The following is a 55,957-nucleotide window of genomic DNA, read 5'->3' as shown; positions in this document are numbered from 1 at the left end:
CCCGGTGGCGTCATCGTACTGGACGGCCGTGGTGTGGTGCGTGAAGCCAACCCGGTGGCCCGCGACTTGCTCGGCGAGCCCCTCGAAGGTCAGCTCTGGCGCGAACTGATCCGCGACCGCTTTGCCCCCCGTGATGATGACTACCATGAAGTATCTCTGCGTAGCGGTCGTCGCGTGTCACTGGCAACGCGCTCCCTGCACGGTGAGCCGGGGCAGATTATCCTGCTGACCGATCTCACCGAAACCCGTCGTCTGCAATCCCAACTGGCGCGCAACGAGCGGCTGTCCGCTTTGGGGCGGATGGTCGCCTCGCTGGCGCATCAGATCCGCACACCCCTGTCCACCGCGCTGCTATATGCCAGCCATCTGCACCAGCCGGAGCTCTCGGTCACGCACCGCCAACGCTTCAGCCAGCGGCTCAAAGATCGCCTGCAAACCATCGAGCAGCAAGTGCGGGATATGCTGTTGTTTGCCAAGGGTGATCTGCCGCTGACCGATCTGGTGAGCGCGAACGACCTCTTTGCCAGCCTGCAGCAACAGGCCGAGACGCTGATCGAGGAATCCGCAGCGAATTGCCGCTGGGAGGACCATTGCCCGGCGGGCGTGCAGCTGCAATGTAACCGGGAAACCTTGATCGGTGCGGCGCTCAATCTGATTGACAACGCCATACAGGCCGGCGCACCTGCCGCGCGGCTGAAGGTCTGCCAACGCCTGCAGGAAGGGCGGTTGAGTCTGAGTGTAGTGGACGCCGGGCGTGGGATGACGGCGGCGGAACTGGCGAAAATCGGTGAGCCTTTCTATACCACGCGGTCCCAGGGCACCGGGTTGGGAGTATCGGTGGTGAAATCAGTAGCCCACGCCCATGGCGGGGCTTTCCTGCTGCGGAGTCGAGCCGGCCAGGGCACCTGGGCGGAGCTGGTCGTGCCGGTGCAATCATTCGGAGGCCAGCCAGCATGACCGGACCACGCATTCTGTTGGTGGAAGATGACCGGGCACTGCGCGAAGCACTTGCCGATACCCTGCTCTTGGGCGGTTACGATTATCTGGAGGCTGCCGATGGCGAGCAGGCGCTGGCATTGCTACAGCGGCACACGGTGGCGATGGTCATCAGCGATGTGAACATGCCGGGCATGGACGGCCACGCTCTACTGCAGGTATTGCGCGAGCGGCATCCGCAATTGCCGGTGCTGCTGATGACCGCCTATGGCACGGTGCAGAATGCAGTGGAAGCCATGCGCATGGGTGCGGTGGATTACCTGGTCAAACCCTTCGAGCCCTCGGCGCTCCTGGGCTTGATAGCGCAGCATGCCCAGGGGCGGCTGCAAGTTGGCGCGGATGATGGACCCGTGGCGGCCGATCCGGCCAGCCAGCAATTGCTGCAGCTGGCACAGCGGGTAGCTGCCAGTGACTCAACGGTGTTGATTTCCGGCGAGTCGGGGACCGGCAAAGAGGTGTTGGCGCGCTATATTCACCAGCAGTCGCCCCGTGCCAGTCAGCCGTATATCGCCATCAACTGCGCGGCGATTCCGGAGAACATGCTTGAAGCAACGCTGTTCGGTCATGAGAAGGGTGCCTTTACCGGCGCCGTGGCGGCAGCGCCGGGCAAGTTCGAGCAGGCCAATGGCGGCACCCTGTTGCTGGACGAGATTTCCGAGATGCCGTTGGCATTGCAGGCCAAGCTGTTGCGTGTGCTGCAGGAACGGGAGGTCGAGCGGGTTGGTGGACGCAAGCTGATCCAGCTGGATATCCGCATTATTGCCACCACCAACCGCGACATGCCGGCTGAGGTGGCTGCCGGGCGGTTCCGTGAGGATCTGTACTACCGGCTCGGCGTCTTCCCGTTGCAGTGGCAACCATTGCGTGGCCGGCCAGCGGATATTCTGCCGATCGCCGAGCGTTTGCTGGCCAAGCATATCGGCAAAATGAATCAGAGCCCGGTCCGCTTTGCGCCGGATGCTTGTCAGGCACTGCAACAGCATGCCTGGCCGGGGAATGTGCGGGAGCTGGATAATGCCGTGCAACGCGCGCTGATCTTGCAGCAGGGTGGAATGATTCGGGCGCAGGACCTGTGTCTGGCCACTGCGCCCGGTAGCGCGATCATGCCAGCCGATATGGCAATGCCTCTGGTTGCGCCGCTGCCGGCGCCCAGTCAGCTGTACGCCGTGCCGACCAGCCCGGTAGCCGGTGCCGGGTTGGGACATGACGTGAAGCAGCGCGAGTTTCAGCTGATCATCGACACTCTGCGCGCAGAACGCGGTCGGCGTAAAGAGACGGCGGAGCGGCTGGGTATCAGCCCACGGACGCTGCGATATAAGTTGGCGCAAATGCGGGATGCGGGGCTGGATGTGGAAGGGAAGGTGTTTGTCGGATAGCGGCTTGTCGCGGCAGGTTTAATTTGGCACCAATCTTGCTCTATAACTTCCAAAGCTGATTTTGCCGTCAAAATATCCACGGCCTGGAGGAATCATGACGCAGGGTGTCGAATTCAATCGTCTGATGTTGCAGATGCGTTCCATGCAGATGGAGGCGATGAGCCGTCCGCAGCCGGCGGTGGCACCGGTGGCGCAGGATGTGAACGCGCCGGCGTTCGATGATCTGTTGCAGCAGGCAGTCAACCGCGTCAATGAATTGCAGAAGACCACCAGCGAGTTGCAGACCGGGTACGAGCGTGGGGTGCCGGGGATCGATCTGGCGGAAGTGATGGTGGCCTCGCAGAAGTCCAGCGTTGCTTTCCAGGCCATGACCCAGGTGCGCAACAAGCTGATTACCGCGTATGAAGACATCATGAAGATGCCTATCTGATTCAGCCCGCTGTTTCGTTATCGAGGATTTGATTGATGGATGCTGCGAGCACTCCGAACACCCCCGCTACCCGACCTGACCCGGCCGCTGCCAGCTCGCGCAAGCCGTTCATGGGGCTGAGCTTTCTGGATAACCTGGCGCAGTTGCCAATGCTGCGCCAGTTCGGCTTGCTGGTGGGGCTGGCGGCCAGTGTTGCCATCGGTTTCGCCGTTGTGCTCTGGTCGCAGCAACCGGAGTACCGTCCGCTGTACAGCAGCATGGACAATCTTGATGCCACCCAGGTGATCGAGGTGTTGCAGCAGAGCCGGATTCGCTACAAGGTCGAGCCCAGCAGCGGTGCGCTGTTGGTGCGGGCTGAAGACCTGGCCGACGCGCGGCTGCGGCTGGCCAGCGCCGGGGTCAATCAGGGCGATGGCAATCTGGGCTTCGAGATTCTCGACCGCGAGAAGGGGCTGGGCACCAGCCAGTTCATGGAAGCGACCCAGTACCGTCGCGGCCTGGAAGGTGAAATGGCGCGGACTATTTCCAGCCTGTACAACGTCAAGGCGGCGCGGGTGCATATCGCCATGCCGCGTTCCACGGTATTTGTGCGTGATGATCGCAAGCCGAGCGCCTCGGTGCTGCTGGAGATGTATGCTGGTCGCAAGCTGGAGCCGGCACAGGTGATGGCCATCGTCAATCTGGTGGCGACCAGCGTGCCCGAACTGAGCAAGGATCAGGTTACGGTAGTCGACCAGCAGGGCAATCTGTTGTCGGACCAGAACGAGTTGAACGAACTGACCATTGCCGGCCGCCAGTTCGACCATACCCGTCGCCTTGAGGAAACCTTCACCCGACGGGTGCACAATATCCTGCAGCCGGTGCTGGGCACCGGCAACTATAAAGCCGAGGTCTCCGCCGATGTGGACTTCAGCACCATGGAATCCACCTCCGAAAATTTCAATCCCGAGTCCTCGCTGCGCAGTGAGCAGGTCGTCAACGAGCAGCGCGCTGCCGGACAATCGCCGCAGGGTATCCCGGGCGCCTTGAGCAACCAGCCCCCCGGTACCACCCAGGTACCGGAGCAGGTGATCGATCCGGAAACCGGCGAGCCGGTGGTACTGGCCCCACCGCGCGACTCCCGCGAGCAGGCCACCCGTAATTACGAGCTGGACCGGCAGATCAGCTATACCCGCCAGCAACAGGGCCGGTTGAATCGCCTATCCGTCGCGGTGGTGGTGGACAACCGTCAGCAGGTCAACGCCGAGACCGGCGAGGTAACCAGCGTGCCGCTGAGCGAAGCCGAACTGACCAGCCTGACGCAACTGGTGCGCGACGCCGTGGGGTATGATCAGGCCCGTGGCGATAGTGTCAGTGTGATCAACAGCGCTTTCGTCCCCGCTGGCGACGTGAGCGAGCTTCCGGAAGTGCCGTTCTGGACCCAGCCCTGGTTCTGGAATATCGCCAAGCAGGCACTGGGTATTCTGTTCGTGCTGGTGTTGGTATTCGGCGTGCTGCGCCCGGTGCTGAAGAGTCTCAGTGGCGGCAATCGTGACGCGGTCGGTGAAAGCGGTGGCTATCCAGCCTTGAATGATGACGGATTGTTGGCAGACGACCTGCGCGACGATACCGTCAGCCTTTCCGCGCCGGCCAGCGGGCCGGTGCTGCTGCCGCCGCCGGGCGCCGGCTACGAGCAGCAACTCAACGCCATCAAGGGCCTGCTGGCGGAAGACCCGGGACGGGTAGCACAGGTCGTGAAAGAGTGGATCAATGCAGATGAGTGAAGAAGCCAAACGCACGCAAAAACTCAGCAAGCTCGACAAGGCAGCAATCTTCCTGCTGAGCCTGGGCGAGTCTGACGCCGCCGCCGTGTTGCGCCACATGGGCCCCAAGGAAGTACAGCGGGTCGGCAGCGCCATGGCGTCGCTGCGCACCGTGCAGCGCGATCATGTGCAGCAGGTGATGGCCGACTTCATTGAGGTGGCTGGCGATCAGACCGGGCTCGGTGTTGGCGCGGATGGCTACATCCGTACCATGCTTACCCAGGCCCTGGGCGAGGACAAGGCCAACAGCCTGGTCGATCGTATTCTCATGGGCGGCAGCACCTCCGGCCTGGATAGTCTCAAGTGGATGGAGCCGCGTGCGGTAGCGGATGTCATCCGCTACGAGCACCCGCAGATCCAGGCGATTGTGGTGGCTTACCTGGACCCGGACATGGCGGCTGAGGTGATCGGCTATTTTGACCACAAGGTGCGGCTGGATGTATTGCTGCGCGTGGCTGCCTTGAACACCGTGCAGCCCTCCGCGCTCAAGGAACTCAACGAAATTCTCGAAAGGCAGTTCGCTGGCAACTCCAACACCACCCGCGCCAATATGGGTGGGGTCAAGCGCACCGCAGATATCATGAACTATCTTGAAAGCGGCACCGAAGCGCAGCTGATAGAATCCATCCGGCAGATGGACGAGGACCTGTCGAACAAGATCGAGGATCTGATGTTCGTGTTCGACAACCTGGCCGATGTGGATGATCGGGGTATCCAGACGCTGCTGCGCGAGGTGTCCACCGATGTGTTGGTCATCGCGCTCAAAGGCGCGGATGAGGCCATCAAGGACAAGATCTTCCGTAATATGTCCAAGCGCGCCTCGGAGCTGTTGCAGGATGACCTCGAAGCCAAGGGGCCGGTGCGCATCAGCGAAGTGGAAGCGGCGCAGAAGGAAATTCTCGCCATTGCGCGGCGCATGGCCGATGCCGGCGAAATCGTGCTCGGCGGCAAGGGCTCCGAGGAAATGATCTGACGAGGTCCTGTACTGCGGTGCAGAGGTGAATGAATGACCGAGAAAAAGGATAGCGAGCTGATCCGCGCGGATCAGCTGCAGGATTTCAATCTCTGGGACATGCCCAGCTTCGATGAGGCGCCGCATCATGTCCCGCGGGAAACCGCCGCGCCGGATGTACCGCCAGCAGCCGAGTCGGACTCCCTGGTGGAAGATGAGTTTGAGGCGGAGCCCGAGGTCAAACCCTTCACGGTCGAGGAGTTGGAGCAAATCCGCACCGAGGCGTACAACGAAGGTTTTGCCACGGGCGAGCGCGATGGCTTTCATTCCGGCCAACTCAAGGCCCAGCAGGAGGCGAAAACCCGGCTGGAGGCGCGGCTCGGCGAGCTGGAAGGGCTCATGGCTCAACTGCTGGAACCCATGCAGCAGCAGGACGACCAGATCGAGGACATGCTGCTCGAGCTGGTGGAAGGAATGGTGCGCCAGGTGCTCCAACGCGAACTGCAGACCGATTCCAGCCAGATTGCCCAGGTGCTGCGCGGCGCGCTCAAGGCCTTGCCGATGGGCGCTGACAATATCCGCATCTATCTCAACCCTGCCGATTTCGAGGCAGTCAAACACATCCGTGAGCGCCATGAGGAAAGCTGGCGCTTGCTGGAAGATGATCAACTGTGGCCCGGCGGCTGCCGGGTCGAAACCGAGCACAGCCAGGTGGACGCGACCCGTGAAACCCGCCTGCAGCAGATCATCGAGCAACTCTACGAGCAACAACGCGAGCAACGCGCCCATCCACCGGAGCCCGACCTGATGATCTCCGCGGTGAGTGCGGAGGCTGATGATGACCAGCCCTGAGCGCATCAGCTTCGCCCGTCGCCTGTCGCGCTATGCTGCGGCGACTGAGCTGCCTGTGGCGCCGATAGTCGAGGGCCGGTTGATTCGCATGGTCGGCCTGACGCTGGAAGCCGAAGGGTTGCAAGCGCCGGTTGGCAGTCGCTGCGTCGTCATCAGCGACAGTCCGCAAGGTGAAACCCGGGTCGAGGCCGAGGTCATGGGCTTTGCCGGCAGCAAGATTTATCTGATGCCGGTGGATCGCATGCAGGGGCTGCAGCCCGGAGCACGGGTAGTACCCGCAGCCGGTGGCGGCAAGCTGCCGATGGGCAACGAAATGCTGGGCCGGGTACTCGACGGCATCGGCCGACCACTGGATGGCAAGGGCCCCTTCAAATGCGAAGACTGGGTCGACCTGGCGGGCCCGGTGATCAACCCACTCAAGCGCCATCCCATCGAGGCGCCGCTGGATGTGGGCATTCGGGCGATCAACAGCGTGCTCACCGTAGGCCGCGGCCAGCGTCTGGGCCTGTTTGCCGGCAGCGGCGTGGGCAAGAGCATGCTGCTGGGCATGATGACCCGCTTTACCGAGGCGGATATCACCATCGTCGGCCTGGTTGGCGAGCGGGGCCGGGAGGTGAAGGAGTTCATCGAACAGATTCTCGGCGAAGAGGGCATGGCCCGCTCGGTAGTGGTCGCCTCTCCAGCGGATGATGCACCCCTGATGCGCCTGCGGGCAGCCATGTATTGCACGCGGGTGGCGGAGTACTTCCGTGACAAGGGCAAGAATGTGCTGCTGCTGATGGACTCCTTGACCCGCTTTGCCCAGGCCCAGCGCGAAATCGCCCTGGCCATCGGCGAGCCGCCGGCAACCAAGGGATATCCACCATCGGTGTTCGCCAAATTGCCGGCGCTGGTCGAGCGGGCGGGCAACGCGGAGGAGGGTGGCGGCTCGATTACTGCTTTTTATACGGTACTGTCCGAGGGCGATGATCAGCAGGATCCGATCGCCGACGCCTCCCGAGCCATTCTGGATGGTCATGTGGTGCTGTCGCGGCGGCTGGCCGAAGAGGGCCATTATCCGGCAATCGATATCGAGGCCTCGATCAGCCGGGCCATGCCGCAGATCGTACCGCCGGAACATCTGCAACAGGCGCAACTGCTCAAGCAGCTGTACGCACGCTATCAACAGAATCGCGACCTGATCAGCGTCGGCGCCTATGCTGCCGGTTCCGATCCGATGACCGACAAGGCCATCGCCAAGATTCCCGGAATCCAGGGGTTCCTTCGCCAGGGGCTGCGCGAAAGCTTCGATCTGGCCGCCAGCCGTGCGGCCATGGAGCAATTGATCAATGAGTGACAGCCGCGTACGGCGCATGACGCCGGTACTGGATCTGGCACTGGATGAGGAGAAGAAGGCCGCCGGCATGCTCGGCGAATGCCGGAAGCAACTTGATGAGGCCACGGCCCGACTGCGTGATCTGGAGCACTACAGTGGCGAATACGCCAAGGGCTGGGCGCAGCGCGGCGGGGAAGGGGTCGGCCGGGAGTGGCTGCTCAATTATCAGCGCTTCATGGCGCAGATGCAGACCGCCATCGAACAGCAGCGCCAGACCCTGGGCTGGCATCAGCAGAGCCTGGAGCGCGCCCGCGCCACCTGGCAGGAGCGTTATCAGCGGGTCGAAGCCCTGCGCAAATTGATTGAAAAATACCGCGATGAAGCCCGCGCCCGGGCCGACAAGCAGGAACAGAAGCTGCTGGATGAACTGACCCAGCGTGCCTTTGTTTACAGGCAGTTCGATTAAGTTCCGAGAAAAACTGTGATCTGGTTCGCAATTACATAAAAGGGTAATTTTCCCTGGGTAGTCTTTGTCTGGTTGCTTGGGCATACTCCTGCCCGCAGTGCGTTGCGCACTGACCGCTTGATCAGTTTTATCTTCTTGACCGGACATAATCATGCCTGAACGCCTTTCCGATCTCGATCCGGATGTGCAGACCATGCTCCGTGACCTGATGCAGGATGACTACGGGCCGCTGTTGCGGACCTTCCTGCAGGACACCGACCGGCGCCTGTGCCAGCTGCACGATAGTCTCGCTCGCAAGAATTGGGAGGCCTTTCGCCAGGCAGCTCACAGTTTCAAGGGTAGTTGCGGCAATATGGGCGCCTTGGCGCTGAGCAAGGCCTGCCAGCAGGCTGAAGAAGCCGCGCACAATGCCGACGCCGCTGCCGCCGCCTATATCTGCGATCTTATTGATCACCTCTGTCTGCGCATCCGTCCCCAACTGACCCGCCATAGCTGAGCGCGGCAGGTTGTGGCCCGGAACTTGCTCTATCCCTGTATTGAATCTGTCTTTGCGATTGCATGGAGAAAGCCTGATGTCCGCCAGCCTACCCCTGATGGCCCTGTTGAATGCCGATGCGCGGCCGAGCGTCCGGAACGACAGCGCCCATGCTGCGCCATCTGCGGAGGATGCCGAGGCATTTGCTGGCCTGCTCGCTGAACATTTACCGGCTGAGCTGCAGGCGGCAATCAAGCAGATGAGCCCCGAGCAACTGGCGACGCTGGAGCAGGCCGCGCTTGCCGCTGACGGCAAGAGTTTGCCGTTGCAGGTCCAGAATTGGCTGGAGCAGTTGCCGCTGGATGGTGATGTTGCAGAACAGGCCGGTGACGATGCGCTGACGGTGATTGGCCAGTGGATGCAATGGCTGCAGGAAACAACCCGACCCGGTGCCGGCCCCGTTCCGGCAGGTTCCATAAGTAGTGCCTCGGGGGCATTGCCGTCCTCGTCGGGGCAACCGATGGGCGCACAACCGGCAATGTTGACCGATGGCGATGACGCGGCACGGCTGACTACCGAAGGTGGGCAGGCTGATCGTGAACTATTGTCTCGAGAGGGGGCAGACAAGCAACTGCTCAATGGCGAACTGAATCGGCCGTCGCGACAGGTAGCCCAGGCGCAGAATGCTCAACCGGATTTCCCCGCAGCGCTGCAGCGCGCTGCTGCTACGCAAAACGATAGTCAGCCATTGTCTGCCGCCATGCTCGGCAAGCTCGCTGAGCAACTGGAGCGCGGCAGCCCCGGCCGCAGCGGTGGCGAAACCGACGCGATTGATGGCTTGGCGCGACCGGGCACCTACGGCACGAACGCTGCCGCTCTGACCGCACGACCGGTAGTGGCGACCACCCAGAGCATGGGCGTACCCTTCGGTCAGCCGAGCTGGGGCGAGGCGATGGTTGAAAAGGTGATGTGGATGTCCAGCCAGAACCTGCGCAGCGTCGAAATCCAACTGGACCCGGCTGAACTCGGCCCGCTGGAGATCCATATCCAGCACCGCGGCCAGGAACTGCAGGTGCAGTTCGTCAGCCAGAACCCCAGCGTGCGCGAAGCGTTGGAAGCTCAGATGCACCGGCTCCGTGACATGTTCGGCCAGCAGGGGCTGGACCAGGCTGAGGTCACCGTGGCCGATCGCTCGGCAGGTGAGCAGCCAGGGCAGCGTGATGGGCAGCCGGCGGAGCGTACGGGCGGTCGCGGGCCAGGCGATGAGACGCTGCTGGCCGGTAATAACAACGACACCAGTGAACAGCCCGAATTGCGTACCCAATGGACGCCGACGCAGCGGCTGGTCGACTATTACGCCTGATACTCCGTCGCTTGACCGGAGCTATTCTTTCCCGAGACGCCTTGCTTCCCCCGGGAGCGTGGAGCACCAGCTCGATGAGCGCAGCCAGCCGGAAACATCGGTCGTGCCGGCTGGCTTTGGTACGAGCTGGTGCTCGAACCTCCCAGGCGTTTTGCACTATGGGGGCGATTGGATTCCATCGGCCAATGGTGTATCAGGCACATCTGCTGGTCGACTTCCATCTCGACACAAAACAGGACGGGGACTTCGTAGGCCCCAGCGAAGGTCGATTTTTCCCTTAGGCGCGCCACGCTGGCACCGACGAGCCCCATCTGCCGTGCTGAACATGAGACATTTCCCGCCCATGCCTTTATCCTAAGCGGGCATTACGGCCCGCGCGCCGCCATCACGCCATTTTTGGCATGAACAATGCACAACTTCAGATAATGCGGGCATTTGCCCTATCAGGCGACGGAATTTTGGCATGGCGAAGAATCAGGCAGCAGCGGCAGAAACAGCTCCTCCTTCCAACAAGAGCAAGCAATTGATCTTGATCTGTATCGGTCTGGTGGCGCTATTGTTGTCCGCGGGTGGGTTGGCCTATGCGTTGCTGGCCAACAAGAGCGACTCGGCTGCTGCGGTGAGTCAGGAGCCCGTCAAGCTGCCGGCGTTGTACCAGCCGCTGGAGCCAGCCTTTACCGTCAATTATGCCCACGGCGGCCGGCAGCGTTACATGCAGGCCAGTGTCGTATTGATGGGACGTGATCCGGAGGCGATGGCAGCGTTGGCTGAACATCTGCCGCTGATCCGTAACCGGCTGGTCATGCTGTTCAGCAGTGCGGAGTTCGAAACCCTGATGACAGCAGAAGGCAAGGAGGCGCTGCGTGAAAAAGCGACCCTCGCAGTGCAGGACCTGATGGAACAGGAGCTCGGTAAGCCGGTCATAGAGTCGGTACTGTTCACCAATCTGGTTCTGCAATAGGGATAATAATATGGCGGTCCAAGACCTGCTTTCACAAGACGAAATCGATGCGCTGCTGCACGGGGTGGATGAAGGTGTCATCGACAACGATCAGAGCAACGAGCCGGGCGGCATCAAGAGCTATGACCTGACCAGCCAGGATCGTATCGTGCGTGGGCGCATGCCGACGCTGGAAATGATCAACGAACGCTTTGCCCGCTACACCCGCATCAGCATGTTCAATTTACTGCGCCGCTCGGCCGATGTGTCCGTGGGCGGGGTGCAGGTGATGAAGTTCGGCGAGTACGTGCACACCCTGTACGTGCCCACCAGTCTCAATCTGGTGAAGATGAAGCCGCTGCGCGGCACCGCGCTGTTCATCCTGGATGCGCGGCTGGTATTCAAGCTGGTCGACAATTTCTTTGGTGGCGATGGCCGTCACGCCAAGATCGAGGGCCGTGAGTTCACACCGACCGAGCTGCGGGTGGTACGCATGGTGCTGGAGCAGTCCTTCGTCGATCTGCGCGAAGCCTGGCAGGCAGTCAAGGACGTGCAGTTCGAGTACGTCAACTCCGAGGTCAACCCGGCGCTGGCCAATATTGTCAGCCCGAGCGAAGTGGTGGTGGTGTCTACCTTCCACATCGAGCTCGATGGCGGTGGTGGCGAAATGCATGTAACCATGCCCTATTCGATGATCGAGCCACTGCGCGAGGTACTGGACTCGGGCGTGCAATCGGATGTGGATGAGCACGACGAGCGCTGGGAGCGCGCGCTGCGTGAGGAAATCACCGCCGCCAAGGTGCCTTTGAGTGCCACCGTGGTGCGCCGCGAACTGAAACTGCGGGACCTGCTGAGCATGCAGGCCGGCGATGTGATTCCGGTGGAAATGCCCGAACATATGGTGATGTGCGCCAACGGCGTGCCGACCTTCAAGGCACGGCTCGGCTCGGTAAATGGCAATCTGGCATTGCAGATTCTGGGGCCGGTCACGCGTCCGCGTTGATCGACTCGCAAACGCAGTACTCTGTACAGAGATAAATGAGGATCAGGCAAGATGGCTGAGGACAAACAGGATGACATCAGTCCGGAGGAGCAGGCTCTGGCTGATGAGTGGGCTGCCGCGCTGGATGAAGCCGGTAACGCCAGTCAGGACGACATTGACTCGATGCTGGCGGGCAACGACCTTTCCAGGGCGATGCCCATGGAGGAGTTTTCCGCACCCGAGCGTCAGCCCAGCGGCGACCTGTTCGGTGGCACCGAGGGACCCAATCTGGACGTGATCCTGGATATTCCGGTGACCATTTCGATGGAAGTGGGCAATACCGATATCACCATCCGTAATCTGCTGCAGCTCAACCAGGGCTCGGTGGTGGAGCTTGACCGCCTGGCCGGCGAGCCGCTGGACGTCAAGGTCAACGGAACCCTGATTGCCCATGGCGAGGTGGTGGTGGTCAACGAGAAATTCGGCATCCGCCTGACCGACGTCATCAGCCAGTCCGAACGCATCAAGAAGCTCAGCTGACATGCGGTGGTCGCATGTACTGCTGCCAGCCTTGCTGGCAGGATTGTCTACGTCGCTGGCGGCAGCCCCGGCGGGCGGTAATGGTGAAGCCACGAGCGGGCTCGCCAGTCAGCTGACGCAGCTGGGGCTGGGACTGATTGTCGTGGTCGGGCTGATCTTTCTGCTGGGCTATCTGATGCGCCGGGTAGGACCGATGGCGCCCCAGGGCGGCCAGCACATCCGTGTGATCAGCAGTTACCCCCTGGGGCCGCGCGACCGGTTGGCACTGGTTGAGGTGGGGGGCCAGCAGATGCTGCTGGGTATTTCACCGGGGCGCATCAATACTCTGCATGTCTTTCCCGAGCCGGTAGTCGACACTGATGAGGCTGCGACCAGCGGCGACTTTGCCCGCAAGCTGCAGGCGATCCTCAAGCGGGAGCAGAAACCATGATGCGCTGGTGCCTGTTGCTGCTGACATTGCTGACCCCGACGGTATTCGCCCAATCGGCGGGCGACCCGCTGAGTCTGCCGGCGATCACCCTGACCACGGACGCCGAAGGCGAGCAGACCTATTCGGTGAGTCTGCAGATCCTGCTGTTGATGAGCGCACTGACGTTCATCCCGGCCTTTGTCATGATGATGACCAGCTTCACCCGCATCATCATCGTGTTCGCCATCCTGCGCCAGGCGCTGGGTTTGCAGTCCACGCCATCGAGCCAGATTCTCATCGGCCTCGCATTGTTTCTGACGCTGTTTATCATGGCGCCGGTGTTCGAGCGCATCAATGAGAGCGCGTTACAGCCTTACCTGAATGAGCAGTTGGCGCCGCAGCAGGCGTTGGAGCAGGCCAGCGTGCCGCTGCGTGAATTCATGCTGGCACAGACCCGCGAGACGGATCTGGAACTGTTCGTGCGGCTGGCCAAGCGCACCGACCTGACCGGCCCGGATGACGTGCCGTTTCACATTCTGGTACCGGCGTTCGTTACCTCCGAACTGAAGACGGCGTTCCAGATCGGCTTCATGATCTTCATTCCGTTTCTGGTCATCGACCTGGTGGTTGCCAGCGTGCTGATGGCCATGGGTATGATGATGCTGTCGCCGCTGATCATCTCCCTGCCGTTCAAGATCATGCTGTTCGTGCTGGTGGATGGCTGGGCGCTGATCATCGGTACCCTGGCTGCCAGTTTTGCCGTGACCTAGGAGAGAGGCGATGACACCTGAAATCGCTGTTGATCTGTTCCGGCAGGCGGTCTGGCTGACCACCGTGATGGTGGCAGTAATTGTGCTGCCGAGCCTGGTGGTTGGTCTGATCGTTGCGGTGTTCCAGGCGGCGACGCAGATCAACGAGCAGACCCTGAGCTTCCTGCCGCGTCTGCTGTTTACCTTCTTCACGTTGATCGTGCTTGGCCCCTGGCTGGTAAGCCAACTGATCGAGTTCACCGACCAGCTGTACCGTAACATCCCCGGATTGATTGGCTGATGATCGAACTGGCCGGCAGCGATATCGGCCGCTGGGTGGCCGGCTATCTGTGGGTGCTGTTTCGTATCGGCGCGGTGCTGATGACCATGCCGGTGATCGGCACCGCGCTGGTGCCGATGCGCATTCGTTTATATCTGGCGCTGGCGCTGACCTTTCTGGTGGCCCCGCAGATCACTGATGTCCCGCAGCTGGATGCGCTGGCGCTGAGTACCTGGGTGGTGATCGCCGAGCAGATCCTGATCGGCGCGGCGATGGGCTTTCTGCTGCAGTTGCTGTTCCAGATCCATGTGGTGGCGGGGCAGATCGTCGCCATGCAGATGGGACTGGGTTTCGCTTCGATGAACGACCCGGCCATGGGTATCTCCGTGGCGGTGGTCGCCCAGGTATTCACCATGCTGGTGACGTTGCTGTTCCTGGCGATGAACGGCCATCTGGTGGTCATCGAAGTACTGGTCGAAAGCTTCACCACCTTACCCATCGGCGAGACCCTGCAGGCCGGGGATTTTTATACTCTGGTGCTGCGGTTCTCCTGGGTAATGGCGGCAGCGGTGCTGATCGGTCTGCCGGCGATTACCGCGCTGCTGATCGTCAACCTTTCTTTTGGGGTGATGATGCGCGCGGCGCCGCAGCTGAATATCTTCTCCATCGGCTTCCCCCTGACTCTGGTATTTGGGTTGTTCATCCTCTGGGTATTGCTCAGTGGCACCGCAGAGCAGTATCACCTGTTCGCCTCTGATGCGCTGATCTGGATGCGCGAAATGGTGGGGGCGCGCTGATGGCGGAAGATAGCGGTCAGGAACGCACAGAAGACCCCACGGCGAAACGCCAGAAAGAATCCCGCGAGAAAGGGCAGGTAGCGCGCTCGCGCGAGCTGAATACGCTGGCGGTGGTGATGGTGGCTGCGCTCGGCTTGCTGCTGCTCGGGCCGGGCATGGCCAGCAAGCTGATGGATCTGATGATCTACAACTTCTCCCTGGAGCGGGAGGTGCTGTACAGCACCGACACCATGGGGCTGCACCTGCTGGCGTCCATTCGCCAGGGTCTGAGTGTTATTGGCCCGCTGTTTCTGATGCTGCTGGTCGCTGCGCTGGTCGGTCCGGTGCTATTGGGTGGCTGGCTGTTCAGCGCCAAGTTGCTGGCGCCCAAGGGTGAGCGGCTCAATCCGCTGGCGGGGCTCAAGCGCATGTTCTCGATCAAGGCGCTGGTCGAACTGCTCAAGGCGATCGCCAAGTTCCTGGTGGTGCTGGCCATGGCGCTGCTGGTGCTGCACATGCGTACCGATGATCTCATGGCGCTGAGTAACGAGGCGTTGCCGGGGGCGATCTTTCACAGCGGCTGGGTGCTGGGCACCTCGCTGTTGCTGCTGGCCTGCTCGCTGATCGTGATCGCTGCCGTGGATGTGCCCTTCCAGATATGGGACAACAAGCAGAAGACGCGCATGACCAAGCAGGAGGTGCGCGACGAATACAAGGATTCCGAGGGCAAGCCCGAGGTCAAATCCCGCGTCCGCCAGCTACAGCGGGAAATGGCCGAGCGGCGGATGATGGGCGAAGTGCCCAAGGCCGACGTGGTAATCACCAACCCGACCCATTACGCGGTGGCGCTGAAATACGACCCGGTGCACAGCGGCGCGCCCGTGGTACTGGCCAAGGGCGCGGATTTCCTCGCGCAGAAGATCCGCGAAGTGGCCACCGAGCATGATGTGATCGTGCTGGAATCACCCCCACTGGCGCGGGCGGTGTTTTACAGCACCGAGCTGGACCAGCCGATTCCCGCTGGGTTGTATCTGGCCGTTGCGCAGGTGCTGGCCTATGTTTATCAGGTCCGCCAGTTCCAGGAAGGCAAGGGCAAACGCCCCGGCCCGATGCCTGAGCCGCCGATACCGAATGATCTGCGCAGGGATGAGTAACTGCTGCCCATGGTCTGTCGGATTGTCGAACCCCGTTCGCGCTTGGGCGCGAGGACAGGGGTTTGAGGGTTGTGTACGCACACCGGGGGCAGGTATAAGCATAGAGCGGGTACGCAAACGACAGGAGCGGGTTGATGACTGACAGTTCACGGGTTTCATTCTTTGCGGTAGTGGCGGCGGCCTTGTTGGCGCTGGCGTTGGCCTTTATGGCGGTGAGCATCAAGACCGGTCTGCTGCAGTTTCGCGATGCCGACCGGGTAGTCAGCGTCAAGGGGCTGGCCGAGCGTACCGTGGAGGCGGATCTGGCCCTGTGGCCGATCAACTTCACCGTGATGGGCGACAGCCTGGATGTGCTGCAGGGCGATATCGAAACCCAGCAGGACCTGATCCGCTCCTTCCTGCTGCTCAAGGGCTTCGCCGAAGACGATCTGCAACTGTCGATGCCCAAGATCACCGACCAGCACGCCAACCTCTACGGCTCGAACATGCCGCCTCAGCGCTATCGGGCGGAAGTGACCGTGCTGGTGCGTACCGCGGATATCGACCGGGTCAAAAGCGGCATGCAGAGCGTCGGTGATCTGGTCAAGTCCGGCGTGGCACTGACCCAGAGCTACGAGCACCAGCCGCAGTTCATCTTCACCCAGCTCAACTCCATCAAGCCGGACATGATTGCGCTGGCTACCCAGGAAGCGCGGGCCGCGGCGGATCAGTTCGCCCGGGATGCCGGCGCCGAGGTGGGCAGTATCCGCCGCGCCTCCCAGGGCTATTTCTCGATCGAGGATGTCGACCCCTACACCCCCGAAACCAAGAAGGTCCGCGTGGTGACCAGCGTGGACTATATCCTGCGCTGAATTTGCCACGTGATCCATGGCATCAATAAGCGCAGCGGGAGCCTGACAGACGGGCGCCTGCGTAATAGACTGGCCTGTCCTGTTTCCAGTAAGTGGTCTGTCGATGACGTTGTTGCCCTGGTCCCATTCCTGTTCCGCCGGTTTCACTCTGCGAGGCTGGCATAGCCCACCCAGCGGCAAGCCGCTGCTGCACTTCATCCATGGCAACGGGTTCTGTTGCCGCACCTACGAGCCGATGCTGGCGCTGTTGGCCGAACATTTCGACCTGTGGCTGTGCGATATGCAGGGCCATGGCGACAGCGACCATGGTGGCGCTTTTGTCGGTTGGAATCGCAATGCCGAACTGGCGGTGGAAGCCTTCGTCGCTGGCAAGCCGGTTTTCGGCGACGTGCCGCGCTTTGCGCTGGGGCACAGTTTTGGCGGAGTGCTGACCAGCCTGATCCTGGCGGCGCACCCGCAGCTGTTTCAGCGAGCGGTACTGCTGGACCCGGTGCTGTTTCCCGAGCAGGAAATGTTCAAGCGTCGGCTGTTGGCGCGATTCGTGCGTAATCCGCTGGTTGAGGCAACCCGCAAGCGCCGCAGCCAATGGCCGGATCGGCAGACAGCATTCGACAAGTTGCAGGGGCGGGGTATTTTCCATGGTTGGGAAGATGCCGCGTTGCGTGCCCATGTCGAGCATGCGTTGCGCGATGAGCCGGGGCAGGGCGTGATGCTCAAATGTGCGCCTACCCGGGAGGCCGAGATATTCGAGACTGCACCCAGCGGATTGTGGCGTTCCCTGGGCAAGATCCAGACTCCGATGCGCCTGATCCACGGTGACCAGACCTATCCCTTCGTGCAGCAGTCAGCCGCACGTCTGTCCGCCTCGAACCCGCACGTGACGGTCGAGCAACTGCCCGGTGGGCATTGTTTCATGCAGGAGAATGGCGAGCTGACGGCGCAGCGGGTGTTGGCGTTCTTGTTGTGAGGGGGCGGTAGGCTCAGGTACGAGCTGGTGCTCGAACCTCCCAGGGAGGGCAACTGCCCAGCACCGTCGGCACCGAGCGTGCCTCGGAAAACACCGCAGTTACCCGGACATGCCAGCGGCGTCGCCACCGCTGGGCACGGTGTCAGGCTGCGACTATCACATCCCCGTGGTTCTCCGGTTCGATCAGCGCCTGGTGCAGGGCGACGACGGCGGCGTCGTAATCTTCCTCATTGATGATGCACTGCATCTCCACCTGGCGGATCGACTGGTGGATGGCCTGGATGCTGATGTCGGCCTTAGCCAGCGCCGCCACGGTCTTGGCCAGGATGCCCTTGACCTTGAGGTCGGAACCGATGGCCGAGACGATGGCGATATTGTGCAGATGCACTTCGGCCATCGGATAGCGTTCCTTGATCAGGCGAATGGCGCGGGTCAGCGCCTTGCGTGAGCCGGAAGTGTAGTAAGTGATGCTGTTGGCATCGGAGTCCTTGTTCACCACATACAGCTTCAGCTGCTTGAGCAGGCGGGTGATCTCGATGTCATAACCGACATCGCCGAGCATTTCCTGATCGAAGACTTCCAGCCCGAACACATCCTTGCGCCCGGCGATGATCTCCACGCAGGGCTTCTCGCTGCAGTAATTCTGGCTGATGGTGGTGCCGCCATGATCCGGCTCGAAGGCATTCTTGATGCGCAGCTGAATGCCGGCCCGGCGCAGGGTGCGTGCCGCCTTGGGATGGATCGCCTCCATGCCCAGGTTGGACAGCTGGTCGGCGACGTCATAGTTGGTGCGGCCGATGGTGACCACCTTGTCGACGCCCACCTGGTTCGGGTCGGCGCTGGACAGGTGATATTCCTTGTGGATGATGGCCTCGCCGGCGCCAGTGCTGGCGGCGATCTGAGCGAAGGTGATTTCGCTGTAACCACGGTCGAAGGTGCTCATCAGCCCTTCGCTGCAATGTGCGTAACCAGTGGCGACCACCAGCTCGCGGCTGAAGTCGATGCCGGCGAAGCTGTCGGCGATCATGTCCTGGAACGCCTTGGGTTCGCTCTGGTTCCAGCCGGTCAGGTCGACCAGACGGGCATTGACGCCGTTCTTCTTCAGTGCCAGCACGGTATTGAAAGCGCTGTGGGCTTCGCCAAGAGAGGCGAGCATTTCGCGCACCTTCATCAGTTGCCCGTCGAGCTGAAAATGCCCGTAGGAGCACAGCTGTTGCAGGTTCAACATGCAATCACGGGCGTCGTTGATGCGACCAGTGATGAAACGGTCGGCCGCCTGACGCTCATAATCACTGGTGAACAGCTCGGCGTTCTTCGCCAGCATGCTGGTGCGTACCTGCTCCAGGGTTTCCAGCCAGGCGTCTTCGCTGTGGGCATCGGCGAAACGTTCATATACGCCGGGCTCACCGCTTTTCTTGTGCTCGAGCAGCAGGTTGGTCATGCCGCCATAGGCGGAGACCACGAAGATGCGGTTGTACAAGGCACTGTTGCGACGTTGACCAATGAAAAGGGTGTTCAGTACTTCATCAAAGCGGCTCATTGATGTGCCGCCGATTTTCTCTACTGTATGCATAATCCCGGGTTCTTTTATTGAGTGAATGTCGTCCCTGCTTACGAATACTGCTGCGGACCTATGGCCAGCGGCTCGACCGGACCGCGCTCGGCGACGAAGTCGGGCCGTGGCGGCATGCCGTCAAACGGCGAAACCGGCCGGTTGCCCACATGGTTGTAGACAAAGAACAGATTGCTGCGAGGGCTGGGAGCGATGTTGCTGTTGGACCCGTGCAGGGTGTTGCAGTCGAACAACACGACGCTGCCAGCTCTGCCGGTGGCTTGGGCTATGCCGCCCTGATCGACCAGCTTGCTGAGGCTGCCATCATCCGGAATACCGAATTCCTGCCGGCGCAGGGACTTTTCGTAATGATTTTCCGGGGTCTGGCCGACGCAACCGATATAGTGTTTGTGCGAGCCGGGGATCAGCATCAGCGGGCCGTTCCACGGATGGTTGTCGGTCAGTAGCACCGAGCAGCTGATGGTGCGCATGCGCGGCAGGCCATCCTCGGTGTGCCAGGTCTCGAAGTCGGAGTGCCAGTAGAACTCCTTGCCCTTGAAACCCGGCTTGAAGTTGAGTCTGGACTGGTGCACATAAATATCACCATCCAGCAGAAAGCGAGCCAATCCGGCGGTGCGCTCGTCCTGGGCGACCCGGGCGAACAGCGGATTGCTGCGGTGAATGGCGAATACCGAGCGCAATGCGCCGCTGTCGGGTTCGCGAATGGCTGCAGGTGATTCCAGCACCTCTGGAGCGTGGCTCATGCGTTCAAGCTCCTGCTTGAATACCGCCACCTCCGCTGCAGAGAAGACTTCCGGCAGGACCAGGAAACCGTCGCGCTCGAAGCGCGACAGTTGCTCTGTGGTCAGCGGGGCATTGTGCGGATCTTCCCGGTAGAGCACCGGGTCGATTCGGGGTTGCCAGCTGGGTGCGTTGTGCTGGCGTGACGGGTAAAGGTCAGCTTGCACGGTAGACATTTTTTCTCCTGATGTTGCGGCCTCTCAGGGACTAAGATCAGCGGGATAGACGCCGTTCTCGTCGTGTACTTCCCGGCCGGTCAGAGGCGGGTTGAACACGCAGGCCATTTTCATATCTTCGGTGCCGCCGCGCAGCATGTGCTCATCGTGCTGATCGAGCAGATACAGGGTGCCTGGTTCGATCTTGTAGACCTTGCCATCGGAGAGCGTTTCGATCTCGCCATTACCGCTCATGCAGTACACCGACTCTAGATGGTTCTGATACCAGATATGTGTTTCGGTTCCGGCGTAAATGGTGGTGATGTTGAAGGAAAAGCCCATCTTGTCTTCCTTCAGGATCATCCGGGTGCTGTCCCAGGTTTCGGTAACGACTTTGCGTTCGGATGCTTCACAGTCTTTCAGGTTGCGTACGATCATGTATTTCGAATTCCTCAGGATGCTTGGTTCTTGACGTCGGCAGTCATCACGGCGGCGAAAGCCTGCTCGAGGATGTCCATGGCCTGGGTGATCTGCTGTTCGCTGATGATCAGCGGGCAGAGACATTTGACTACCTGGCTGTGGTTGCCGCTGGTCTCGATGATCAGACCACGGTCAAAGGCTTCGCGGCAGATGGCTGCGGCGGTGTCGCCATCCGGGCAGCTGATGCCGATCATCATGCCGCGCCCCTTGACGAACAGGGAATCGGGGCCGTGACGGCGGACGATCTTCTGCATGCGCTCGCGGATCAGGTTGCCCTTGGCCTTGACGCTGGTGGCGAACTCTTCGCTGGTCCAGAAGTGCTCCAGCGCGGCGGCGGCGGTGACGAAGGCGTGGTTGTTACCACGGAAGGTACCGTTGTGCTCGCCCGGCTCCCACTGGTCCAGCTCGCGGCGCATGACCACCACAGCGAATGGCAGGCCGAAGCCGCTCAGGGACTTGGACAGGGTGATGATGTCCGGCTTGATGCCCATTTCCTCGAAGCTGAAGAAGGTGCCGGTACGGCCGCAACCGGCCTGGATGTCATCGACGATCAGCAGCATGTCATGCTTGCGGCAGAGCTTTTCCAGTTTGCGCATCCAGTCGGCGGATGCGGCGTTCAGGCCGCCTTCGCCCTGGACCACTTCGACGATTACGGCGGCGGGCTTGTCCACACCGCTGCTGGGGTCGCTGAGCAGTTTGTCCATCATCGAGATGGTGTTGACCTTGTCACCGAAGTAGTTGGCATAGGGCATGCGGCTGACGTCGGTCAGCGGCACGCCGGCGGCGCCACGGTGATGCTGATTGCCGGTGGCCGCCAGGGCGCCCACGGTGCAGCCATGGAAGCCATTGGTAAAGCTGATGACATTACTGCGACCGGTGACTTTGCGCGCCAGTTTCAGCGCCGCTTCCACCGAGTTGGAGCCGGTTGGGCCGCTGAATTGCACTACATAGTCGCCCAGCTTACGCGGCTCGAGAATGACGCGGTGGAAGGTTTCGAGAAAACGCTCCTTGGCCGCCGAGTACATATCCAGGCCGTGGGTCAGGCCGTCATGTTCAAGGTATTCGATCAGCGCCTTCTTCAGTACCGGGTGGTTGTGCCCGTAGTTCAGGGTGCCGGCGCCCGCCAGGAAGTCGATATAGGATTTTCCTTCGCGGGTGATCAGCTCGGCACCACGGGCCTGGTCGAAAATGACCGGAAAGGAACGGCAGTAGCTGCGAATACCGGATTCGTGTTGTTCGAACTGTTGGAAAGTGTTCATGCAGTCTCCTGGGTATCAAGTTTGACTGGTAAGGCAAAGGGACCGGCGCGATACAGCACTTCGTCATCATGCTGGCCGTTGAAATGGTTTTCCCGGCTGAACAGCACCTCGGTGCTGGCGGTTACGTCCAACTGGCGGAAGGCTTTGGCGAACAGCGCTTCGGAGGCGCCGTTACCGGGGGAAATAGTGGTTTCCAGCCAGCGAACACCTTCGGCGGCAGTGCGCTCGAGCAAGCCCATCAGCATGGCGATGCCCAGACCCTGGCCGCGCATGCTGCTATCCACTGCGACCTGCCAGACGAACAGCGTGTCGGGGCGCTCGGGAGGTCGGTAGCCGGAGATAAAGCCGACCAGTTCGCCCTGAAGGTTGTCAGCAGCGATAGAGGTGGCGGAAAAGTGAGAGCACTGCAGGAGGTTGCAATAGACCGAATTGGTATCCAGTGGCGGGCAGCGCTCGATCAACTGGTTGAGTGCGTGGCCGTCGGTGGCAACCGGACGGCGCAGCGAGAATGTGGTGGAAGACATCGTTTCCTGATATTTACTTGTAAATTCATTTTTATAATAAACACATCCAAAAAAAGATCACAACCGGCCATTCCTGTGGCTTGCGTGCCATTTGGTATGCCGTGGCAATATTTACAGGTGTTATATATTTGTCACAAATGACGCCCTGGCCCCGATGCTGCAAGCGTTACGGCGGGTTGCCGCTGCGCGACTCCAAGGCGTCCTGATGGATGCTTTTTTCAATTGGATTTTTTCTGCAATAAAGAGTGAATCCGGGGCCGGAACGGGTTCGTTTTACGACTCGCGGGGAGAAACTGGTTTATTCTGGGGTCCATTGCACAGTTCCCAAGGAGTCTTTCATGGTGTCATCGCGGCGTTCGCGTAAAGAGGATGCTTCCGCCTGGACGGTCGCAGACAGTCGAAGTGTCTATGGCATCCGCCATTGGGGCGCGGGTTATTTCAATGCCAGTGAGCAGGGCAATGTCGAAGTGCGGCCCCGGCCCGGGATTGAGCAACCGATTGACCTGCATGAACTGGTGGCCCAGCTGCGTGACAGCGGCTTGGATCTGCCGTTGCTGGTGCGCTTTCCAGACATTCTGCAGGACCGCGTGCGGCAGCTGACCGGTGCTTTCGAGCAGAACATCGCCGAGTTGGATTACGCGAACGGCTACACGGCGCTGTTCCCGATCAAGGTCAATCAACAGGAGGCGGTGGTAAAGAACATCATCGCCACTGAGCATGTTCCCATTGGCCTGGAGGCCGGCTCCAAGCCGGAACTGATGGCGGTCCTGGCGATGGCGCCCAAGGGCGGCACCATCGTCTGTAATGGCTATAAGGATCGGGAATTCATCCGCTTGGCGCTGCTGGGGCAGAAGCTCGGGCATAACGTCTTCATCGTTATCGAGAAGGAATCCGAAGTCGCCCTGGTGATTGAGGAGGCAGCGCGGCTGGGGCTGACGCCGCAGGTCGGCCTGCGTGTGCGGTTGTCCTCGCTGACGTCCAGCAAATGGGCCGATACCGGCGGCGAGAAGTCCAAGTTCGGTTTGTCGGCGGCGCAATTGCTGCGGGTCATCGAGCAGTTCCGCGGGGCGGGGCTTGAGGCCGGGGTACGGCTGCTGCATTTCCATATGGGCTCGCAGATCGCCAACCTGGCTGACTATCAACACGGATTTCGCGAGGCGATTCGCTACTTCGGTGAACTGCGGGCGTTGGGTTTGCCGGTTGACCATATCGATGTCGGCGGCGGATTGGGGGTGGACTACGACGGTACCCACTCACGCAACGCCAGTTCGATCAATTACGACGTGTCCGAATATGCCCGCACGGTAGTATCAATGCTGCGCGAATTCTGTGATGAGCAGGGCCTGCCGCACCCGCATATCTTTTCCGAAAGCGGACGGGCGATGACCGCCCATCACGCGGTGCTGGTAGTGCAGGTGACTGATGTCGAGCGGCACAACGATACGGTACCGCCAATCGACGATTTGGATGAGCTGCCGCAGGTGGTACGTGATCTGGTCGGATTGTTGGGGCAGACCGATATCGAGATGGTCACCGAAACCTACTGGCGGGCGACCCACTACATGAGTGATGTAGCTGGTCAGTATGCCGAGGGCAAGGTCTCGCTATCGCAGAAGGCGCTGGCCGAGCAATGTTACTTCGCGCTGTGCAACCGCCTGCACGCATTGCTCAAGGCGCGTCAGCGATCGCACCGCCAGGTGCTGGATGAGCTGAACGACAAGATGGCGGACAAGTACATCTGCAACTTCTCGGTATTCCAGAGCCTGCCGGATACCTGGGCCATCGATCAGGTACTTCCGATCGTGCCGATCAACCGTCTGGATGAGGAGCCCCTGCGCCGCGCGGTGCTGCAGGACCTGACCTGTGACTCCGACGGCAAGATCCGCCATTACGTGGACGAGCAGAGCATCGAGAGCAGCCTGCCGGTGCATGAGCTGCGCGAGGGCGAGGATTATCTGCTGGGCATCTTCATGGTGGGTGCCTACCAGGAGATTCTCGGTGACATGCACAACCTATTCGGTGATACCGATTCGGTGAATGTCTACCAACTGGCTGACGGTCGGGTGGTACACGGTGGGGTCGAGACCCATGACACCATCGAAGACATGCTGCGCTATGTGCATTTCGAACCGGAAGAACTCATGGCCCGCTACCGCGACAAGGTTGCCAGCGCGCGGCTGAGCGCGGCAGAGCGGGCGCACTATCTGGATATCCTGCGGTTGGGGCTGACGCGGTCGTCTTATCTGGGAGGCAGTTGAGATCAGCCGCTCACCGCGAAGCCATGAACTCCCGCTGCGGCTAATCTAGCCCGCAGCGACTCTACCTGTGGATGATTGAAAAAGGCCACCAGCTGCCGCGCGCGATGCGGCCCGATGCCGGGTTGGGTTTCCCAATCCTGCTGCGTGCGAGCCGCCAGAACTGTCCATTGCTCAGGCAATACCGCATCGCCGCTGGGCGGCATGCTCAACGCTCGCAACCACTGGAGAAAGCCGCGTTCGGTGGCCGGTTGCAACAGCCCGGCCAATTGATTCCCACAGGTTGGTGGCAGCGCCCGGGTATCAAGCCAATCCAGCATGCCAGTCAGCGCCCCGGTATTGAGCAGGCATTGCCAGGTGCCAGGCCCGACGCCCCTCAGATCCAGCCCGTTGGCGCTGCTCAGCCACTCCAGCCGGGCCAGGAACTGGTCGCGGCAGCCATCCTCCGATGTCCAGCAACTCAGCGGGTGATAACGCGTCGGGTCCGGCACGTTCACTGTCGTGCGGTCGGTCGTGCGGATGATTACTTCTTCCAGCTGCGGAATGGTCTGGCCAGACAAGCGGATCGATATCCGATCTCCGGGCAATACATCCAACGCTCGCCAACGTTGCAGCGAGCCGGCGCTGACACGGCGGATACGGCGGTCATCCAGTTCCACCGGGTCCAGTTGCAGCACGGGGGTGATGCGGCCGCTGCGACCGATACCGAACTCGATATCTCGCACCCGGGCCAGCGCCCGCTGCGGCGGGTGTTTCCAGGCAACGGCCCAATAAGGTGTCTCGGCCTGCCAGTCGGAGGCGGATGGGCGCTGACTCTGACGCAGCACCACGCCATCGGTGGCGAAGGGCAGGGGAGTGCTGAACCAGTGTTGGCGCTGAGTCTGGGCGCTGCGCAGATCCGTGATCGGCAGGGTATAGCGGGCGGTATCCAGCCCGGCTCTGGTCATCTGGGCAAGGCGTTCGGTCATCTGTGCCGGGCCGTCGGGCCAGTCCCAGACGAACAGGCCGATGTCCGCCAGCTCATCATCGGCCAGCTGTTGGCGATTCATCAAACCAGCGATACGGCTACGGGCGCCGGCGCCGCCATCGCGGGATTGGACGTGGTTGGATAATCGCCAGTACAGCTCGCCCTGCAATACCAGATCGATAGATTGCGGCCATCGCTGCAGGACGGCGGGCAGGCGTTGCACGGTCGTGGTCCAGTCTTCACCCTGCCAGCCATCACCGCGGCTGGTGGCGCGCACCAGGCGCCCTTGGTGATACTCCAGGGTGACGGCTACGCCGTCGACCTTGGGTTGTATCCAGAGGTCAGTGCGGGGTTTTATCCAGTCGGCGGTCTCGGCCTGGGTATGGACCTTGGCCAGGCCGGTCTGCGGTACTGCATGGCCCTGCTTGCCGGCCCGCGGCCGATACGCTGGCGACGGGGCCGGTGAGCAGGACTGCCAACGTCGCAGTTGCAACAGCGCCTGGTCGTAGATGTCATCCGGCACCTGCGAGTGGCCCTGTTCGTGGTAGGCCTGATCCCAATGCTGGACCTGCTCGGCAAGCGCTGTAATGTCAGCTTTGGCCGGTAGGTCGGCGCAATCTGCATTGGCCAGGCGGGTAGCCAGGTAGAGGCCGATGGTTATCCATATGCGCAACATGACTGCATCCCTGCTGATTGATCAGTGCGCAATGTGACGGGCAAGGTTGGGGCAGGCAAGTTACCCATGCCGAAAGTGTGGAGGAGGTGGCATTTCCGGTGTCATCGGGCCCGCAAGGTACGAGCTGGTGCTCGAACCTCCCAGGAAAACGAACCTCGGCCAGCGGTGAGCTGAGCTCGTCAGACGGTCGCGGTCTGCCGCCCGGCCAGCAGCCGCAGGATGGCATTCAGCAGCAGACCATACAGCGGGACGAACAGCATGATGCTGATGACGACTTTGGTGGCGTAGTCGACTGCTGCGATCTCCACCCAGTTGGCGGCCATGAATTCGTTGGTGCTGCGCCAGAAGGCTACCGAGAAGAACACAAAAGTATCGATCAGGTTGCCGACGATCATCGCTGCGCTGGGTGCGACCCACCACTGCGGGAGCTTGCGCAGACGGTCGAACACTTGAATATCCAGCAGTTGGCCCACCACATAGGCAAGGAAGCTCGCCACCGAGATGCGCAGGACAAATGAGTTGAGCTGGGCCAGCGCATCGAGCCCGCGGAACGCACCTTCCTGAAACAGCACCGAGAACACATAGGAGACCACCAATGCCGGCAGCATGACCCGGGCGATCACCCGGCGCGCAGCCGCTTTGCCGAGCAGGCGTACGGTCAGGTCGGTCGCCAGGAAGATGAACGGAAAGCTGAAGGCGCCCCAGGTGGTATGCAGGCCGAACAGGGAGATCGGCAACTGAACCAGATAGTTGCTGGCGATGATGATCAGAATATGGAAGGCGATCAGGCAGGACAGAGCCATGCGCAGCCGCGAAAGGGATGCCGGAATCATATGTCACCTTTTTGAATGATGGGGTTAGGGAACCCATGCCGCCGGAATGACGACGGCGCGCACTATACCGGATTGAAGGCGGGAAGAGCCAGCCTGCTGGTCGGTTGGTGGCTATATATCTCCTGGGAGCATCGATCGCGATCGACACTCCAAGAGTCACATATATCAGGGCGCTTCGTGATACTCCCGTTGCAGAAACGCCAGCAGCAGCGGGTTCACTTCTTCCGGCTTCTGGCTTTGTACCCAGTGGCCGCAGCGCTCGATTACATGCTGCTCGACCCTGGGCACGACCTGGGGCATGCGTTCGATGGTGATGGTTTCCAGTTTGGCGACCGGGTCGCGGTCGCCGATGATGAACAGGGCCGGTTGCTGCACTTGCTTGCCGGCCAGCTCGGCGGTGCGCTCCCAGTTGCGCTCGTAGTTGCGATACCAGTTCAGCGGACCATGGAAACCATTGTCGATATAGGTTTCCACATAGACATCGAAGGCCTCTGGCGGACACCAGGTCGGCGGTACTTCTGGGTCGGTGTAATCATCCAGCCAGCGCGAATCGGCCGGTTTGTCCGAGATCAAGCCGTTGCCGGCGGCGGGACGACCATGCATCAGGGTGCGCAGGGTGCGGGGAATATCGGCTTCCAGTTCGGCCTCGGCCGGGCCGGGCTCCTGAAAGTAGAGAATATAGAGAAACTTGTCCTTGAAGCGCTCGCGCATCCGCTCGATAGCTGGGCGTTTCGGTCTGCCACCGAAGGGCACCGACATGCCACACACCACCTTGACCCGTTCCGGTTCGTACAACGCCAGATACCAGGCGATATTGGCGCCCCAGTCGTGGCCGACCATGGCGATCTGTTGATGGCCGAAGTGGTCCATCGCCGCCTGGATGTCGCCGCACAGAGTGGGAATGTCATAGGCCTCAATGGCGGCCGGTGCACTGCTGCGACCGTAGCCGCGCATCTCGGGGGCGAAAGCCCGGTAACCGGCATCGGCCAGGGCCTGCATCTGATGGCGCCAGGAATACCAGCATTCGGGAAAACCATGCAGCAGCCAGACGGGTTGTCCATGCTCCGGCCCAGCGACATGCACGCTGAGCTGGATATCATTGACGTCCAGAATATGTTGTTCGGTTTGCAGCATGGGGTACGCTCTCCGTTTCTGTTTTACCCCACTATGGCAAATTCACCGGGCGCTGGCTGCTGTATTGGCAGGAGAAATAATGTACGGATGGCTCAGCTTATTGTGGCAGCGGGAAAAGCAGAGCGGATTCAGTACCCTGCGGCCAGATGAAATTGTGCGCCTTCGGCTTCCATCGGCCGCAAGCAGCTTTCGCAGAACGTCAGGGCTTCGAGCAACTGCCGCTGATTGGCGCCGGATACCTCCCGCGGCCGGTTGCGCTGCAGGTGGCCGCTGAGCGCTTCGAGGGTGGTCATGCCGGTACTGATGGGATACCACGCCATGTCCTCGATGCTCCAGGGCAGGCCGGTTTCCGGGTCCTGCTGTGGCGGTGTGGTGTCCTTGAGCAGCTGGGCCGCCTCCTGAAACTCCAGCGCAGTAAGGTCGACGAACTGGCTCAGCGGGGTAACGCCGAGCGTTCGGCACAGCGCATCCAGCCCCTGCAGATGCTCCGCCAGTTGCGGCAGAACGGTACTGTGAAGCTGGAAGTGACGCTGGTCCAGAGTGGCGAGACGCAGGACGGCTGACAAGGAACTCTCCCGATGATGATCCAGGAGGGCTAGCTTACCGGGACATCCTGCCAGCCGCCACCCAATGCCCGGTACAGATCCACTGTCGCCAGCAGCCAGGCGGCGCGTTGCTGGACCAGGCTGTCCTGACTCTGGAAATAGGAGCGCTGGGTGTCGAGCAGGTTCTGCAGGTCGATGGCACCGGCCTTGTAGCGGGCCTGGGCCAATTCAAAGGCCAGTTCTGATTCGGCGGTAGCTGCCTGCTGCAGCTGATACTGCCGGCGCGCCTGCTGCAACGCACCAAGGGCAGTATCGGCATCGATCAACGCATCGAGAATTGCCCGTTGATAGCCGATCAGCGACTCCTGTTGGCTGGCTTCGCTGATCTCGACCTGGGCACGCAGGCGGCCGCCATCGAAGATGGGCTGGGTCAGCCCGGCGGCCAGGCTCCAAGGGTTCAACGGATTGCTGACCAGGTCGGACAGCGCCGAGCTCTGGGCGCCGTAGCTGCCGGTGAGCTGGATACTCGGATAAAGCGCGGCCCGGGCTGCGGTCAGGTTGGCGTTGGCGGCCAGCAGTCGTTGTTCGCTGGCGCGGATGTCCGGGCGGCGATTGAGCAGCTCGGATGGCAGGCCGGCGCCGGGCTCGGGTACGGCGATGTCGTCCATGGTGGGCAGCGCACCGAGCGTAAAGTCCGGCCCTTGGCCCAGCAACAGCGCCAGGCTGTTGCGCAACTGCAAGGTCTGCTGTTCCAGCGCGGGCAGGTTGGCACGCAGCTGGGCGACCAGGGCGCGCTGTTGGCTGACCGCCAGGCTGTCATCGGCGCCGTAGCGGTAGCGCGCTTCGACGATATTCAATACTTGCTCGGCCGCGGCCAGGTTGTCTCGTGCCAACTGCAGGCGCGCCTGGTTCTCCACCAGTTGGAACCAACTGCTGGCCACGCTGGCATCGGTAGTGATGGCCAGCGCCTCCAGATCGTAGCGACTGGCGTTGAGGTTGGCAGCGGCGGCTTCAACGGCGGCGCGGTTGCGGCCCCAGAAGTCGATTTCGTAGCTGGCGTTCAGGCTGGCATTGAAACCGCTGCTCACATCTCCATCACCACTGTTGCCGCCACGGCGGCCACTGGCACTGCCGTCAATGCTCGGTAGCAGGGCGGCGCCGCTCTGGCGCAACTGCGCGTCAGCTTGCAGCAGGCGGGTCGCGGCGCTGGCCAGGTCCAGGTTGCCGACCCGTGCCTGGGCCATCAGCTGGGACAGCTGCGGCGCATTATACTGGGTCCACCAGCGCGCTTCGGGCCAGACCGAGGAGTCTGCTGCCTGATTCCATTGTGCAGGTGCCTGCAGGCCGGTCTGCGGCACGGGCGTGTTGAGGCTGCAACCGGCCAGCAAGATGGCGAGGGTAAGGGGAATGAATTGTCTAGTCCGCACTGAGGGCCACCACTGGATCAAGATGGGCTGCCTTGTGGGCAGGCATGAAACCGAAAATCAGACCGGTCGCGAAGGCGCAGCCGAAGGCCAGCAGCACCGGGCCGGCGGTGAACTGGATCGGCGTGCCGAAGTACTGCAGCATGCTGGCAAAGCCCAGGCCGGTAACCACGCCAATGGCGCCGCCAATGGCCGAGACCACCATGGCCTCGACGATGAACTGCTGGAGGATGTTGCGGGTACGCGCCCCGGTGGCCATGCGGATGCCGATCTCCCGGGTGCGCTCGGACACGTTCACCAGCATGATATTCATTACACCGATGCCGCCGACCAACAGGGAAATGGCGGCGATCGAGCCCAGTAGCACGGTAAAGGTATCCTGGGTGCTGGCGATGTTTTCCAGCAGCGAGGCCATATTGCGGATCTGGAAATCCTCGATACCCGAATGATTGGCCATCACCGCCTGGCGGACCGCTTCCTGGGTGGCGTCGGACAGGCTCAGATCCTCGATCAGCACGCTGATGCTGCTCAGATGGCGAGAGCCGATCAGCCGGTTGCTGGCGGTATTCAGCGGCACGAACACCACGTCGTCCTGATCCTGGCCCCAGGGGGTGGCGCCTTTCTCCTGCATCACGCCGATGATCAGAAAGGGCACGTTGCGGATCAGCATGTACTGGCCCAGCGGATCGGCATCGCCATAGAGGTTGGTGGCGACGGTCTGGCCGATCACCGCGACGGCGGCGTAGCGACGGTTGTCATCGTCATTGAGGAACACCCCCGAGGCCACCGGCCAGCTCTTGGCCAGCGGGTAATCAGCGGTGGTACCGGTGATCTGGGTCTGCGCGTCGGTGTTGCCCGCGCGTACCGTAGCCCGCGTGTCGGCTTCGGGCACCGCGGCAACCACGTTGTCCACTCGCGCGGCGACGATGGCATCCTCCGGCGTCAACGTGTTGGTGGTGCCATCCGCCGAACGCCGGGTATTCGGTGCGCCGGGGCGAATCAGCAGCAGGTTGGTGCCCATATCGCTTATGCGCTCGACTACATCCTGACGCGCGCCGTTGCCTACCGCCAGCATGACCACCACCGAGGCTACACCGATAACGATGCCCAGTAAGGTCAACACTGTGCGGAACAAGTTGGCTTTCAGGGCGCGCAGGGCCATGCGCACTGCCTCGTTGATATCGCCGAAAGCGGCCAGGCCCTGTTGGCGAGCGGGGCGGGGCGGTGGCGCCTCGACTTGCTCGGCCGGGCTCGGTTTGCGCCCGCTGTCATGAATGATGCGGCCGTCACGGATCTCGATCAGGCGGTCGGCATGGCTGGCGACTTCGCGATCGTGGGTGATGACGATTACCGTCTTGCCCCGGGCATGCAGGTCCTTGAGCAACTGCAGGACGTCATGACCGCTCTTGCTGTCGAGTGCGCCGGTGGGCTCATCAGCCAGCAGGATGCGCGCGTCGTTCATCAGCGCCCGGGCGATGGAAACGCGCTGCTGCTGGCCGCCGGACAGCTGATTGGGACGGTTCTGCAGCCGCTCGCCAAGCCCCAGGCTGGTAAGCAGTTCCTCGGCGCGGGCATGGCGCGCCTCCCGTGGCAGGCCGGCATAAATGGCGGGTACTTCCACGTTCTCGGTGGCATTGGCCGAGGAAATCAGGTGGTAGCTCTGGAAAATGAAACCGAAGGTGCGGCTGCGCAGGCTGGCCAACTGGTCGCTATCCAGCTCGGCAATATCCTCGCCTTCGAACAGGTAACGGCCGGTGGTGGGTTGGTCCAGGCAGCCGAGCAGGTGCATCAGGGTCGACTTGCCGGAGCCGGAGGCGCCCATGATGGCGACGAACTCGCCGGCATGGATATCCAGGGTGACGTCATGCAGCACGGTAGTCGACAGCTCGCCGTTGCGGTAGGTGCGGCCGATGCCTTCGAGGCGGATCAAGGGAGTGTTCATCAGAACCTCGGCCGGCGCTGGCTGCGCTCAGCAGGCGGAGCGCTGCTGCCGCCAGCGATGACGATCTCGTCGCCTTCCTCAAGCCCTTCCAGCACCTCGGCGCTGACCCGAGTCATGGTGCCTACGCTGATGACGCGGGGCTGCGGCTCGCCATTTTCCAGCACCTGTACACGGTAGCGCTGGTCTGCGCCGGCGCCCGGGCGGCGCTCCACTGGCTTGAGCGCGGATACCGGGATGGTCAGCACATTGTCCGCCGCGGCCTTGACGAAGAACACCTGGGCGCTCATCTGTGGCAGCAGTTTGCCGTCCGGGTTGGGCACGTCGAACAGGGCGTTGAACAGCACCACGTTGTTGACGATTTCCGGGGTCGGCAAAATCTGTCGCAGCACGCCTTCGCGGCGTACATCGGGCTGACCGAGGGTGGTGAACCACACCGGCATGCCCACCTGCAGCTGGGTGATGTCCGCCTCCGACACCTGGGTACGCACGGTCATGGTACTCAGGTCGGCAATCTGCACGATGATCGGCGCGGTCTGGTTGGCGTTGAGGGTCTGGCCCTGGTTGGCCAGTTGGTCGACCACGGTGCCAGTCATGGGCGCATAGATACGGGTGTAGCTGAGGTCGGCGCGGGCTTCCTTGAGCTGGGATTCCAGTTGGCGGATCTGCGCCTTGAGCGCGGCAATCTGCGCGGTGGCCGAGCGCAGGGTGGCATCGGCCTGTTCCACGGATTCCTGGCTGGTGGCGTCGAGCTTTATCAGGTTACGCTGGCGCTCGGCCTGCAGCCGGGCCAGTACCTGGGTGGCTTCGCGGTCGGCGAGCTGGGCCTGGAGGTTTTCCAACTGGGCCTCGGTGGCCTCGACCTTGGCCAGGTAAATGGTCGCGTCGATCTCGGCCAGCAACTGGCCTTCTTCGACCTGTTCACCTTCTTCTACATGCAGCTTCTCCAGCTGACCGGAGACCTGGGTGCCGACATCCACATAGTTGAGCGGCTCCAGGGTGCCCAGGGCGGTGACGCTGTCTTCGATATCACCGCGTTCGACCGGTGCCGTGACCAACTCCGGTCCCTTGCTGTCCGGCGCCAGCCAGAAAAACCAGAGCAATGCGACCATTCCCGCCAGGACGGCGAACAGCCACAGGAAACGCCTGGAAGATGACATAGTGATTCCTTGAATACGATCGGGGGGCAATGGCGCACAGTTTACCGAGGCGCAGTGTCAATCGGGGCAGCGGCTGGGTAAAGAAACTGTAAAGCTGGTGCACTTACTCCAGCCAGCGATACAGCGTGCGCCGGGTGATACCCAGGATGTCGGCGGCGCGGCGTTTGTTGCCGCCGGTGGCCTGGACTACCTGATGGATGTACTGACGCTGGACGGTTTCCAGGGTCGGCATGCCCTCCGGGTCGCCGCTGGCCGGTGGCGGCGTTGCTGGTCCGCGGGTGGTTGGGGAGGGGAGCGGTTGGCCAGCGGGCTGCTCGCAGATGCGCTGCGGCAGATGGCGCACCTCGATCAGCGGGGTATCGCAGAAGGTGGCGGCGCGCTCCACGGCGTTCTGCAATTCGCGCACGTTACCGGGGAAAGCGTAGCGTTGCAGCATGGCCAGTGCCTCGTCGCTGAAGCCCTTGATGCGGCGCTGCTGGCGGGCGTTGAAACGGGTCAGGAAGAACTCCGCCAGGCGCTGGACATCCTCGCCGCGGGCGCGCAGCGGGGGGACTTGCAGGGCGAAGGTTTCCAGTCGGTAGAACAGGTCCTCGCGAAAACTGCCGTCGGCGACGGCTTCGGTCAGGTTGCGATTGGTGGCGCCGATGATGCGCACGTCGAGCTGGATTTCATGATCGCTGCCCACCGGCCGCACCTTGCCGTCCTGCAGTACTCGCAGCAGTTTGGCCTGCAGCGCCAGGGGCATTTCGCCCAACTCATCGAGCAGCAAGGTGCCGCCGTCCGCCTGCTGGAACAAGCCGGCACGCTGGTTGCGCGCGCCGGTGAAGGCGCCGGCGGCATGCCCGAAGAATTCGCTTTCCATCAATTCGCTGGGAATACCGCCGCAGTTGACCACCATATAAGGGCCATCGCGACGGCTGCTTTGATCATGCAGGGCCCGGGCCACCAGTTCCTTGCCGGTGCCGCTCTCACCCTGCACCAGTACCGGCCCATCGGCGGAGGCTATCTGGCGAATGTGATGGAACAGCTGCTGCATGGCTGGGCTCTGGCCGATAATGCCGTTGAACTGTTCGACCGCCAGCAGGCTGCGGTAATGCCGGACCTCATTGCGCAGGCGCCGATTTTCCAGCAGGCGGTTGACCGTCAGCAGGAAGTGATCCATTTCCAGTGGCTTGGTCAGGAAGTCGTCGGCACCGGCCTGTAACGCCTTGACTGCCTGCTGTACCGAGCCGAAGGCGGTGATGATCAACACTGCCGGCGGCACATCGCACTGAGCCAGCGCCGGCAACAGACTGAGGCCGTCAGCGCCCGGCAACCGCAGGTCACTGATCAGCAGATCGGGCGTCTGGCTGCGTAACATCTGCAGCCCCTGCTCGGCGTCGCCGCAAGCGGTAACTTGGTAACCCTCGGCTTCCAGCTCTTCCTGCAGGAGCTCGCGCAAACCGCGGTCGTCCTCGACCAGTAATATATGTTCGCTTTGGTTCATGACGGCATCTCCGTTGCGCTCGGGGCGAGGGGCAGGGTAAGGCAGGCGGCGCAGCCACCTTCGGTGCGATTGGTCAGTTTCAGGCTGCCACCGTGCTCTTCGGCGACCGCCTGAACGATGGCCAGTCCGAGTCCCGTGCCCTCGCCGGGTGATTTGGTGGTGAAGAAGGGTTCGAGCAACATTTCCAGCGGGCGATCCGCTGGTAGCCCCGGGCCGTCATCAGTAACGCAAATCGTTAGTTGCTGTTCATCCGCGGTTACCTGGATGCCGATCTGGCTGGCGGACGCCTGCAGGGCATTGCGCAGCAGATTCAGCAACGCCAGTTCGAGGCGGCCAGCGTCGGCGCAGAACACCGGCAGCGCTGTGGGAATATCTGGGACTAAAGTACGTTCGGCGGCTTCCAACTCGGGGCGCATGGCTTCGATCGCGCTTTCAATCAGCAGCGCCGGGGTCAGGTCCCGCGGCTGGGTCGCCGCCGGTCGGCAGTAATCCAGCAGTTGCCGTACGGTACGGGTCAGGCGCCCGACCTGACTGCGGATGCCCTCGACATTGCGCAGTTGCTGTTCATCCAGGTTGCCCGAACGTTCCAGGCGCCGGGCGCGGCCATCGATCACGCTCAATGGCGCGCCCAGCTCATGGGCGATGCCGCGGGCCATGCTGCCGATGGCGACCATCTTTTCATTGTCCTTGAGCCGTGCCACCAGTTGGGTTTCCGCGGCGCGGTGCTCGTCCAGATCCCGGTGCGCCTGTTCAATGCTGTCGAGCATCTGATTCAGCCCGCGGGCGATGCTGGCGACCTCGTTGGGGCCTTCCAAGGCGGCGCGGTGTGACAGGTCGCCCCGGGCGACCCGGTCCATATGGGCGAGCAATTTGTCCACGTGACGACCGACCCCGCCGTAATGGCCGAGCAGCACACCGGCCAGGATGACCAGGCTGAACAGCCCCCAGATCAGCCAGGCAATGATGGTCAGTTGTTGCAGGGCATGGCCGAAATCGCTGGCACGCCGGGTGATCTGGATCAGCCCCTGGATCTGCCCGACGTTATCGAACAGCGGCAGGAAGTGGGAAAACAGGCTGCGCCCGGCGACCCGGCTGAAGGCTTCCTGGCCTTCGCCGGTGGTGCGGATGCGGTCGGGAATGGTGGTGCGGGTCAGGTCGGTCTCGGTGATGCCGGCCGACGCGATGCGATTGCCATCCACATCGAATACCGAGGCGCCGTAGACCTCACCCAGTACGAATACCGAGCCCAGCGCCAGCTCCACCGCCTGCATATCGCCTTTGTTCAGTGCACTACCCACCGGAATACTGATGGCGCGGCCGATCAGTTCCAGATCATTCTTCAGCCGTTGTTCCTGAAACTCGCTGGCCTGTCCCAGCCCGAAGCGAATGCCCAGGGCGCTGAGCAGCACTATCGGCAAGATGACGAACAGCAACAGGGTGCGTTGCAGACCATTGATGCGAAGCCGGGTTTGGAAAGGGGCTGTGTTCATTTTTGACTGGGTATTTTTTGCTCATGTGCAGTATGTATACATTTATTGGCGCGTTGGGTACAGCGATGGATCAATCCTGGTAATTTCCGAAATCGATAATTTACTTATATATCAATTGCTTATTTTAATTTTGGGAAAGCTGGCACGGATAATGGATTGATTCCGTTACTTTCAACTGAAGGAGAAGCACCTCATGAACAATCTCAAGACACTGACCGCCGCCATCGCTTTTGCCACCTTCGGGATCGGCGCTCCTGCTGTCATGGCCCAGGCCGGAGGCGCTCCCGCTCAGCAGCAGTATGAACAGGGTCAGCCGGCTGCTGCGCCGATCAGCGATGAGAACCTGGAAAAATTCGTAGAAGCCGATGCCGAAGTGGCCGAGCTGCGTGACGAGTTTTCCGAGAAGCTGAGCAAGGCTGAAGACCAGGAAGAAGCGCAGAAGCTGCAGCTTGAAGCCCAGGAAAAAATGGTCGAAGCCGTACAGGATGCCGATCTGGACGTACCCACCTACAACGAGATCGCCACCCGCATGCAGACTGACCCGGAACTGCAGCAGCGCGTTGAAAGCCTGAAATAAGGCGGCGCAGCGGTAACAAAGGGAGCCTTCGGGCTCCCTTTTCTATTGTCGGTTCCGCTGCTGGTGGAACCCACTCCCACACAACCTCCCACAACCGATTCCTGCCTCTCAATCACTCGGACTGTTGATACTCCACCCGCTGCTCCAGTCCACTTTTCAGATGGTCGACCAGTTTCCTGACCTTAGGGGATAGATGGCGCTGTTGGGGATAGAGCGCCCAGACGGCGGTATGTGGCGGCTGGTGTTGCGTCAGCAACGAGCGCAATGCGCCGCTGCGCAGATGCTCCTGCACATAATAGTCGGGCAACTGACACAGGCCGAAGCCGCGCAGCGCTGCGTCCAATACCGCGCGACCACTGTTGCAGCGCCAGTTGCCCTGAATACGCACCGGTATTTCGCGACCGGACTCGAGAAAGGTCCAGGTATCGGTGCTGCCGATCAGGCAGTTGTGGCGGGGCAGTTCGGACAGGCTGTGGGGCGCGCCGTGGTGATCAAGGTAAGCGGGCGCTGCGCAGAGAAACATGCGCCGAGGTGCCAGCCGGGTGGCTACCAGGCGGGAGTCCTGCAGCCGCCCGAGGCGGATGGCCAGATCGAACTGGCCATGCAGCAGATCGACAGTCTGGTTGGTCAGGGCCATCTCGATGCGCAGTTGCGGATACTGCTGCATGAACTCGTTGACCAGCGGCATGATGAATTCCTCGCCATAGGCTACCGAACAGGTCATGCGCAGCAACCCCTTGGGCTCGCTGGAAAGGTCGGTGACCGCCTGGATAGCTTCGTCCCGCGCATCCTGCAGGTGCTGGCAATGCTGCAGGAAGGTTCGCCCGGCCTCGGTCAGGGTGACCCGGCGGGTGCTGCGATAGAACAGCCGGGTCTGCAGGCGATCTTCCAGCCGGGCTATCTGCCGACTGATATGGGAGGAGGAAACGCCGAGCCGTTGCGCCGCGCCGCTGAAGTGCCCCAGCTCGGCCACGCAGACGAATTCGTCCAGTCCGCTCCAACGACTCATAATGATTATCCCTGTATGGCAATAATGTTTTGTCTGGCGGTCTATTATCCACGCCTGGCTGGTCTACTACACTCCATTTCGTCATTCATTCATCTGGACGGAGATTCCCATGATCAAATCCCGCGCTGCTGTGGCGTTCGAAGCAGGCAAACCCCTGGAAATTGTTGAAGTCGATGTGGCGCCACCGAAGGCCGGCGAGGTACTGGTGCGCATCGTCGCTACCGGCGTTTGCCACACGGATGCCTTCACCTTGTCCGGCGATGATCCGGAAGGTGTGTTTCCGGCGATTCTCGGCCACGAGGGTGGTGGCATTGTCGAAGCGGTGGGCGAAGGTGTCACCTCGCTGGCCGTGGGCGATCACGTCATCCCGCTGTATACCGCCGAGTGCCGCGAGTGCAAGTTCTGCAAGTCCGGCAAGACCAACCTGTGCAGCTCGGTGCGCGAGACCCAGGGCAAGGGTCTGATGCCTGACGGCACCACCCGCTTCTCCTACCAGGGCAAGCCGATCTATCACTACATGGGCTGCTCGACCTTCTCCGAGTACACGGTGCTGCCGGAAGTATCGCTCGCTAAAATCCAGCCAGAGGCGCCGCTTGAAGAGGTCTGCCTGCTCGGCTGCGGCGTCACTACCGGCATCGGTGCGGTGCTTAATACTGCCAAGGTGGAGGCCGGTTCCTCGGTGGCAATCTTCGGTCTGGGCGGTATCGGTCTGGCGGCGATTATCGGCGCGAAGATGGCCGGCGCCAGCCGTATCATCGCGGTCGATATCAACCCCGACAAATTCGATAAGGCCCGCGAGCTGGGTGCTACCGAGTTCGTCAACCCGAAGGATCATGAACAGCCGATCCAACAGGTGATCGTCGAGATGACCGACGGCGGCGTGGATTACTCCTTCGAGTGCGTCGGCAATGTGAACCTGATGCGCGCGGCGCTGGAGTGTTGCCACAAGGGCTGGGGCGAATCCACCATCATTGGTGTGGCCGGCGCCGGCCAGGAGATCAGCACTCGTCCCTTCCAACTGGTTACCGGCCGGGTCTGGCGCGGCAGTGCCTTCGGTGGCGTGAAAGGCCGTACCGAGCTGCCCGGTTATGTGGAGAAAGCGCAGAAGGGCGAGATCCCGCTGAATGCCTTCATCACCCATACCATGGGCCTGGAAGACATCAACAAGGCGTTTGACCTGATGCACGAAGGCAAGAGCATTCGCTCGGTCATCCATTTCTGAGCCGATGGGGTGTCGAGCTCCATCTCGACACCCGCCTGGATCATTTTCAACGATTAAATCAGCGCTTCAGCTGAACAATCAGGAATCGACTCATGAACTCTTCCATTGAATTGCTTGCCGCCAACAAGAGTTTCGGCGGTTGGAACAAGCGCTATCGGTATCGCTCGTCAGTACTGGGTGGCGATACGGTGTTTGGTATCTACCTGCCGCCCCAGGCCGATCGGGGTGAGCCCCTGCCGGTGCTCTACTGGTTGTCCGGACTGACGTGTACCGATGAGAATTTCATGCACAAGGCTGGCGCCCAGAAGCTGGCAGCGGAGCTGGGCGTGGTCATCGTCGCGCCCGATACCAGCCCCCGTGGCGAGGGCGTGCCGGATGATCCGGACGGGGCCTGGGATTTTGGACTCGGCGCGGGATTCTACGTCAACGCGACGGAGCAGCCCTGGGCTGGGCATTACCGCATGTATGACCATGTCGTCAGCGAATTGCCGGCCGTGATCGAAGCGAACTTCCCGGTCTCGGACCAGCGCAGCATCAGCGGCCACTCCATGGGCGGCCATGGCGCGCTGATCTGTGCGTTGAAGAATCCGGGGCGCTACCGCTCGGTGTCTGCTTTCGCCCCGATCACCAATCCCATGGACTGCCCCTGGGGCCACAAGGCGTTCGGCAACTATCTGGGGGATGATCGGGAGCAGTGGAAGCAGTGGGACACCTGCGCGCTGATCGCCAATGCGCCAGAGCGGCTGCCATTGCTGGTCGACCAGGGAGAGGCGGATAACTTCCTTGCTGAACAGCTCAAGCCGGAGGCACTGGAAGCCGCTGCGGCAGCTGCCGGGCACCCATTGATCCTGCGCCGCCAGCCGGGTTATGACCATAGCTACTTCTTCATCGCCAGCTTTATCGATGATCATCTGCGTCATCATGCTCGGGCATTGGGCCGCTTGTGATTGCGATTTGTGGGGGAGTACAGGTTGGTCGGCACAACCCTGCCGACCAACCTGCCCGGAACCTTATATATGGCTGATGGTTTTAAACCCCTCAGCCACACAAATCCTCACCTCCTTTGCGCCGGGAACAGCCTGCCTGCGACCGTCGTGTCGCCAAGGATGGCGACCGCGAGCCTACATGGATGTATTTACGGCGTGTCGCAGGTAGGCTGTTCCCGGTGCAAAGGTACTCGCAATAGGAAGCGGCAACTAGTCGCGCCCCTTGGGCATGCACAAAACCCCGCAATGCTTCTGCCTGTAACCCGGACCCTGTAATATCCCCCTTCGTTTTTCAGTTCAGCAGGTATCCCATGCGCATTGGTCACGGCTACGACGTTCACCGTTTCGGTGAGGGCGATTTCATTACTCTGGGTGGGTTGCGGATTGCCCATGATCGGGGGCTGGTCGCCCATTCCGATGGGGACGTGGTACTGCATGCGCTGACCGACGCCATTCTCGGTGCGGCCGCGCTGGGTGATATCGGCCGGCATTTTCCGGACACCGATCCGCAGTTCAAGGGCGCCGACAGCCGGGTGCTGTTGCGCCATGCCCTGTCGCTGGTGCATGCCAAGGGCTGGCAGGTAGGTAATGTGGACGTTACCATCGCTGCCCAGGCGCCCAAGCTGGCACCGCATATCGAGACCATGTGCGAGCGGGTCGCGGCGGACCTGCAGGTGGTGCGCGATCAGGTCAATATCAAGGCCACCACCACCGAGAAGCTGGGCTTCGTCGGTCGTCAGGAGGGAATCGCCGTGCATGCGGTCGCCCTGTTGCTGCCGCGATGAGTATGGATGACAGCCAGTGGCTGGGGCCGCGTGGGCTGGGCGAGCCCTGCGGGCGGGCCGTTCTGAAGGCCCAGCCGGAAGACTTTCGGGTAACGGAAATTCTGGATATCGAGCTGAGCGGGCAGGGCGAACATCTCTGGCTGTTGATTGAAAAGCGCGACCTGAATACCGAAGAGGTGGCGCGTCAGTTGGCCCGGGCAGCGGGGATCAAGTTGCGCGATGTCAGCTACGCCGGCATCAAGGATCGTCGTGCGATCACCAGCCAGTGGTTCAGTCTGCAGTTGCCGGGCAAGGCCGATCCGGATCTGTCTGCCCTATGGGATGACAACCTGCGCTGCCTGGCCAGCCAGCGTCATTCCCGCAAGCTGCAACGCGGCGCCCACCGTGCCAATCGCTTCGTCATTCGCTTGAGCAGCCTGCAGGCCGAGCAGGAATCATTGGACGCGCGCTTGCAATGCATCGCCACCACGGGCGTGCCGAACTATTTCGGTCCCCAGCGTTTTGGTCGGGATGGCGGTAATATCGATCAGGCGCGCCACTGGGCCGAGCGCGGTGGTCTGCCGCCGGCGCGGGGTACTCGTTCACGGTTGTTGTCCACCGCGCGCAGTCTGGTATTCAACCGGGTTTTGGCGCAACGGGTTGAGAAGGGAAACTGGAACCATCTGGTGGAGGGCGACTGCCTGGCCTTCACTGACAGCCGCAGCCATTTTTCCGCGCAGCGACTGGCGGCAGATGACCGGCGCCTCGATGAGCTGGACGTGCATCCCACCGGCCCGTTGTGGGGGCAGGGCGAGCTGCCGACCGCGCAGACGGCGCAAATGCTGGAGCAGGCGGTGGCTGCGAGCGAACCGGTCCTGTGCCATTGGTTGGAAAGTGCCGGGCTTGAACAGCAGCGACGCATTTTGCGCCTCCCCATCAGCGGCTTGACGTGGCATTATCCCTCACCGGATTGCCTTGAAATTGAATTCACCCTGCCAACCGGCTGCTTCGCCACCGCGGTGTTGCGCGAGTTGCTGGTGCTGGCCGATGAGCCTGGCGGCGGACTGGAAAGTGAAACCTGATGCGTATTCTCATTGCCAATGACGATGGTGTGCTGGCGCCAGGGCTGACGGCCCTGCACGGTGCACTACACGATTATGCCGATTGTGTGGTGGTAGCCCCCCATGAAGACCGTAGCGGTGCCAGCAGCGCACTGACGCTGGATAAGCCACTGCGCCCCTTCTATCTGGAAAACGGTTTTGTCGGCCTTAACGGCACGCCCACGGACTGCGTGCACCTGGGGGTCAACTCGCTGTTCGCCGACAGCGTCGACATGGTGGTGTCCGGCATCAACCTGGGCGCCAACCTGGGAGATGACGTGCTGTATTCCGGCACCGTCGCCGCCGCGCTGGAAGGGCGCTTCCTGTCCCGCCCGGCCATGGCCTTCTCGCTGGTCAGTCGCCAGGCCGATAACCTGCCCGCTGCGGCGGCCATTGCCCGCCGTCTGGTCGAGGCCCATGATCAGCTTGAACTGCCGCCGCGCACCATCCTCAATGTGAATATTCCGAACCTGCCGCTGGAGCGCATCAAGGGCGTGGTGCTGACTCGGCTGGGGCACCGTGATCGCGCCGCCAAACCGGTCAAGTGGACTGATCCGCGTGGCAAGGAAGGCTATTGGATTTCCGTGGCTGGCGATGCCGAAGATGGCGGTGAGGGAACCGATTTCAATGCGGTCATGCAAGGCTATGTCTCGGTCACTCCGCTGCGTATCGACAAGACACACTATGAAGTCTTTGACCACCTGGATGGCTGGCTGGGCAAGTTGGGGATGACGAACGATGCGTGAGGATCTCTGGAAAACCGGGATCGGCATGACCTCTCAGCGTACCCGCGAGCGGCTGCTGGAGCGGCTGTTCGAAGAGGGTATCCGCAATCTCCATGTGCTCGAAGCGATCCGTCGTACCCCGCGTCACCTGTTCCTCGACGAGGCGCTGGCGCACCGGGCCTACGAAGATACCGCGTTGCCCATAGGCCACAACCAGACCCTTTCCCAGCCCTATATCGTGGCGCGGATGACCGAGCTGCTGCTTGGTGGCGGGCCGCTGGACAAGGTGCTGGAAGTGGGCACCGGCTCCGGCTACCAGACTGCGATCCTGGCGCAGGTGGTCGAGCGGGTATTCACCGTCGAGCGCATCATGCCGTTACAGGAGCGGGCCAAGGCGGTGCTCAAGGAGATCGACGTTCGCAATGTGGTATACCGGCACGCCGATGGCAACTGGGGCTGGCCGCAATACGGACCTTATGATGCGATTCTGGTGACTGCGGCGCCTGCCGAAGTGCCTACCGAACTGCTTGGACAACTGGCCGAGGGTGGCCGAATGGTGATTCCGGTGGGCGAGCATGAACAATTTCTCACCCTGGTGACCCGGGAAGGGGATCAATTCATCCGCCGGCAGGTCGAACCTGTACGTTTTGTCCCACTGCTGGCAGGAGCTATCAGCTTTTGAATCGTTTTTTCTCGGAGTACCTTCTGGTTTTTTTCAAGGGCATGGCCATGGGGGCTGCGGATGTTGTCCCCGGCGTGTCTGGCGGCACCATCGCTTTCATCACCGGTATCTATGACCGCCTGCTGGCCGCTATAGGCTCCTGCACACCGAACAAGCTGCTGTGGCTGCTGCGTGGAAGGGTCAGGGAAACCTGGCGATCCATCGATGGCAACTTTCTGGTAGCGCTGCTGGCCGGCGTTGCTACCAGTATTGCCACCCTGGCGAATCTGATCAGCTATCTCCTGGCAGAACATCCGGAACTGATCTGGTCGTTCTTCTTCGGCCTCATTCTCGTCTCCGTGTGGCTGGTCGGTCGGGAGATCCATCGCTGGAGCATCGGCGTCATCCTGATGCTGTTTACAGGGGCTGCTTTTGCCTACGTGATTACCGTGGCGGTGCCGTTGCAGTGGCCGGTCAACCCCCTGATGATCTTTCTGGCTGGCGCCATTGCCATCTGCGCGATGATCCTGCCCGGTATTTCGGGGAGTTTCATCCTGTTGCTGCTGGGCCTGTACACGACAGTGCTCGGAGCGATCAAATCCTTCGATGTGGCTCTGCTGACGATTTTCATCTGCGGTTGCCTGGTCGGCATTCTGAGTTTTTCGCGATTACTGTCCTGGCTGCTCCAGCATGCCAGGAACGCTACCCTGGCGCTGTTGACGGGGCTGATGATAGGGTCATTGAACAAGGTCTGGCCGTGGAAGCAGACGCTGACCTGGCGTGAGAACAGCCAGGGCGCGATGGAACCCATGCAGCAGACCAATCTGCTGCCGGGCAGCTACGAATCACTGACTGGCGCACCGTCTCACTGGTTGGGCGGACTGGCGCTGATGCTGGCGGCCGTTGTGGTGGTGCTGGGCCTTGAATGGATTGGCCAGCGGATGCGCCGGGATTGAACGCCGATTGGCTGGGGGGATGACCGTGAGGCAATGGAGCTATAGCAGCATCGCGTTACCTGCAGTCCTGCTTCTGGCATCGCTGCTGTCGGCCTGCGCCGGTCCCTCGGGCGGTGTTCCGGTCGATGACCGCAGTCGTGGCAGCTCCCGCGCCGAGCAGGTGACTTCCGGCTCCCATGTGGTCCAGCGCGGCGAAACTCTCTATCAGATTGCCTTCCGTTATGGCTGGGACTGGAAAGCCCTGGCCGCCAACAACAACCTGCGACAGCCTTTCACAATTTATCCTGGGCAGCGCATCAGCCTGGAAACGCGCTCGTCCGCTGTTGCTCGCGCGCCCACACGAACTCCACCGGCGGCCAGCCGACCCACCAGTTCGCCGCCGGTGCGATCAACCCCCGCACCGGCGCCTGCCCCGGTTAAAAGTGGTGCAGAGAAACAAACTGTTACAAATAAACCGGCATCCACACCTGCTCCTGCTGCGCTTACCGGCTGGCAATGGCCGGCCCAGGGCCCTTTAATAGCGCGTTTCCAATCGAACGCGAGTTTGAATAAAGGGATTGATATTGCCGGTCAATTGGGTCAGCCTGTTTTTGCTGCAGCAAACGGTTCGGTGGTCTATGCGGGGCGGGGGCTGATTGGTTACGGCGACATGATCATCATCAAGCATGACGACGATTTCCTCAGTGCTTATGCGCATAACAGCCGTTTGCTGGTAAAGGAAGGGGAGCAAGTCAGGGTCGGGCAGAAGATCGCGGAGATGGGGAGCAGTGGTACCGACAGGGTCAAGCTGCATTTTGAAATTCGACGTCGCGGCCAACCTGTGGACCCTCTCGGTTATTTGCCCAAACTGTGAACTAGCTCCAAGACAAAACAGTTTTAATGTTGTCATAGTTTCCAGGCAAACTGCAGGGAGCACTGGATTGGCGAAGCGGGGGTGCCAATCCCGGCGATAGTCAGCGGAGGCTGACACGCACCGGATTGCCTTTGTGCATCCGATCGTGTTTCGACTGAAGATGGGGCATGCAAATGGCTGTTAATAATAATGTGCCTGAGGATCTTGAACTGGTAGATCAGATCAGGCCGGACGAACCCGAGACCGCGGACGAACCGGATCGCGTTCGGGTGGCAACTCCTCGCAATCACAAGCGTGAAAATGCGTTTGAATTCACTCGGCAGCTTGATGCCACTCAGATGTATCTCAATGAAATCGGCTTCTCACCGCTTCTTACTCCCGAGGAAGAGGTCTATTTCGCGCGGCTGGCACTGAAGGGCGACGAAGCCGGTCGCAAGCGGATGATCGAGAGCAACCTGCGGCTGGTGGTCAAGATCGCCCGTCGCTACGTCAATCGCGGGCTGACCCTGCTGGATCTCATCGAAGAGGGCAACCTCGGCCTGATCCGGGCGGTGGAGAAGTTTGATCCCGAACGGGGTTTCCGCTTTTCGACTTACGCCACATGGTGGATTCGCCAGACTATCGAGCGGGCCATCATGAACCAGACTCGCACGATTCGTCTGCCGATCCATGTGGTAAAAGAGCTGAACATCTATCTGCGTGCGGCCCGTGAGTTGACGCAGAAACTCGATCATGAGCCGACCCCGGAAGAAATCGCCCAGTTGCTCGACCGCCCGGTCGAGGACGTCAAGCGCATGCTCGGGCTGAACGAGCGGGTAGCATCGATCGATGTTTCTCTGGGGCCGGACTCGGACAAGACCCTGCTCGATACCCTGGCCGATGACATGGCGCAGGATCCCTGTGAGCAACTGCAGGACGATGACCTCAACGCCAGTATCGACATGTGGCTGTCCGAGCTGAGCGAGAAGCAGCGCGAGGTGGTCACCCGACGTTTCGGTCTGCGCGGTCACGAAAGCAGCACGCTGGAAGAGGTAGGCCGGGAAATCGGTCTGACTCGTGAGCGGGTGCGGCAGATTCAGGTCGAAGCGCTCAAGCGCCTGCGTGACATCTTCGAGCAGCATGGACTGTCCGGAGAATCACTGTTTCAGTGACTCCCCGGCTCGCCCAGGGCACTCAACAGCAATCTAAAACGGGAACCTCAGGGTTCCCGTTTTAGATTGGCCAGCGCTGTAACGGCGTGTTCCCGGGGCCTGCGTTTTTCATGTTGCCGCTATCCCATTCTGTGCGAAGATAGCTCTGGCTGTGTTCAACAGCACCAAAAGGAGAGTATCGAATGGACTGGAGTCATCTTCCCACATTGCTGATTGTGGCGGCGCTGGTGGTTCTGTTGATCTACGCCGTCACCCTGTACAACCAACTGGTCAATATCAAGCACGCGGTCAGTCGCGCCTGGGCCAACATCGATGTGTTGCTGCGTCAGCGTCATGATGAACTGCCAAAGCTGGTGGAGGCCTGTCGGCAGTACATGCAATACGAACAGGGGACCCTCGAGAAGGTTATCAGCGCGCGCAACGCGGTCAGCCAGGCGCGTGATCAAGCCGATCTGAAGCGCCTGGGCCAGGCGGAAACGGCCCTGCGCAGCGGCCTGGGCCAATTGTTCGCCCTGGCTGAGGGTTACCCAGAGCTGCAGGCCAGTTCCTCGTTCCAGCATCTGCAGCAGCGTATCTCCGGTCTGGAGAGCGGCATTGCCGATCGTCGTGAACTGTATAACGCAGCGGTGAATATCAATAACGTGCGGATCGAACAGTTCCCGGATGTGTTGATCGCGCGGCTCTTCGCCTTTCGACCCGCTGAGTTGTTGCAATTCTCCGAAGCGGACAAGGCCGACGTGGATCTTCGCCAGTTGTTTTCATGATCGACCTGTACGGCATTTTTCTCATTTCCCGGGGCGCACACGCGGTGTTCACCGGCCTCAGCTCGGTGCTGGCACTGTGGCTGCTCTATCGTATGTTCAGCCGTCTGCGCCGGGCGCGCTGGGTCGAGGATACGCCGACCTCGAAAATCCGCTCTGCGGCCCAGGGCCTGGTCGAGCTGGTCGGGCAGGTAGAAGCGGGTGGGTATGCGCCCTTGTTGTCACCACTGGCTGGTCGCCCGTGTCTGTGGTATCGCTTCACCGTCGAAGAGCTGCAACGTCGGGGCCGAAATACGGAGTGGCGTACTGTCGAGCGGGGCAGCTCCGACCGACCTATCCTGTTGCGGGATGAAACCGGCAGCTGTTGGATCCAGCCTGCGGCCGCGGAGGTTCATCCTCGTCAGCGTCGGCGCTGGGAAGGCAATCGACGCTGGCCGTTGGGTAACGTGGTACAGACTGGCGTACTGGGCGCCTTGCTTGCTCGCCGCTATCGCTATACCGAAGAATGGTTGCAGGAAGGCGATCCGCTCTATGCCCTGGGCTGGTTTGAAAGCCGCGGCGGTGGGCGCGAGGCGACGGATGCGCAGTCAGTTGCACGACAGATCATCAGCAGCTGGAAGGCGGACTATCCAACCCTGTTGGCCCGGTTTGATCGCAATGCTGATGGCCAGCTTGATCCGGCTGAATGGGAGCGGGTGCGCGCCGCGGCAGCCCGGGAGGCGCAGCAGCAAATCCGCCGTGCGGGTGAGGCGCCAGCCGTGCACATGCTGGTCAAGCCGCCGCACAAGAACTTGCCCTTTCTACTGTCTGATCACCATGAAGAAGACCTCAGCCGCCGGTTGCGCCGTCAGTCGGGCTGGAGCCTGGCCGGCATGTTGCTTGCTGGTGGGTTGGCCGGCTGGCTTTGGCTGGCCCTGCTGCAATAGGCGGCCGCTGTTTCAGCCCCGGTAGTGCTCCCGTTCATAACCGTCCAGCCACTCGATGAGGGCGGTCGCGGTCAGCGGTCGACTATAGAAGTAGCCTTGGCCGACATCGCAGCCTTCGGCACTCAGGTAGTCTTGTTGTCCGGCTGACTCCACGCCCTCGGCGATCACCCGCATTCCGAGGTTGCGGCCGAGCTGGATGATAACTCGCACGATAGTCTGGTCGTCGGGGGCGGTGAGCAGGTCGCCGGTGAAGCTCTTGTCAATCTTGATCTTGTCCAGCGGCAGCCGCCGCAGGTAATTCAGGGAAGAATAGCCAGTACCGAAGTCATCCAGGGCAATCTGTACACCGATGCTCTTGAGCTCGTTCAGGTGCCGGGCGGCGGCGTGAATATCCTCCATCAGCCCGGTTTCGGTGACTTCCAACTCCAGGTTGGCGCGTGGCAGTCCGTAGCGTTGCAGCACCTGGGTCACCATCTCCGGCAGGTCGGGGTGGTGCAGCTGGACGGTCGACAAGTTGACCGACATGCGCAAATGCGTTCTGCCGGCCTCGTGCCAGTCTCGCAACTGTCGGCACGCCTGATCCAGCACCCATTCGCCGATGGCAATGATCGCTCCGCTCTGTTCGGCCAGCGGTATGAACAGGTCTGGCGGCACCAGTCCGCGTTCCGGGTGATGCCAGCGTACCAGGGCTTCGACGCCGACCACACGGTGGTCGGTCAGGCTGACCTGCGGCTGGTATACCAGATGGAGTTCATTGCGCAGCAAGGCATTGCGCAGGTCTGCGGCCAGCTCGCGACGGTCACGCATCTCGCTGTCCACGCTCGCGATGTAGAACTGATACCGGTTACGCGAGCGGGTCTTGGCCAGCATCATCGTCTGCTCGGCCTTCTGCAGCAGCTTGCCTGCATCCAGACCGTCGTCGGGGAACAGGGTGATGCCGATGGTGGCCTGGATCGCCACCTGGCTGTTGTTGACGGGGAAGGGCAGGCCCAGTTCATCGAGGATCTGCTGCGCCAGTTCAGCCACTTCATAGGGCTCGTCCACAGCGCCGACAACCAGTGCGAACTGATCACCGCCCAGCCGGGCAATACTGATCAGGCGCCCGCTGTGGGCGTGCAGTCGCTCAGCGACAGCTACCAGTACGCTGTCGCCGGTCTGATAGCCGAACCTGTCATTGACCTCCTTGAAGTCATCCAGCCCGCAACAGAGTACCGCGACGCCATGCTGGCGGCGTCGGGCCTCGGCAAGAATGCGCGCCAGTTGCTCCAACAGCAGGCTGCGGTTTGGCAGCCCGGTCAACTGGTCATGCCGGGCCATGTGTTGCATGTTGGCTTCGGCCTCATAGCGCTGGTTGCGGTTGCGTTCGATGGAGTGCAGCAGCTCGTTGATCTTGGTGATCCAGAGCCCCAGTTCGTTGCGCTCCTGACCTGGCAGCATGGGAATCATCATTTTTCCCGGCTGCTCGGGATTGATATGGGCGATGTAGTCGATGATGCGTGCCAATGGCCGGGTCAGCAGCACGTGATAGACAAGGTACAGTGCACCGGCCATGGCGAGGGCGCGCAATACCCCGGAGATGAGAATGATCAGTGAGTAGCGCAGGAATTTCTGACCGTAGGGTGCAGTCTCCAGAGTCAGGCGCAGCTCGCCATAATATTCGTTATAAGGTGCCCGCCCCCGTAGCGGAATGCTGAAACTCTGCTCGACGCCGAACAGCAGATCAGTGATGAAACGATAAGGGGGGGTGCTCAGTGGCCGTTTGCGACTGGCCAATGGCGGTTCATCTGGATGACCGATGGCAGCGAAATGGACGGCCTCGTTGGCGAACAAGCCTTCGATCACCTGGGTGGCCATTTCCTTGTCCAGGCTGAATATCGCCTGGCTCGCCGGGTCGTGGAACATGGCCAGGATCTGCTTGGCGTCCCGATTGATTGCCTCTCGTTCGATGCGCAGGTCGAACAGGATTTGCCCCATGCTGAGCAGCATTCCTGCCAACAGTGCCCACATCAACACCAGCTTCAAAAGCTTGATTGAAAGACTGTGTCGGCGGCTCACTTTCAACACATGTCGTCCTTTTCATTGTTTTCCGCATCATGCATCCGTAACTGATGCGGTGCAACTGCTGAGAACAAAACACCCCGCTCAAGGCGGGGTGTTTCACATCAGTCAGGCCGGGCTTCAGGCAGCGAGGTTCTTCGCGACGAAGTCCCAGTTGACCAGATTCCAGAACGCCTCAACGTACTTCGGACGCGCGTTGCGGTAGTCGATGTAGTAGGCATGTTCCCAGACGTCACAGGTCAGCAGCGGGGTGTCACCGGAGGTGATCGGGTTGCCGGCGCCGATGGTGCTGGCCAGGGCCAGGGAACCGTCTGCTTTCTTCACCAGCCAGCCCCAACCGGAACCGAAAGTGCCGATGGAGACCTTGCTGAACTCGTCCTTGAACGCTTCGAAGGAACCGAATGCCTTGTTGATTGCGTCGGCCAGTTCGCCGGTGGGCTCGCCGCCGCCATTGGGGCTCAGGCAGTTCCAGTAGAAGGTGTGGTTCCAGACCTGGGCGGCGTTGTTGAACAGGCCGCCAGAGGAGGTCTTGATGATATCTTCCAGGCTCTTGCCTTCGTAGTCGGTACCGGCGATCAGGTTGTTCAGGTTGACCACATAGGTGTTGTGATGCTTGTCGTGATGATATTCCAGGGTCTCGGCGGAGATGTGCGGCTGGAGGGCGGTCTTTTCATAGGGAAGTGCGGGCAATTCGAAAGGCATGGTCTCTCTCCATCTTCAGGTTATCGGGGTCGGTTCGGTATTGCGCAAGCCTGGCCGGGGTCTCCTCACGCCAGTCAATCACAGGCGCCGCCCCTGTTTATAACAGCCAAGATCATAGCATTCTGTTCCCGGGCTAGCCATGCCGCAAGCCTCAAGCGGGCCACACCAGTGACCAGGCCACTCTGAGCATCATGGCCGCGACACCGATATCGATCAGCCGCCAGGTCAGTGGGCGTTGCAACCAGGGCGCCAGCCTGGCCGCCCCGAGCGCCAGACTGAAGAACCACACCACGGATGCGCTGGCGGCGCCCAGTGCGAACAACGCCGGCAGGTCTTGCTGGGCGCCGACCGAGCCGATCAATACCAGGGTGTCGAGATAGACATGGGGATTGAGCAGCGTCACCGCGAGCGTGGTCATCAGCACCGCCTGACGCGAGCGTCGTGGCCGGTCAGGGTCCATGCCGACCAGGCTCTGACTGCCGAGGGCACGGCGCAAGGCCAACAGCGCATATCCGACCAGAAACAGGATGCCACCCCAGCGTGTGATTTCCATCGCCAGCGGATGCCTTTGCAGCAACGATGCCAGGCCAAAGGTGCCGGCGGTCACCAGCAATGCATCACAGGTCATACACACCACCGCTGCGCTCAGGTGATGCTCCCGCCGCAACCCCTGGGCCAGAACGAAGGCATTCTGCGCGCCGATGGCCATGATCAACCCTGCGGCCACCAGAAAACCGTTCATATAGCTGCCCATACCCTGCATGTCTGGCTCCGCCAAGAAGAAAGGCTGGCAGTCTGATGGGTGATCTAATATAAGAGAAACAAATATTGCTGATGGGATATAAAAATTACTCATGCTCGATTACAAGCTGTTGCAAGCGCTGGCCGCCGTGGTGGAGGAGGGTGGCTTCGAGCGGGCCGCGCGGGCGTTGGGGCTGTCCCAATCGGCGGTATCCCAACGCATTAAACTGCTGGAATCACGGGTAGGGGCGCCGGTTCTGCTGCGGGCTGTGCCGCCAGCGCCGACCGAGACCGGCAGGAAACTGCTCAACCATGTGCAGCAGGTGCGCTTGCTCGAGCGTGATCTGCAGCGGGATGTGCCCATGGATAGCGAAACTGATGCCGCCCCGCGATTGCGTATAGCACTGAATGCGGACAGTCTGGCAACCTGGTGGGCCGATGCGGTGGCCGATCTGTGCGAAGCGCAGAATCTGCTGCTGGAATTGCTGGTAGATGATCAGGATGTAGGACTGCGCCGCATGCGCGCCGGTGAGGTGGCCGGTTGTGTCTGCGCAACGGAGCAACCGGTGGCGGGCGCGCGTTCCTTATCGTTGGGCAGTATGCGCTATCTGGCGGTGGCCAGTCCCGCCTTCATGGCGCGGCACTTTGCTGAAGGCATCACTCCAGCGGCGCTGCGTCGGGCCCCGGCAATTGTCTTCGGTCCCGATGACCAGTTGCAGCATCGGTTTCTGGCCGGCTGCGGATTTACCGAGCGGTTTCCGCATCATTTATGCCCCTCGTCGGAGGGGTTCGTGCGGCTGATCGACTCGGGATTGGGGTGGGGCCTGGTACCGGCCTTGCAAATCCGCTCCGAGTTGGCCGCCGGCAGGCTGCAGGAGCTCCTGCCCGGCAATCAGGTGGAGGTACCGCTGTACTGGCATTATTGGCGCAACGGCGGACGATTGCTGGAGGCCTTGACCCACCAGTTGGCACGCACGGTGCTGCACTGACCCCAGAGGCGGGCACGGGTGGTCAGGCCGTTCCACAGCGCGCAGAATAGGCAGTGGTGAAAAATGCCAAGGCCGGAGAGGAACTCGGTGCCTCCGAAAGCGACAGAGTCCAGAGCGGGTTGAGGGCAACAGGGGATTTTATGGGTGATGATGATATCCGGGACGTCCCGGGAATTCGCGCAACCGATGAGGATCGGGTAACCGCGCAACCGGGCGCGCGCCGCGGCAACCCAGCGGAGCCGCCAGTGGTACGGGCGGTGCGCGAACCACCGCCCCGTCGCCAGCGCAATGGCGCGCTCTGGGCGGTATGTCTGAGTCTGTTGATTGCTCTGGTCGGGCTGGGTTATTGGAGTCACCAGCAGCAGAGCCGTCTGCAGCGGCAACTGGTGGCGACCCAGGAAAGCTTTGCGCGGATCAGTGAGGAAGCGGCGGGCCGACTGCAGGATATCAGCGGCAAGGTGGTCGCGACCGAATCCAGCCTGAGCCAGAATGAGCAGAACCTGGTACAGCAACTCAACAAGCTGGAGCAGCGGGTGGAGCAACTGACGGCGACCCAGCAGACTCAGCAGGACGAACTGCAGAGCCAGCAAGACAGCTTGCAGCAGCAACAACGGAGGATGCAGGCTTTGCAACAGGCCGATGCGGCCCGAGTGGAACAGATGACGGCGCTCGACGGGCTGGCCAGCATGCTCGGTGAGCAGCTTGAACAACAGCAGCAGGCATTGACCGAGTTGGCCCAGCAGACCGAATCGGCCAATACGGCGCAGGCCGCCCTGCGCAGCGATCTGCAGCAGGCCAGCGAGCAACTGCAGGCATTGGCCCAGCTGGAGCGCCGGTTGGCGGAGCAGGATAGCGAACTGGCCCGTCAGCGCGGCGAACTGGAGGCATTGCTGCAAGCATCATCCGGGGCCAATGTCGAGCAGGAGATGCTGGTGCTGCGCAGTGAAATCGAGGAGCGGCTGGCCAGCACCGAAGAGTCACTGCGGGCGATCGACAGCTTCCGCCTGCAGACCAATCGCACCATTTCCACATTGCGCAACCAGCTCGGTAATCTGCAGCAGCAGTTGGGGCAGCGCTGATGAACTTCCTGGCTCATCTGCGCCTGGGACCGGACGATCCGCAACAGGCGCTGGGTGGGTTGCTGGGTGATTTCGTCAAGGGGCCGGTGGCTGCCATGACCCTGCCGGACCGGGTGCGCCAGGGCATCTGGTTGCATCGGCGCATCGATGCTTTCACCGATCGCCATCCGCTGGTGCTGCGCAGCAAGGCGCGGGTCAGTGGTGAGCGGCGCCGCTACGCCGGCATCATGGTCGACATGTTCTATGACCATCTGCTGGCCCGCCATTGGGCGCAATTTGCCGACCAGTCCCTGGCCATGTTCACCGCCCGCATGTACCAGCAGGCGGTGCTGGCCCAGCAGGCGCTGATGCCGGAGCGGGCACGGATTGTGCTGGTGCGCATGGCCGAGCAGGACTGGCTGGGCAGTTATGCGGAGCTGCAGAATCTGCACCAGGCATTGGACAACATGGCCCGGCGCCTGCGCCCGGAAAACCGCCTGCCAGGGGCGGTCAGCGAACTGGAGCGGGATTACTCGGATTTCGAGGCTGACTTTCTGGAGTTCATGCCCGAGGTGATTGCCTTTGCCGACGCTCAGGCGGCGGCTCTCAGCGAGTCGACCGATTGGCAGTTGCTACTGTCCTCTTCCAGCCCCAGCGCCTGAATCACTGCCTGGCGGGCGCTGCGGGCGAGCTCGTTGCGGCCCAGGGTGTGACTGTCGATCAAAGGCAGGAAGTGCACATCGACGTCGATACGCGCTGCGCCCAGCAAACGCCACAGATGGCGGGAGAATTCGTCATCATCAATGAAGGGGGCGATAGTGTCCCGTTGCCCATGATTGCGGTAAGCGAGGGCAACCGGCTGGATGGGCAGGTGTTGTTCGATGGCACAACCGAACAGGCGACCATGGAAGGTGCGCACCCGGTCACCCGCCGTGGTAGTGCCTTCGGCGAAAATCATCAGGTTGTGGCCCCGCTGCAGGACATCGCCCAGGCGCTGATTGAGACTGGCGGCCTGGCCGCGATGGATGAAGACCGTACCCGCCCGGTCTGCCAGCCATCCCAGCAGCGGCCATTGGCGCACCTCGGCTTTGGCCAGGAAACGAACCGGCGCCCGGGCGCCGAGCAGAATGATATCCACCCAGGACACATGATTGCCGACCCATAGCGCCGTGCCAGCCGCCGGTTGCCCGTGGTAGCGAATATGCAGCGGCAACAGGCGGAGCAGACAGCGCATCCACCAGCGGGTAATAGCCTGGCGTGGTGGTTCCCGCCAGCGGCCGGGCAACAGCTGCAACAGGGCTGTCAGCAGCATACCGAGCAGCACCCACAGCGCTATCAGCGGTGCTCGCCACAGGCGGCGCCAGGTTGCCATCAACTGACCGCCTTGAAATGCCGGGCGTAGCGCGGGCACAGCTGCTCGCGTTGCAACAGAATGAACAGGTCGGCGACATTGAATGCCGGGTCCCAGCAGGGCTCGCCGCAGATTTTCGCGCCCAGGCGCATATAGGCCTTGAGCAGCGGTGGCAGCTGCGCGGTGACGTTGGCGGGCAGGTGCTGTTCGGCCAGCGGCAGGCGGGGTACGGCATTCAGCCATTCTCGGCTGAGATGACGTTCCCGCAGCCGTTGCATGATGGCATGGGCCTGAATGCCGCCATCGCCCATGCCGATGCTGGCGCAGCCCATCAGGAAGCTGTAATTGCGCTCATTCATCAGCTGCGCCAGGCCCGACCAGAGCACGGCGATGGTGCTGCCGTTACGGTAGTCGGCATGCACGCAGGTGCGACCGATTTCCAGGATCGGCCCGCGCAGGTACTCCAGCCCCACCAGGTGAAACTCACCCTCGCTGTAGAAACCGCCGGCCCGGGAGGCGCCGTGGCTGTCAAGCAAGCGGGTAGTGGCCACCACCTGGCCGCTGCTGCGCTCGCGCACCAGCAGGTGCTCGCAGTGACTGTCAAAGGCATCATGATCCAGCCCGGGCACCGAGCTCTCCAGTCTGGCGCCACATTCCTCGCTGAAGATGGCGTAGCGTAGCGCCTGCGCCTCCCTGATCGCGGCGGGCTCGGTGGTCAGCTCGACTACCAATGGGGTCTGATTGATCTGATCTGTTGCCTGTGCCATACCCATCATCGTTACCTCCAGCGCAGCATCCATTTCGTGCCACCATGCTGATCAATAGCCATGTCACGAAAGTGACTGGTTGATGTCGGTTGGGTGACACTGCAGGGAGTTTGATCCAGATCAGCACGAGGCTGGCGCGCGTCGCCTATAAAGACGGCCCGCAAGATTCAAGACAAGGAGTTGAAATGTCGAGTACCCCCAGGGTGCTGTTCGATAACGGCGTACACAAGGTGCTGTGTTTCGAT

General features: G+C 61.5%; 57 protein-coding genes (2 of these 57 only partly in view). 37 read left to right on the top strand and 20 right to left on the bottom strand.

The features are described 5' to 3' along the window. The 20 genes from BM267_RS02345 to BM267_RS02250 form a co-directional block, all read left to right on the top strand. Positions 1-957: the 3' portion of a sensor histidine kinase gene (locus tag BM267_RS02345; protein ID WP_074778092.1), read on the top strand. Its footprint begins 234 nt before the window's first position; 957 of the gene's 1,191 nt are visible here — the last part of the coding sequence; its start codon lies beyond the left edge, outside the window; its stop codon occupies positions 955-957. Then, positions 954-2,372, top strand: a complete 1,419-nt coding sequence (locus tag BM267_RS02340) for a sigma-54-dependent transcriptional regulator (RefSeq protein ID WP_074778094.1) — start codon at positions 954-956, stop codon at positions 2,370-2,372. The genes BM267_RS02345 and BM267_RS02340 overlap by 4 nt, the downstream gene beginning before the upstream one ends. A 94-nt stretch (positions 2,373-2,466) precedes the next feature. Continuing rightward, entirely contained in the window at positions 2,467-2,802 is a 336-nt protein-coding gene (fliE, locus tag BM267_RS02335; RefSeq protein WP_074778096.1) for a flagellar hook-basal body complex protein FliE, read from the top strand. 35 nt (positions 2,803-2,837) lie between these two features. Next, positions 2,838-4,565: a flagellar basal-body MS-ring/collar protein FliF gene (fliF, locus tag BM267_RS02330; protein ID WP_074778098.1), complete on the top strand. Its 1,728-nt coding sequence runs from the start codon at positions 2,838-2,840 to the stop codon at positions 4,563-4,565. Next, complete coding sequence (gene fliG / locus BM267_RS02325; RefSeq protein ID WP_036990070.1) at positions 4,558-5,577, top strand: flagellar motor switch protein FliG; 1,020 nt, start codon at positions 4,558-4,560, stop codon at positions 5,575-5,577. Before fliF ends, fliG begins: the two co-directional genes overlap by 8 nt. Before the next feature lie 33 nt (positions 5,578-5,610). Beyond that, positions 5,611-6,408 carry a flagellar assembly protein FliH gene (gene fliH, locus BM267_RS02320; RefSeq protein ID WP_074778100.1) on the top strand — a complete coding sequence of 266 codons (798 nt, stop codon included), beginning with the start codon at positions 5,611-5,613 and terminating at the stop codon, positions 6,406-6,408. Next, complete coding sequence (fliI, locus tag BM267_RS02315) at positions 6,395-7,744, top strand: flagellar protein export ATPase FliI (RefSeq protein ID WP_074778102.1); 1,350 nt, start codon at positions 6,395-6,397, stop codon at positions 7,742-7,744. The genes fliH and fliI overlap by 14 nt, the downstream gene beginning before the upstream one ends. Then, positions 7,737-8,189 (top strand): flagellar export protein FliJ, encoded by a 453-nt coding sequence (gene fliJ, locus BM267_RS02310; protein ID WP_074778104.1) that lies wholly within the window; start codon positions 7,737-7,739, stop codon positions 8,187-8,189. The genes fliI and fliJ overlap by 8 nt, the downstream gene beginning before the upstream one ends. Positions 8,190-8,340: 151 nt before the next feature. Continuing rightward, a complete protein-coding gene (locus BM267_RS02305) occupies positions 8,341-8,685 on the top strand; it encodes an Hpt domain-containing protein (protein WP_074778106.1) in 345 nt (114 codons plus the stop codon). A 76-nt stretch (positions 8,686-8,761) separates the two neighbouring features. Next, a complete protein-coding gene (locus tag BM267_RS02300) occupies positions 8,762-10,027 on the top strand; it encodes a flagellar hook-length control protein FliK (protein WP_074778108.1) in 1,266 nt (421 codons plus the stop codon). A 463-nt stretch (positions 10,028-10,490) separates the two neighbouring features. Beyond that, positions 10,491-10,988, top strand: a complete 498-nt coding sequence (locus BM267_RS02295) for a flagellar basal body-associated FliL family protein (protein WP_074778110.1) — start codon at positions 10,491-10,493, stop codon at positions 10,986-10,988. 10 nt (positions 10,989-10,998) lie between these two features. Continuing rightward, positions 10,999-11,970 (top strand): flagellar motor switch protein FliM, encoded by a 972-nt coding sequence (gene fliM, locus BM267_RS02290; protein ID WP_074778111.1) that lies wholly within the window; start codon positions 10,999-11,001, stop codon positions 11,968-11,970. A 51-nt stretch (positions 11,971-12,021) separates the two neighbouring features. After that, a complete protein-coding gene (gene fliN / locus BM267_RS02285) occupies positions 12,022-12,489 on the top strand; it encodes a flagellar motor switch protein FliN (RefSeq protein WP_036988807.1) in 468 nt (155 codons plus the stop codon). Between the two features lies 1 nt (position 12,490). Beyond that, positions 12,491-12,919, top strand: coding sequence for a flagellar biosynthetic protein FliO (gene fliO, locus BM267_RS02280; protein WP_036988808.1), 429 nt, complete (start codon positions 12,491-12,493; stop codon positions 12,917-12,919). Next, on the top strand, positions 12,916-13,668 hold the full coding sequence (fliP, locus tag BM267_RS02275) for a flagellar type III secretion system pore protein FliP (RefSeq protein WP_036988809.1): 753 nt from the start codon (positions 12,916-12,918) through the stop codon (positions 13,666-13,668). Before fliO ends, fliP begins: the two co-directional genes overlap by 4 nt. Positions 13,669-13,678: 10 nt before the next feature. Next, positions 13,679-13,948, top strand: coding sequence for a flagellar biosynthesis protein FliQ (gene fliQ / locus BM267_RS02270; RefSeq protein ID WP_036988810.1), 270 nt, complete (start codon positions 13,679-13,681; stop codon positions 13,946-13,948). Continuing rightward, the gene (gene fliR, locus BM267_RS02265; RefSeq protein ID WP_074778113.1) at positions 13,948-14,724 is read left to right on the top strand and encodes a flagellar biosynthetic protein FliR; all 777 of its coding nucleotides are present in this window, start codon (positions 13,948-13,950) and stop codon (positions 14,722-14,724) included. The genes fliQ and fliR overlap by 1 nt, the downstream gene beginning before the upstream one ends. Further along, a complete protein-coding gene (flhB, locus tag BM267_RS02260) occupies positions 14,724-15,857 on the top strand; it encodes a flagellar biosynthesis protein FlhB (protein WP_036988812.1) in 1,134 nt (377 codons plus the stop codon). Before fliR ends, flhB begins: the two co-directional genes overlap by 1 nt. Positions 15,858-15,991: 134 nt before the next feature. Next, complete coding sequence (locus tag BM267_RS02255) at positions 15,992-16,708, top strand: SIMPL domain-containing protein (RefSeq protein ID WP_074778115.1); 717 nt, start codon at positions 15,992-15,994, stop codon at positions 16,706-16,708. Between the two features lie 103 nt (positions 16,709-16,811). Next, the gene (locus BM267_RS02250; RefSeq protein ID WP_074778117.1) at positions 16,812-17,675 is read left to right on the top strand and encodes an alpha/beta fold hydrolase; all 864 of its coding nucleotides are present in this window, start codon (positions 16,812-16,814) and stop codon (positions 17,673-17,675) included. A gap of 142 nt (positions 17,676-17,817) precedes the next feature. Here BM267_RS02250 and BM267_RS02245 read toward each other — a convergent pair whose 3' ends face one another. From BM267_RS02245 to ectA, 5 genes are read right to left on the bottom strand one after another with little or no spacing between them, the layout of a single operon-like run. Beyond that, on the bottom strand, positions 17,818-19,248 hold the full coding sequence (locus tag BM267_RS02245; RefSeq protein WP_074778119.1) for an aspartate kinase: 1,431 nt from the start codon (positions 19,246-19,248) through the stop codon (positions 17,818-17,820). Positions 19,249-19,286: 38 nt separating this feature from the next. Further along, the gene (gene thpD, locus BM267_RS02240; RefSeq protein WP_177173374.1) at positions 19,287-20,204 is read right to left on the bottom strand and encodes an ectoine hydroxylase; all 918 of its coding nucleotides are present in this window, start codon (positions 20,202-20,204) and stop codon (positions 19,287-19,289) included. A gap of 24 nt (positions 20,205-20,228) precedes the next feature. Beyond that, on the bottom strand, positions 20,229-20,621 hold the full coding sequence (locus BM267_RS02235) for an ectoine synthase (RefSeq protein ID WP_074778121.1): 393 nt from the start codon (positions 20,619-20,621) through the stop codon (positions 20,229-20,231). A 14-nt stretch (positions 20,622-20,635) separates the two neighbouring features. Then, positions 20,636-21,922, bottom strand: coding sequence for a diaminobutyrate--2-oxoglutarate transaminase (ectB, locus tag BM267_RS02230; RefSeq protein WP_074778123.1), 1,287 nt, complete (start codon positions 21,920-21,922; stop codon positions 20,636-20,638). Continuing rightward, positions 21,919-22,446, bottom strand: coding sequence for a diaminobutyrate acetyltransferase (ectA, locus tag BM267_RS02225; RefSeq protein WP_036988824.1), 528 nt, complete (start codon positions 22,444-22,446; stop codon positions 21,919-21,921). Before ectA ends, ectB begins: the two co-directional genes overlap by 4 nt. A 341-nt stretch (positions 22,447-22,787) precedes the next feature. Here ectA and speA point away from each other — a divergent pair, with 341 nt between their 5' ends. Then, a complete protein-coding gene (gene speA, locus BM267_RS02220; RefSeq protein ID WP_036990075.1) occupies positions 22,788-24,704 on the top strand; it encodes an arginine decarboxylase in 1,917 nt (638 codons plus the stop codon). A gap of 2 nt (positions 24,705-24,706) precedes the next feature. Here speA and ligB read toward each other — a convergent pair whose 3' ends face one another. The 9 genes from ligB to BM267_RS02175 all read right to left on the bottom strand — a co-directional run bounded on the left by ligB (position 24,707) and on the right by BM267_RS02175 (position 36,355). Further along, the gene (ligB, locus tag BM267_RS02215) at positions 24,707-26,344 is read right to left on the bottom strand and encodes an NAD-dependent DNA ligase LigB (RefSeq protein ID WP_074778125.1); all 1,638 of its coding nucleotides are present in this window, start codon (positions 26,342-26,344) and stop codon (positions 24,707-24,709) included. Positions 26,345-26,523: 179 nt separating this feature from the next. Next, entirely contained in the window at positions 26,524-27,177 is a 654-nt protein-coding gene (locus tag BM267_RS02210) for a 7-cyano-7-deazaguanine/7-aminomethyl-7-deazaguanine transporter (RefSeq protein WP_036988826.1), read from the bottom strand. 165 nt (positions 27,178-27,342) lie between these two features. Beyond that, positions 27,343-28,311 carry an alpha/beta fold hydrolase gene (locus BM267_RS02205; protein WP_074778127.1) on the bottom strand — a complete coding sequence of 323 codons (969 nt, stop codon included), beginning with the start codon at positions 28,309-28,311 and terminating at the stop codon, positions 27,343-27,345. Positions 28,312-28,439: 128 nt separating this feature from the next. Then, entirely contained in the window at positions 28,440-28,877 is a 438-nt protein-coding gene (locus tag BM267_RS02200) for a hypothetical protein (protein ID WP_074778129.1), read from the bottom strand. A 29-nt stretch (positions 28,878-28,906) separates the two neighbouring features. Then, positions 28,907-30,283 (bottom strand): efflux transporter outer membrane subunit, encoded by a 1,377-nt coding sequence (locus BM267_RS02195; protein WP_074778131.1) that lies wholly within the window; start codon positions 30,281-30,283, stop codon positions 28,907-28,909. Next, positions 30,273-32,222 carry a MacB family efflux pump subunit gene (locus BM267_RS02190; protein WP_036988829.1) on the bottom strand — a complete coding sequence of 650 codons (1,950 nt, stop codon included), beginning with the start codon at positions 32,220-32,222 and terminating at the stop codon, positions 30,273-30,275. The genes BM267_RS02195 and BM267_RS02190 overlap by 11 nt, the downstream gene beginning before the upstream one ends. Beyond that, positions 32,222-33,379 carry an efflux RND transporter periplasmic adaptor subunit gene (locus BM267_RS02185; RefSeq protein ID WP_036988832.1) on the bottom strand — a complete coding sequence of 386 codons (1,158 nt, stop codon included), beginning with the start codon at positions 33,377-33,379 and terminating at the stop codon, positions 32,222-32,224. Before BM267_RS02185 ends, BM267_RS02190 begins: the two co-directional genes overlap by 1 nt. 103 nt (positions 33,380-33,482) lie before the next feature. After that, positions 33,483-34,865, bottom strand: coding sequence for a sigma-54-dependent transcriptional regulator (locus BM267_RS02180; protein WP_036988833.1), 1,383 nt, complete (start codon positions 34,863-34,865; stop codon positions 33,483-33,485). Further along, positions 34,862-36,355: a sensor histidine kinase gene (locus BM267_RS02175; RefSeq protein ID WP_051610731.1), complete on the bottom strand. Its 1,494-nt coding sequence runs from the start codon at positions 36,353-36,355 to the stop codon at positions 34,862-34,864. The genes BM267_RS02180 and BM267_RS02175 overlap by 4 nt, the downstream gene beginning before the upstream one ends. 193 nt (positions 36,356-36,548) lie before the next feature. Between BM267_RS02175 and BM267_RS02170 the strand changes: the two genes are divergently transcribed. After that, complete coding sequence (locus BM267_RS02170; RefSeq protein ID WP_036988835.1) at positions 36,549-36,932, top strand: DUF4168 domain-containing protein; 384 nt, start codon at positions 36,549-36,551, stop codon at positions 36,930-36,932. Positions 36,933-37,044: 112 nt separating this feature from the next. On the opposite strand, the gene BM267_RS02165 is transcribed toward BM267_RS02170, so the two are convergent. After that, positions 37,045-37,941, bottom strand: coding sequence for a LysR substrate-binding domain-containing protein (locus BM267_RS02165; RefSeq protein WP_036988836.1), 897 nt, complete (start codon positions 37,939-37,941; stop codon positions 37,045-37,047). 109 nt (positions 37,942-38,050) lie between these two features. On the opposite strand from BM267_RS02165, the gene BM267_RS02160 reads away from it, so the two are divergent. From BM267_RS02160 to BM267_RS02110, 11 genes are all read left to right on the top strand, one after another. Continuing rightward, a complete protein-coding gene (locus BM267_RS02160; protein ID WP_036988837.1) occupies positions 38,051-39,163 on the top strand; it encodes an S-(hydroxymethyl)glutathione dehydrogenase/class III alcohol dehydrogenase in 1,113 nt (370 codons plus the stop codon). Positions 39,164-39,255: 92 nt separating this feature from the next. Next, positions 39,256-40,110, top strand: a complete 855-nt coding sequence (gene fghA / locus BM267_RS02155) for an S-formylglutathione hydrolase (RefSeq protein WP_036988838.1) — start codon at positions 39,256-39,258, stop codon at positions 40,108-40,110. Positions 40,111-40,460: 350 nt separating this feature from the next. After that, positions 40,461-40,934: a 2-C-methyl-D-erythritol 2,4-cyclodiphosphate synthase gene (ispF, locus tag BM267_RS02150; RefSeq protein WP_036988840.1), complete on the top strand. Its 474-nt coding sequence runs from the start codon at positions 40,461-40,463 to the stop codon at positions 40,932-40,934. 2 nt (positions 40,935-40,936) lie between these two features. Next, positions 40,937-41,995 carry a tRNA pseudouridine(13) synthase TruD gene (gene truD / locus BM267_RS02145; protein ID WP_036990079.1) on the top strand — a complete coding sequence of 353 codons (1,059 nt, stop codon included), beginning with the start codon at positions 40,937-40,939 and terminating at the stop codon, positions 41,993-41,995. Further along, positions 41,995-42,759: a 5'/3'-nucleotidase SurE gene (gene surE / locus BM267_RS02140; protein ID WP_036988841.1), complete on the top strand. Its 765-nt coding sequence runs from the start codon at positions 41,995-41,997 to the stop codon at positions 42,757-42,759. The genes truD and surE overlap by 1 nt, the downstream gene beginning before the upstream one ends. Then, positions 42,752-43,420, top strand: a complete 669-nt coding sequence (locus tag BM267_RS02135) for a protein-L-isoaspartate(D-aspartate) O-methyltransferase (protein WP_036988842.1) — start codon at positions 42,752-42,754, stop codon at positions 43,418-43,420. The genes surE and BM267_RS02135 overlap by 8 nt, the downstream gene beginning before the upstream one ends. Positions 43,421-43,461: 41 nt before the next feature. After that, positions 43,462-44,355, top strand: coding sequence for a polyprenyl-phosphate transporter (locus tag BM267_RS02130; RefSeq protein ID WP_074778732.1), 894 nt, complete (start codon positions 43,462-43,464; stop codon positions 44,353-44,355). A gap of 19 nt (positions 44,356-44,374) precedes the next feature. Continuing rightward, complete coding sequence (locus BM267_RS02125; protein ID WP_036988843.1) at positions 44,375-45,208, top strand: peptidoglycan DD-metalloendopeptidase family protein; 834 nt, start codon at positions 44,375-44,377, stop codon at positions 45,206-45,208. A 167-nt stretch (positions 45,209-45,375) separates the two neighbouring features. After that, positions 45,376-46,359 (top strand): RNA polymerase sigma factor RpoS, encoded by a 984-nt coding sequence (gene rpoS, locus BM267_RS02120; protein ID WP_412778936.1) that lies wholly within the window; start codon positions 45,376-45,378, stop codon positions 46,357-46,359. Between the two features lie 182 nt (positions 46,360-46,541). Continuing rightward, complete coding sequence (locus BM267_RS02115) at positions 46,542-47,123, top strand: LemA family protein (RefSeq protein WP_036988844.1); 582 nt, start codon at positions 46,542-46,544, stop codon at positions 47,121-47,123. Next, entirely contained in the window at positions 47,120-48,046 is a 927-nt protein-coding gene (locus tag BM267_RS02110) for a GIDE domain-containing protein (protein ID WP_051610732.1), read from the top strand. Before BM267_RS02115 ends, BM267_RS02110 begins: the two co-directional genes overlap by 4 nt. A gap of 12 nt (positions 48,047-48,058) precedes the next feature. Here the strand turns inward: BM267_RS02110 and BM267_RS02105 are convergent, their stop codons facing one another. The 3 genes from BM267_RS02105 to BM267_RS02095 form a co-directional block, all read right to left on the bottom strand. After that, positions 48,059-50,107, bottom strand: a complete 2,049-nt coding sequence (locus BM267_RS02105) for a putative bifunctional diguanylate cyclase/phosphodiesterase (RefSeq protein WP_074778734.1) — start codon at positions 50,105-50,107, stop codon at positions 48,059-48,061. Positions 50,108-50,224: 117 nt separating this feature from the next. Continuing rightward, positions 50,225-50,806 (bottom strand): superoxide dismutase [Fe], encoded by a 582-nt coding sequence (gene sodB / locus BM267_RS02100; protein ID WP_074778133.1) that lies wholly within the window; start codon positions 50,804-50,806, stop codon positions 50,225-50,227. A gap of 151 nt (positions 50,807-50,957) precedes the next feature. Further along, positions 50,958-51,569, bottom strand: coding sequence for a LysE/ArgO family amino acid transporter (locus BM267_RS02095; protein ID WP_074778135.1), 612 nt, complete (start codon positions 51,567-51,569; stop codon positions 50,958-50,960). A 91-nt stretch (positions 51,570-51,660) separates the two neighbouring features. On the opposite strand from BM267_RS02095, the gene BM267_RS02090 reads away from it, so the two are divergent. From BM267_RS02090 to BM267_RS02080, 3 genes are all read left to right on the top strand, one after another. Next, entirely contained in the window at positions 51,661-52,536 is an 876-nt protein-coding gene (locus BM267_RS02090; RefSeq protein WP_036988851.1) for a LysR family transcriptional regulator ArgP, read from the top strand. Positions 52,537-52,676: 140 nt separating this feature from the next. Then, positions 52,677-53,615, top strand: coding sequence for a coiled-coil domain-containing protein (locus BM267_RS02085; protein WP_074778137.1), 939 nt, complete (start codon positions 52,677-52,679; stop codon positions 53,613-53,615). Further along, positions 53,615-54,256 carry an acyl carrier protein phosphodiesterase gene (locus tag BM267_RS02080; protein WP_051610734.1) on the top strand — a complete coding sequence of 214 codons (642 nt, stop codon included), beginning with the start codon at positions 53,615-53,617 and terminating at the stop codon, positions 54,254-54,256. Before BM267_RS02085 ends, BM267_RS02080 begins: the two co-directional genes overlap by 1 nt. On the opposite strand, the gene BM267_RS02075 is transcribed toward BM267_RS02080, so the two are convergent. Next, on the bottom strand, positions 54,187-54,966 hold the full coding sequence (locus tag BM267_RS02075; protein WP_074778139.1) for a lysophospholipid acyltransferase family protein: 780 nt from the start codon (positions 54,964-54,966) through the stop codon (positions 54,187-54,189). The genes BM267_RS02080 and BM267_RS02075 overlap by 70 nt on opposite strands. Then, complete coding sequence (locus BM267_RS02070) at positions 54,966-55,721, bottom strand: GNAT family N-acetyltransferase (protein WP_036990088.1); 756 nt, start codon at positions 55,719-55,721, stop codon at positions 54,966-54,968. Before BM267_RS02070 ends, BM267_RS02075 begins: the two co-directional genes overlap by 1 nt. 176 nt (positions 55,722-55,897) lie before the next feature. Here BM267_RS02070 and BM267_RS02065 point away from each other — a divergent pair, with 176 nt between their 5' ends. Further along, a protein-coding gene (locus BM267_RS02065) for an oxygen-binding di-iron domain-containing protein (protein WP_036988853.1) crosses the window boundary here: on the top strand, positions 55,898-55,957 show its beginning. Its footprint extends 723 nt past the window's final position; the window shows 60 of its 783 coding nt (coding positions 1-60); the start codon lies at positions 55,898-55,900; its stop codon lies off the right edge, out of view.

This window comes from Halopseudomonas bauzanensis (assembly GCF_900114735.1).
Classification (GTDB): Bacteria; Pseudomonadota; Gammaproteobacteria; order Pseudomonadales; family Pseudomonadaceae; genus Halopseudomonas; species Halopseudomonas bauzanensis.
Note: the sequence above shows the minus strand (reverse complement) of the source record. Positions and strands in the feature narration are given on the sequence as shown.

Bases quoted from the DNA above. Each gene is read 5' to 3' on its own strand.
- BM267_RS02340 (WP_074778094.1), top strand. From the start codon at position 954: ATGACCGGACCACGCATTCTGTTGGTGGAAGATGACCGGGCACTGCGC.
- fliE (WP_074778096.1), top strand. From the start codon at position 2,467: ATGACGCAGGGTGTCGAATTCAATCGTCTGATGTTGCAGATGCGTTCC.
- fliF (WP_074778098.1), top strand. From the start codon at position 2,838: ATGGATGCTGCGAGCACTCCGAACACCCCCGCTACCCGACCTGACCCG.
- fliG (WP_036990070.1), top strand. From the start codon at position 4,558: ATGAGTGAAGAAGCCAAACGCACGCAAAAACTCAGCAAGCTCGACAAG.
- fliH (WP_074778100.1), top strand. From the start codon at position 5,611: ATGACCGAGAAAAAGGATAGCGAGCTGATCCGCGCGGATCAGCTGCAG.
- fliI (WP_074778102.1), top strand. From the start codon at position 6,395: ATGACCAGCCCTGAGCGCATCAGCTTCGCCCGTCGCCTGTCGCGCTAT.
- fliJ (WP_074778104.1), top strand. From the start codon at position 7,737: ATGAGTGACAGCCGCGTACGGCGCATGACGCCGGTACTGGATCTGGCA.
- BM267_RS02305 (WP_074778106.1), top strand. From the start codon at position 8,341: ATGCCTGAACGCCTTTCCGATCTCGATCCGGATGTGCAGACCATGCTC.
- BM267_RS02300 (WP_074778108.1), top strand. From the start codon at position 8,762: ATGTCCGCCAGCCTACCCCTGATGGCCCTGTTGAATGCCGATGCGCGG.
- BM267_RS02295 (WP_074778110.1), top strand. From the start codon at position 10,491: ATGGCGAAGAATCAGGCAGCAGCGGCAGAAACAGCTCCTCCTTCCAAC.
- fliM (WP_074778111.1), top strand. From the start codon at position 10,999: ATGGCGGTCCAAGACCTGCTTTCACAAGACGAAATCGATGCGCTGCTG.
- fliN (WP_036988807.1), top strand. From the start codon at position 12,022: ATGGCTGAGGACAAACAGGATGACATCAGTCCGGAGGAGCAGGCTCTG.
- fliO (WP_036988808.1), top strand. From the start codon at position 12,491: ATGCGGTGGTCGCATGTACTGCTGCCAGCCTTGCTGGCAGGATTGTCT.
- fliP (WP_036988809.1), top strand. From the start codon at position 12,916: ATGATGCGCTGGTGCCTGTTGCTGCTGACATTGCTGACCCCGACGGTA.
- fliQ (WP_036988810.1), top strand. From the start codon at position 13,679: ATGACACCTGAAATCGCTGTTGATCTGTTCCGGCAGGCGGTCTGGCTG.
- fliR (WP_074778113.1), top strand. From the start codon at position 13,948: ATGATCGAACTGGCCGGCAGCGATATCGGCCGCTGGGTGGCCGGCTAT.
- flhB (WP_036988812.1), top strand. From the start codon at position 14,724: ATGGCGGAAGATAGCGGTCAGGAACGCACAGAAGACCCCACGGCGAAA.
- BM267_RS02255 (WP_074778115.1), top strand. From the start codon at position 15,992: ATGACTGACAGTTCACGGGTTTCATTCTTTGCGGTAGTGGCGGCGGCC.
- BM267_RS02250 (WP_074778117.1), top strand. From the start codon at position 16,812: ATGACGTTGTTGCCCTGGTCCCATTCCTGTTCCGCCGGTTTCACTCTG.
- BM267_RS02245 (WP_074778119.1), bottom strand. From the start codon at position 19,248: ATGCATACAGTAGAGAAAATCGGCGGCACATCAATGAGCCGCTTTGAT.
- thpD (WP_177173374.1), bottom strand. From the start codon at position 20,204: ATGTCTACCGTGCAAGCTGACCTTTACCCGTCACGCCAGCACAACGCA.
- BM267_RS02235 (WP_074778121.1), bottom strand. From the start codon at position 20,621: ATGATCGTACGCAACCTGAAAGACTGTGAAGCATCCGAACGCAAAGTC.
- ectB (WP_074778123.1), bottom strand. From the start codon at position 21,922: ATGAACACTTTCCAACAGTTCGAACAACACGAATCCGGTATTCGCAGC.
- ectA (WP_036988824.1), bottom strand. From the start codon at position 22,446: ATGTCTTCCACCACATTCTCGCTGCGCCGTCCGGTTGCCACCGACGGC.
- ligB (WP_074778125.1), bottom strand. From the start codon at position 26,344: ATGTTGCGCATATGGATAACCATCGGCCTCTACCTGGCTACCCGCCTG.
- BM267_RS02210 (WP_036988826.1), bottom strand. From the start codon at position 27,177: ATGATTCCGGCATCCCTTTCGCGGCTGCGCATGGCTCTGTCCTGCCTG.
- BM267_RS02205 (WP_074778127.1), bottom strand. From the start codon at position 28,311: ATGCTGCAAACCGAACAACATATTCTGGACGTCAATGATATCCAGCTC.
- BM267_RS02190 (WP_036988829.1), bottom strand. From the start codon at position 32,222: ATGAACACTCCCTTGATCCGCCTCGAAGGCATCGGCCGCACCTACCGC.
- BM267_RS02185 (WP_036988832.1), bottom strand. From the start codon at position 33,379: ATGTCATCTTCCAGGCGTTTCCTGTGGCTGTTCGCCGTCCTGGCGGGA.
- BM267_RS02180 (WP_036988833.1), bottom strand. From the start codon at position 34,865: ATGAACCAAAGCGAACATATATTACTGGTCGAGGACGACCGCGGTTTG.
- BM267_RS02175 (WP_051610731.1), bottom strand. From the start codon at position 36,355: ATGAACACAGCCCCTTTCCAAACCCGGCTTCGCATCAATGGTCTGCAA.
- BM267_RS02170 (WP_036988835.1), top strand. From the start codon at position 36,549: ATGAACAATCTCAAGACACTGACCGCCGCCATCGCTTTTGCCACCTTC.
- BM267_RS02165 (WP_036988836.1), bottom strand. From the start codon at position 37,941: ATGAGTCGTTGGAGCGGACTGGACGAATTCGTCTGCGTGGCCGAGCTG.
- BM267_RS02160 (WP_036988837.1), top strand. From the start codon at position 38,051: ATGATCAAATCCCGCGCTGCTGTGGCGTTCGAAGCAGGCAAACCCCTG.
- fghA (WP_036988838.1), top strand. From the start codon at position 39,256: ATGAACTCTTCCATTGAATTGCTTGCCGCCAACAAGAGTTTCGGCGGT.
- ispF (WP_036988840.1), top strand. From the start codon at position 40,461: ATGCGCATTGGTCACGGCTACGACGTTCACCGTTTCGGTGAGGGCGAT.
- truD (WP_036990079.1), top strand. From the start codon at position 40,937: ATGGATGACAGCCAGTGGCTGGGGCCGCGTGGGCTGGGCGAGCCCTGC.
- surE (WP_036988841.1), top strand. From the start codon at position 41,995: ATGCGTATTCTCATTGCCAATGACGATGGTGTGCTGGCGCCAGGGCTG.
- BM267_RS02135 (WP_036988842.1), top strand. From the start codon at position 42,752: ATGCGTGAGGATCTCTGGAAAACCGGGATCGGCATGACCTCTCAGCGT.
- BM267_RS02130 (WP_074778732.1), top strand. From the start codon at position 43,462: ATGGCCATGGGGGCTGCGGATGTTGTCCCCGGCGTGTCTGGCGGCACC.
- BM267_RS02125 (WP_036988843.1), top strand. From the start codon at position 44,375: ATGACCGTGAGGCAATGGAGCTATAGCAGCATCGCGTTACCTGCAGTC.
- rpoS (WP_412778936.1), top strand. From the start codon at position 45,376: ATGCAAATGGCTGTTAATAATAATGTGCCTGAGGATCTTGAACTGGTA.
- BM267_RS02115 (WP_036988844.1), top strand. From the start codon at position 46,542: ATGGACTGGAGTCATCTTCCCACATTGCTGATTGTGGCGGCGCTGGTG.
- BM267_RS02110 (WP_051610732.1), top strand. From the start codon at position 47,120: ATGATCGACCTGTACGGCATTTTTCTCATTTCCCGGGGCGCACACGCG.
- sodB (WP_074778133.1), bottom strand. From the start codon at position 50,806: ATGCCTTTCGAATTGCCCGCACTTCCCTATGAAAAGACCGCCCTCCAG.
- BM267_RS02095 (WP_074778135.1), bottom strand. From the start codon at position 51,569: ATGCAGGGTATGGGCAGCTATATGAACGGTTTTCTGGTGGCCGCAGGG.
- BM267_RS02090 (WP_036988851.1), top strand. From the start codon at position 51,661: ATGCTCGATTACAAGCTGTTGCAAGCGCTGGCCGCCGTGGTGGAGGAG.
- BM267_RS02085 (WP_074778137.1), top strand. From the start codon at position 52,677: ATGGGTGATGATGATATCCGGGACGTCCCGGGAATTCGCGCAACCGAT.
- BM267_RS02080 (WP_051610734.1), top strand. From the start codon at position 53,615: ATGAACTTCCTGGCTCATCTGCGCCTGGGACCGGACGATCCGCAACAG.
- BM267_RS02075 (WP_074778139.1), bottom strand. From the start codon at position 54,966: ATGGCAACCTGGCGCCGCCTGTGGCGAGCACCGCTGATAGCGCTGTGG.
- BM267_RS02070 (WP_036990088.1), bottom strand. From the start codon at position 55,721: ATGATGGGTATGGCACAGGCAACAGATCAGATCAATCAGACCCCATTG.